General features: G+C 72.4%; 52 protein-coding genes and 1 tRNA gene (2 of these 53 running past the window's edge). 31 read left to right on the forward strand and 22 right to left on the reverse strand.

The features are described from left to right. From rph to rdgB, 3 genes are all read left to right on the forward strand, one after another. On the forward strand, positions 1–384 hold the 3' portion of the coding sequence (gene rph, locus ACIPSC_RS25575) for a ribonuclease PH (RefSeq protein ID WP_400828389.1). 342 nt of this gene lie to the left of the window's left edge; only the last 384 of its 726 coding nucleotides appear in the window; its start codon lies beyond the left edge, outside the window; it ends in the stop codon at positions 382–384. 177 nt (positions 385–561) lie between these two features. Further along, on the forward strand, positions 562–966 hold the full coding sequence (locus ACIPSC_RS25580; protein WP_400828390.1) for a hypothetical protein: 405 nt from the start codon (positions 562–564) through the stop codon (positions 964–966). A 37-nt stretch (positions 967–1,003) separates the two neighbouring features. Continuing rightward, on the forward strand, positions 1,004–1,609 hold the full coding sequence (rdgB, locus tag ACIPSC_RS25585; RefSeq protein ID WP_400828391.1) for an RdgB/HAM1 family non-canonical purine NTP pyrophosphatase: 606 nt from the start codon (positions 1,004–1,006) through the stop codon (positions 1,607–1,609). A gap of 70 nt (positions 1,610–1,679) precedes the next feature. Here the strand turns inward: rdgB and ACIPSC_RS25590 are convergent. Further along, positions 1,680–1,762 (reverse strand) — tRNA-Leu (locus tag ACIPSC_RS25590). Between the two features lie 7 nt (positions 1,763–1,769). Next, positions 1,770–2,489: an HNH endonuclease gene (locus ACIPSC_RS25595; protein ID WP_400828392.1), complete on the reverse strand. Its 720-nt coding sequence runs from the start codon at positions 2,487–2,489 to the stop codon at positions 1,770–1,772. A gap of 261 nt (positions 2,490–2,750) precedes the next feature. Between ACIPSC_RS25595 and ACIPSC_RS25600 the strand changes: the two genes are divergently transcribed. Next, positions 2,751–5,204 (forward strand): chitinase C-terminal domain-containing protein, encoded by a 2,454-nt coding sequence (locus tag ACIPSC_RS25600; protein WP_400828485.1) that lies wholly within the window; start codon positions 2,751–2,753, stop codon positions 5,202–5,204. Positions 5,205–5,352: 148 nt separating this feature from the next. Here the strand turns inward: ACIPSC_RS25600 and bcp are convergent, their stop codons facing one another. Further along, complete coding sequence (gene bcp, locus ACIPSC_RS25605) at positions 5,353–5,829, reverse strand: thioredoxin-dependent thiol peroxidase (RefSeq protein WP_400828393.1); 477 nt, start codon at positions 5,827–5,829, stop codon at positions 5,353–5,355. Between the two features lie 143 nt (positions 5,830–5,972). On the opposite strand from bcp, the gene ACIPSC_RS25610 reads away from it, so the two are divergent. The 4 genes from ACIPSC_RS25610 to ACIPSC_RS25625 all read left to right on the forward strand — a co-directional run bounded on the left by ACIPSC_RS25610 (position 5,973) and on the right by ACIPSC_RS25625 (position 8,493). Beyond that, complete coding sequence (locus ACIPSC_RS25610) at positions 5,973–6,314, forward strand: DUF3618 domain-containing protein (protein WP_400828394.1); 342 nt, start codon at positions 5,973–5,975, stop codon at positions 6,312–6,314. A 191-nt stretch (positions 6,315–6,505) separates the two neighbouring features. Then, positions 6,506–6,808 carry a co-chaperone GroES gene (locus ACIPSC_RS25615; protein ID WP_313767833.1) on the forward strand — a complete coding sequence of 101 codons (303 nt, stop codon included), beginning with the start codon at positions 6,506–6,508 and terminating at the stop codon, positions 6,806–6,808. A 112-nt stretch (positions 6,809–6,920) separates the two neighbouring features. After that, entirely contained in the window at positions 6,921–7,232 is a 312-nt protein-coding gene (locus ACIPSC_RS25620) for a hypothetical protein (protein WP_400828395.1), read from the forward strand. Positions 7,233–7,317: 85 nt separating this feature from the next. After that, complete coding sequence (locus tag ACIPSC_RS25625; protein WP_400828396.1) at positions 7,318–8,493, forward strand: winged helix DNA-binding domain-containing protein; 1,176 nt, start codon at positions 7,318–7,320, stop codon at positions 8,491–8,493. Positions 8,494–8,536: 43 nt separating this feature from the next. Here the strand turns inward: ACIPSC_RS25625 and ACIPSC_RS25630 are convergent, their stop codons facing one another. Next, positions 8,537–10,912, reverse strand: a complete 2,376-nt coding sequence (locus tag ACIPSC_RS25630; RefSeq protein ID WP_400828397.1) for a transglycosylase domain-containing protein — start codon at positions 10,910–10,912, stop codon at positions 8,537–8,539. A gap of 228 nt (positions 10,913–11,140) precedes the next feature. Between ACIPSC_RS25630 and ACIPSC_RS25635 the strand changes: the two genes are divergently transcribed. From ACIPSC_RS25635 to ACIPSC_RS25655, 5 genes are all read left to right on the forward strand, one after another. Beyond that, a complete protein-coding gene (locus tag ACIPSC_RS25635; RefSeq protein WP_400828398.1) occupies positions 11,141–12,019 on the forward strand; it encodes an ABC transporter permease in 879 nt (292 codons plus the stop codon). A gap of 106 nt (positions 12,020–12,125) precedes the next feature. Beyond that, complete coding sequence (locus ACIPSC_RS25640) at positions 12,126–12,971, forward strand: ABC transporter permease (protein WP_400828399.1); 846 nt, start codon at positions 12,126–12,128, stop codon at positions 12,969–12,971. A gap of 27 nt (positions 12,972–12,998) precedes the next feature. Continuing rightward, the gene (locus ACIPSC_RS25645) at positions 12,999–13,958 is read left to right on the forward strand and encodes an ATP-binding cassette domain-containing protein (protein WP_400828400.1); all 960 of its coding nucleotides are present in this window, start codon (positions 12,999–13,001) and stop codon (positions 13,956–13,958) included. Next, positions 13,936–15,471, forward strand: coding sequence for a DUF445 domain-containing protein (locus ACIPSC_RS25650; protein ID WP_400828401.1), 1,536 nt, complete (start codon positions 13,936–13,938; stop codon positions 15,469–15,471). Before ACIPSC_RS25645 ends, ACIPSC_RS25650 begins: the two co-directional genes overlap by 23 nt. 199 nt (positions 15,472–15,670) lie before the next feature. Then, the gene (locus tag ACIPSC_RS25655; RefSeq protein ID WP_400828486.1) at positions 15,671–16,669 is read left to right on the forward strand and encodes an adenosine deaminase; all 999 of its coding nucleotides are present in this window, start codon (positions 15,671–15,673) and stop codon (positions 16,667–16,669) included. A gap of 180 nt (positions 16,670–16,849) precedes the next feature. Here ACIPSC_RS25655 and ACIPSC_RS25660 read toward each other — a convergent pair whose 3' ends face one another. Next, on the reverse strand, positions 16,850–17,581 hold the full coding sequence (locus ACIPSC_RS25660) for a TetR/AcrR family transcriptional regulator (RefSeq protein ID WP_400828402.1): 732 nt from the start codon (positions 17,579–17,581) through the stop codon (positions 16,850–16,852). Positions 17,582–17,719: 138 nt separating this feature from the next. On the opposite strand from ACIPSC_RS25660, the gene ACIPSC_RS25665 reads away from it, so the two are divergent. Further along, positions 17,720–19,213: an MFS transporter gene (locus ACIPSC_RS25665; RefSeq protein WP_400828403.1), complete on the forward strand. Its 1,494-nt coding sequence runs from the start codon at positions 17,720–17,722 to the stop codon at positions 19,211–19,213. Positions 19,214–19,289: 76 nt separating this feature from the next. On the opposite strand, the gene ACIPSC_RS25670 is transcribed toward ACIPSC_RS25665, so the two are convergent. Both ACIPSC_RS25670 and ACIPSC_RS25675 read right to left on the reverse strand, forming a co-directional pair. Beyond that, entirely contained in the window at positions 19,290–19,475 is a 186-nt protein-coding gene (locus ACIPSC_RS25670) for a DUF397 domain-containing protein (RefSeq protein ID WP_400828404.1), read from the reverse strand. 2 nt (positions 19,476–19,477) lie between these two features. Further along, positions 19,478–20,329: a helix-turn-helix domain-containing protein gene (locus ACIPSC_RS25675; protein WP_400828405.1), complete on the reverse strand. Its 852-nt coding sequence runs from the start codon at positions 20,327–20,329 to the stop codon at positions 19,478–19,480. 230 nt (positions 20,330–20,559) lie between these two features. On the opposite strand from ACIPSC_RS25675, the gene ACIPSC_RS25680 reads away from it, so the two are divergent. After that, complete coding sequence (locus tag ACIPSC_RS25680; protein ID WP_400828406.1) at positions 20,560–20,934, forward strand: ATP-binding protein; 375 nt, start codon at positions 20,560–20,562, stop codon at positions 20,932–20,934. A gap of 167 nt (positions 20,935–21,101) precedes the next feature. Here ACIPSC_RS25680 and ACIPSC_RS25685 read toward each other — a convergent pair whose 3' ends face one another. Next, positions 21,102–22,454, reverse strand: a complete 1,353-nt coding sequence (locus tag ACIPSC_RS25685) for a protein kinase (RefSeq protein ID WP_400828407.1) — start codon at positions 22,452–22,454, stop codon at positions 21,102–21,104. 185 nt (positions 22,455–22,639) lie between these two features. Between ACIPSC_RS25685 and ACIPSC_RS25690 the strand changes: the two genes are divergently transcribed. Continuing rightward, complete coding sequence (locus ACIPSC_RS25690) at positions 22,640–23,215, forward strand: hypothetical protein (RefSeq protein ID WP_400828408.1); 576 nt, start codon at positions 22,640–22,642, stop codon at positions 23,213–23,215. A gap of 60 nt (positions 23,216–23,275) precedes the next feature. On the opposite strand, the gene ACIPSC_RS25695 is transcribed toward ACIPSC_RS25690, so the two are convergent. From ACIPSC_RS25695 to ACIPSC_RS25705, 3 genes are all read right to left on the reverse strand, one after another. Next, on the reverse strand, positions 23,276–24,046 hold the full coding sequence (locus ACIPSC_RS25695; RefSeq protein ID WP_400828409.1) for a CDP-alcohol phosphatidyltransferase family protein: 771 nt from the start codon (positions 24,044–24,046) through the stop codon (positions 23,276–23,278). 138 nt (positions 24,047–24,184) lie between these two features. After that, on the reverse strand, positions 24,185–24,883 hold the full coding sequence (locus ACIPSC_RS25700) for a YidC/Oxa1 family membrane protein insertase (RefSeq protein WP_400828410.1): 699 nt from the start codon (positions 24,881–24,883) through the stop codon (positions 24,185–24,187). Positions 24,884–25,012: 129 nt separating this feature from the next. After that, entirely contained in the window at positions 25,013–25,306 is a 294-nt protein-coding gene (locus ACIPSC_RS25705; protein ID WP_400828411.1) for a DUF6412 domain-containing protein, read from the reverse strand. Between the two features lie 179 nt (positions 25,307–25,485). On the opposite strand from ACIPSC_RS25705, the gene ACIPSC_RS25710 reads away from it, so the two are divergent. Together ACIPSC_RS25710 and ACIPSC_RS25715 are read left to right on the forward strand one after the other, a co-directional pair. Continuing rightward, entirely contained in the window at positions 25,486–25,770 is a 285-nt protein-coding gene (locus ACIPSC_RS25710) for a type II toxin-antitoxin system prevent-host-death family antitoxin (RefSeq protein ID WP_313763914.1), read from the forward strand. After that, positions 25,763–26,185, forward strand: coding sequence for a type II toxin-antitoxin system VapC family toxin (locus tag ACIPSC_RS25715; protein ID WP_400828412.1), 423 nt, complete (start codon positions 25,763–25,765; stop codon positions 26,183–26,185). The genes ACIPSC_RS25710 and ACIPSC_RS25715 overlap by 8 nt, the downstream gene beginning before the upstream one ends. A gap of 60 nt (positions 26,186–26,245) precedes the next feature. On the opposite strand, the gene ACIPSC_RS25720 is transcribed toward ACIPSC_RS25715, so the two are convergent. Together ACIPSC_RS25720 and ACIPSC_RS25725 are read right to left on the reverse strand one after the other, a co-directional pair. Continuing rightward, complete coding sequence (locus tag ACIPSC_RS25720) at positions 26,246–27,337, reverse strand: Gfo/Idh/MocA family oxidoreductase (RefSeq protein ID WP_400828413.1); 1,092 nt, start codon at positions 27,335–27,337, stop codon at positions 26,246–26,248. Positions 27,338–27,471: 134 nt separating this feature from the next. Then, complete coding sequence (locus ACIPSC_RS25725; protein WP_400828414.1) at positions 27,472–28,593, reverse strand: lytic polysaccharide monooxygenase; 1,122 nt, start codon at positions 28,591–28,593, stop codon at positions 27,472–27,474. 424 nt (positions 28,594–29,017) lie between these two features. On the opposite strand from ACIPSC_RS25725, the gene ACIPSC_RS25730 reads away from it, so the two are divergent. From ACIPSC_RS25730 to ACIPSC_RS25745, 4 genes are all read left to right on the forward strand, one after another. After that, entirely contained in the window at positions 29,018–29,797 is a 780-nt protein-coding gene (locus ACIPSC_RS25730) for an HAD-IIA family hydrolase (RefSeq protein WP_238862739.1), read from the forward strand. 113 nt (positions 29,798–29,910) lie between these two features. Then, on the forward strand, positions 29,911–31,290 hold the full coding sequence (locus ACIPSC_RS25735) for a low temperature requirement protein A (protein WP_400828415.1): 1,380 nt from the start codon (positions 29,911–29,913) through the stop codon (positions 31,288–31,290). Between the two features lie 120 nt (positions 31,291–31,410). Beyond that, entirely contained in the window at positions 31,411–32,139 is a 729-nt protein-coding gene (locus tag ACIPSC_RS25740; RefSeq protein ID WP_400828416.1) for a uracil-DNA glycosylase, read from the forward strand. 407 nt (positions 32,140–32,546) lie between these two features. After that, a complete protein-coding gene (locus tag ACIPSC_RS25745; protein WP_400828417.1) occupies positions 32,547–33,425 on the forward strand; it encodes a glycoside hydrolase family 6 protein in 879 nt (292 codons plus the stop codon). A gap of 120 nt (positions 33,426–33,545) precedes the next feature. Here ACIPSC_RS25745 and ACIPSC_RS25750 read toward each other — a convergent pair whose 3' ends face one another. The 4 genes from ACIPSC_RS25750 to ACIPSC_RS25765 form a co-directional block, all read right to left on the reverse strand. Continuing rightward, positions 33,546–35,477 carry a galactose oxidase-like domain-containing protein gene (locus ACIPSC_RS25750; RefSeq protein ID WP_400828418.1) on the reverse strand — a complete coding sequence of 644 codons (1,932 nt, stop codon included), beginning with the start codon at positions 35,475–35,477 and terminating at the stop codon, positions 33,546–33,548. 33 nt (positions 35,478–35,510) lie between these two features. Next, entirely contained in the window at positions 35,511–37,625 is a 2,115-nt protein-coding gene (locus tag ACIPSC_RS25755) for a glycosyltransferase family 2 protein (protein WP_400828419.1), read from the reverse strand. Positions 37,626–38,216: 591 nt separating this feature from the next. Then, positions 38,217–38,984: a 3-oxoacid CoA-transferase subunit B gene (locus ACIPSC_RS25760; RefSeq protein WP_400828420.1), complete on the reverse strand. Its 768-nt coding sequence runs from the start codon at positions 38,982–38,984 to the stop codon at positions 38,217–38,219. A 5-nt stretch (positions 38,985–38,989) separates the two neighbouring features. Continuing rightward, positions 38,990–39,751 (reverse strand): CoA transferase subunit A, encoded by a 762-nt coding sequence (locus ACIPSC_RS25765; protein ID WP_400828421.1) that lies wholly within the window; start codon positions 39,749–39,751, stop codon positions 38,990–38,992. Positions 39,752–40,162: 411 nt separating this feature from the next. On the opposite strand from ACIPSC_RS25765, the gene ACIPSC_RS25770 reads away from it, so the two are divergent. The 6 genes from ACIPSC_RS25770 to ACIPSC_RS25795 all read left to right on the forward strand — a co-directional run bounded on the left by ACIPSC_RS25770 (position 40,163) and on the right by ACIPSC_RS25795 (position 46,037). Further along, positions 40,163–41,437, forward strand: a complete 1,275-nt coding sequence (locus ACIPSC_RS25770; protein WP_400828422.1) for a substrate-binding domain-containing protein — start codon at positions 40,163–40,165, stop codon at positions 41,435–41,437. A 5-nt stretch (positions 41,438–41,442) separates the two neighbouring features. Further along, positions 41,443–42,219: an ABC transporter ATP-binding protein gene (locus ACIPSC_RS25775; protein WP_400828423.1), complete on the forward strand. Its 777-nt coding sequence runs from the start codon at positions 41,443–41,445 to the stop codon at positions 42,217–42,219. After that, positions 42,216–43,010, forward strand: coding sequence for an ABC transporter ATP-binding protein (locus ACIPSC_RS25780; protein WP_400828424.1), 795 nt, complete (start codon positions 42,216–42,218; stop codon positions 43,008–43,010). The genes ACIPSC_RS25775 and ACIPSC_RS25780 overlap by 4 nt, the downstream gene beginning before the upstream one ends. Beyond that, positions 43,010–43,876 (forward strand): branched-chain amino acid ABC transporter permease, encoded by an 867-nt coding sequence (locus ACIPSC_RS25785; protein WP_400828425.1) that lies wholly within the window; start codon positions 43,010–43,012, stop codon positions 43,874–43,876. The genes ACIPSC_RS25780 and ACIPSC_RS25785 overlap by 1 nt, the downstream gene beginning before the upstream one ends. 164 nt (positions 43,877–44,040) lie before the next feature. After that, a complete protein-coding gene (locus ACIPSC_RS25790) occupies positions 44,041–45,132 on the forward strand; it encodes a branched-chain amino acid ABC transporter permease (RefSeq protein ID WP_400828426.1) in 1,092 nt (363 codons plus the stop codon). Further along, a complete protein-coding gene (locus ACIPSC_RS25795) occupies positions 45,129–46,037 on the forward strand; it encodes an alpha/beta hydrolase (protein WP_400828427.1) in 909 nt (302 codons plus the stop codon). The genes ACIPSC_RS25790 and ACIPSC_RS25795 overlap by 4 nt, the downstream gene beginning before the upstream one ends. A gap of 89 nt (positions 46,038–46,126) precedes the next feature. Here ACIPSC_RS25795 and ACIPSC_RS25800 read toward each other — a convergent pair whose 3' ends face one another. After that, on the reverse strand, positions 46,127–47,422 hold the full coding sequence (locus ACIPSC_RS25800) for a hypothetical protein (protein WP_400828428.1): 1,296 nt from the start codon (positions 47,420–47,422) through the stop codon (positions 46,127–46,129). A gap of 324 nt (positions 47,423–47,746) precedes the next feature. After that, positions 47,747–48,343, reverse strand: a complete 597-nt coding sequence (locus tag ACIPSC_RS25805) for a DedA family protein (RefSeq protein ID WP_400828429.1) — start codon at positions 48,341–48,343, stop codon at positions 47,747–47,749. Between the two features lie 529 nt (positions 48,344–48,872). On the opposite strand from ACIPSC_RS25805, the gene ACIPSC_RS25810 reads away from it, so the two are divergent. After that, positions 48,873–49,973, forward strand: a complete 1,101-nt coding sequence (locus ACIPSC_RS25810; protein WP_400828430.1) for an LLM class flavin-dependent oxidoreductase — start codon at positions 48,873–48,875, stop codon at positions 49,971–49,973. 87 nt (positions 49,974–50,060) lie between these two features. On the opposite strand, the gene ACIPSC_RS25815 is transcribed toward ACIPSC_RS25810, so the two are convergent. Both ACIPSC_RS25815 and ACIPSC_RS25820 read right to left on the reverse strand, forming a co-directional pair. Beyond that, positions 50,061–52,382 carry a putative bifunctional diguanylate cyclase/phosphodiesterase gene (locus tag ACIPSC_RS25815; RefSeq protein ID WP_400828431.1) on the reverse strand — a complete coding sequence of 774 codons (2,322 nt, stop codon included), beginning with the start codon at positions 52,380–52,382 and terminating at the stop codon, positions 50,061–50,063. A 393-nt stretch (positions 52,383–52,775) separates the two neighbouring features. Then, on the reverse strand, positions 52,776–53,201 hold the full coding sequence (locus ACIPSC_RS25820) for an OsmC family protein (protein WP_400828432.1): 426 nt from the start codon (positions 53,199–53,201) through the stop codon (positions 52,776–52,778). 239 nt (positions 53,202–53,440) lie between these two features. On the opposite strand from ACIPSC_RS25820, the gene ACIPSC_RS25825 reads away from it, so the two are divergent. Continuing rightward, positions 53,441–53,803 carry a chorismate mutase gene (locus ACIPSC_RS25825; RefSeq protein WP_313763893.1) on the forward strand — a complete coding sequence of 121 codons (363 nt, stop codon included), beginning with the start codon at positions 53,441–53,443 and terminating at the stop codon, positions 53,801–53,803. 714 nt (positions 53,804–54,517) lie between these two features. Then, complete coding sequence (gene lepB / locus ACIPSC_RS25830; protein WP_400828433.1) at positions 54,518–55,126, forward strand: signal peptidase I; 609 nt, start codon at positions 54,518–54,520, stop codon at positions 55,124–55,126. Here lepB and ACIPSC_RS25835 read toward each other — a convergent pair. Further along, positions 55,089–55,580, reverse strand: partial view of an EamA family transporter gene (locus tag ACIPSC_RS25835; RefSeq protein ID WP_400828434.1) — the 3' end only. Its footprint extends 654 nt past the window's final position; only the last 492 of its 1,146 coding nucleotides appear in the window; its start codon lies off the right edge, out of view — the gene reads right to left on this strand; the stop codon is at positions 55,089–55,091. The two genes, lepB and ACIPSC_RS25835, sit on opposite strands and share 38 nt — an antisense overlap.

Here is a 55,580-nt window from a genome sequence, read left to right on the forward strand (position 1 = left end):
CTCGACTGCGACGTCCTCCAGGCCGACGGCGGCACCCGCACCGCCGCCATCACCGGCGCCTACGTCGCCCTCGTCGACGCCGTCTCCTGGGCCCGCGAGAAGAAGATCCTGCGCGCCAAGGGCCAGCCGATCACCGGCGGCGTGAGCGCCGTCAGCGTCGGCATCATCGACGGCGTCCCCATGCTCGACCTCCAGTACGAGGAGGACGTCCGCGCCGAGACCGACATGAACATCGTCTGCACCTCCGACGGCCGCTTCGTCGAGGTCCAGGGCACCGCCGAGGGCGCCCCCTTCGACCGCGCCCTGCTCGACCGGCTCCTCGACCTCGGCACCCTCGGCTGCGCCGAGCTGGACGAGATCCAGCGCAAGGCCCTGGAAGGCTGACCCCCCTTCACGCCGCTCCCTCCTGCTGCACCCCGCTTCACCACCGGCTCTTCGCGGCCCGGCGTTTACACGCCGGGCCCGGAGACCGTACGGTTCCCGCAGCACACCGTTTGCGGGAACCGCGAGCCCCTCGCGCGCGTCCGTCCCCTACGGAACCCGCGCTCCGAGGAGGACTTGATGCCCGACAGCATCACCCGCGCCGGCATCACCCGCCCCGCCGCCCTCGCCGTGGCCGCGCTCATCGCCGTCCTGCCGCTCAGCGTGGTCAGCTGCTCCGCCGTCCAGAAGGCCATCGACTGCGGCAACACCGCCGTCACCATCACGGGTGACGTCAACGACGTCGTCTCCGCGTTCAACAACGCGAGCAACGACGCGGCCACCGCCGGGCAGTCGCTGCAGAAGCTGAAGAACGACCTGGACCAGCTGGGCAAGAACTCCTCGAACACCGACGTCGCCAAGGCCGTCACCGACCTCAACACCCAGGTCGACAAGCTCCAGCAGGCCGTCAACAACAAGCAGGTCCCGGACCTCAAGCCGCTGGGCGACGCCGCCGGCAACCTGACCAAGGTCTGCACCGGCTGACGCCGGTCCGCCCGGCCCGGGCGGTTAGGGTGGGTTCATGTCCACCCGTCTGATTCTCGCCACCCGCAACCAGCACAAGGTCGCCGAGCTCCGGGCCATCCTGGGTGACGCCGGCCTCGACGTCGAACTGGTCGGCGCCGACGCCTACCCCGAGGTCCCGGACGTCCCCGAGACCGGCGTGACCTTCGCCGAGAACGCCCTCCTCAAGGCCCACGCTCTCGCCCGGGCCACCGGCCTGCCCGCCGTGGCCGACGACTCCGGCCTCTGCGTGGACGTGCTCAACGGCGCCCCCGGCATCTTCTCCGCCCGCTGGGCCGGCAAGCACGGCGACGACCGCGCCAACCTGGAGCTGCTGCTCGCCCAGCTCTCCGACATCGACGCCGCCCACCGCGGCGCCCACTTCTTCTGCGCGGCCGCCCTCGCCCTGCCCGACGGCACCGAGCGCGTCGTCGAGGGCCGGCTCCTCGGCATCCTCCGCACCGCACCGTCCGGGGACGGCGGCTTCGGCTACGACCCGATCCTCCAGCCCCTCGGCGAGACCCGCACCTGCGCCGAACTGACCCCGGCGGAGAAGAACGCCATCAGCCACCGCGGCCAGGCCTTCCGCGCCCTGGCCCCGGTGGTGAAGGACCTGCTGGGCTGAGACCGGCCCCCGGAAAGCCGAAGGCCCGCTCGACGAACCTCTTCGAGCGGGCCTTCGATTCAAAGGCTCGTGCGGCCTGAGGGATTCGAACCCTCACGGGATTTCTCCCACGGGCACCTAAAACCCGCGCGGCTGCCATTTCGCCAAGGCCGCATGGCCTTCAGTCTAGGGGCTCGTCCCGGGCGCGGACACCGCCATTTCGAGGGGCGTCGTCGTCCTGGCCGCCCGCCGGGGCCGGCTCGGCGCGCCTGCGCCTGTTGCGGCCGCAGTAAGTCTCGGTGACGGCGTGGCAGTTCGGGCAGAGCAACCGGAGGTTGCCGGGTCGGTTGTCGGACCAGTCCCCGCTGATGTGATCGACCTCCAGGGTCAGTGGACGCCCCTGCCACTCGGGGCCGGTGCCGCAGCCCTCACACAACTCGGGCCGGCCGAGTTCCGCCAGCGCCTGGCGGATTCGCGCGCCCGGCAGTCGTTTGGCCTCCCGCGGGCGTCGAGTGAGGAGCCGTTCGGCCGGAATGCGGGTGGGCCCCCGCTTGCCGCGACTGTGGGCCTGCCCGGTGAAGTGCGAGGTGTCGATACCGAGCGCCTTGATCCGGCGGCCGATGTGGGCCTGGGTGCCACCTGCCTGGCGCTGGTTGAGGTGCCGGACCACCCCGGCCACGCTCTGGCAGGCCGAGACCGCTTCCGTGAGGACCTCGCGGGTGTAGACGCTTCCGGCGTGTCGGAAGTGCGAGGTGTCGATCGCGTACTCGGTCAGCTTGCGGCGCAGGTACTTGCGCCGATCCTTGTTCGGCTCTCTGTCGAGGGTGGTGAGCATCTCGTCGAGTGTGGCAGCCGACGCCGCGAGTTCCGCCAGCAGTTCACGCGTGTACCTGACCGTCATGGTCGTCCCCCTTCGGGCTGGTGTGCGCCCGTCCCCCGGGTCGGTGAACGATCGACGGGCGGATCGGTCACGGCCTTGCCGGGACGTCTCCGGAACCGGCCGTTCCGGGGACGGGTTTTGGGGAACTGACGGCCAATTGGTACAGACCTATTGACCTATGTGGTTCAGACCACATACCTTCAGCGCCAATTCTGCATTCCCCCACGTGCGTGCTCCCCCACAGGTACGCGCCGACACTCTCTCCCGGAGGACCGAGTGTTGATCCGAAGCACGGCGACGCGGCGTCCCACCGCCGACCGCCGCTCCACGAGCCCGGCCGCCCGTGCCGGCCTGGCCTCGCTGGCGGCCGCCGGCCTGGCCGGCCTGCTGATGGCGACGCTGGGCGCGGCGCCCTCGCAGGCGTCCGCCGCCGTCGACAACGCGGCCTGCCGCCCCGACGGGCTGTACCAGACCCCCGGGGTCGACGTCCCGTACTGCAGCGTCTACGACACCAGCGGCCGCGAGAAGATGGGCGCCGACCACCAGCGCCGCATCATCGGCTACTTCACCGGCTGGCGGACGGGCAAGGACGGCACGCCGCCCTACCTGGTGAGCGACGTCCCCTGGGACAAGGTCACCCACCTCAACTACGCGTTCGGGCACGTCGGCGGCGACAACAAGCTCTCCGTCGGCACCGACAACGACAAGAACGAGGCCACCGGCATCTCGTTCCCGGGCGTGCCCGGTGCCGAGCTGGACCCGTCGCTGCCCTACAAGGGCCACTTCAACCTGCTGACGAAGTTCAAGAAGCAGTACCCGAACGTCAAGACCATGATCTCGGTGGGCGGTTGGACCGAGACCGGCGGGTACTTCGGCGACGACGGCAAGCGCGTCAACTCCGGCGGCTTCTACTCGATGACCGTCAACCCGGACGGCAGCGTCAACCAGGCCGGCATCGACACCTTCGCCACCTCGGCGGTCGACTTCATCAAGAAGTACGGCTTCAACGGCGTCGACATCGACTACGAGTACCCGACCTCGATGAAGGACGCGGGCAACCCGCTGGACTGGCAGCTCGCCAACGGCAAGCGCGGCTCGCTGGCCAAGGGCTACGCGGCCCTGATGAAGACGCTGCGCGAGAAGCTGGACCGGGCCGGCGCCGCCGACGGCAGGCACTACCTGCTCTCGGTCGCGGCGCCGTCGTCCGGCTACCTGCTGCGCGGGATGGAGACCTTCCAGGTCGCGCAGTACCTGGACTACGTCAACATCATGTCGTACGACCTGCACGGCGCCTGGAACAAGTACGTCGGCCCGAACGCCTCGCTGTTCGACGACGGCAAGGACGGCGAGCTGGCGGCGGCAAACGTCTACGGCACCGCGCAGTACGGCGGGATCGGCTACCTGAACGCGGACTGGTCGTACCACTACTTCCGCGGCGCGATGCCGGGCGGCCGGATCAACGTCGGCCTGCCGTACTACACGCGCGGGTTCAAGAACGTCACCGGCGGCACCAACGGCCTCTGGGGCACCTCGTCCACCAACACCTGCCCGGTCGGCTCCGGCCTGACCACCTGCGGTGACGGCGCGGTCGGCATCGACAACATCTGGAACGACAAGGACGACGCGGGCAAGGAGTCCCCGGCCGGGTCGAACCCGATGTGGCACGCGAAGAACCTGGAGAAGGGCGTCGTGCCCGACTACCTCGCCAAGTACGGCGTGACGGACACCGCGCTGCAGGGCACCTACACCCGCAACTACAGCTCCGCCCTGGTGGCGCCGTGGCTGTGGAACGACACCAAGAAGGTGTTCCTCTCCACCGAGGACGAGCAGTCGGTGGCCGCCAAGGCGGACTACATCGTCGACCGCGGCGCCGGCGGCGCGATGATCTGGGAGCTTGCGGGCGACTACAAGTGGGACGCGGCCGCCAACGGCGGCAAGGGCCAGTACGTGCCGGGCTCGACGCTGACCTCGGTGATGTACGACAAGTTCAAGGCGGCCACGCCGTACGGTGCGGTCCGGTCGACCACGGCGCTGCCGCAGCAGACCCTGCCGATCGACGTGTCGTTCACCAACTTCGCGCTGGGTGACTCGAACTACCCGATCAACCCGAAGATCCACATTGTCAACAACTCGGCGCTGACCCTGCCGGGCGGCACCGAGTTCCAGTTCGACTACAGCAACTCTGCCCCGGGCAACGCCAAGGACCAGTCCGGCTTCGGCCTGACCGTCATCAAGCAGGACAACCCCGGGCCGGGCAACGTGGGCGGCCTCAAGGGCACCTACAACCGGGTGTCGGTGAAGCTGCCGGGCTGGCAGTCGCTGGCGCCGGGCGCGTCGATCGACATGGACTTCGTCTACTACCTCCCGGTGTCGACGCCGTCGAACTGGACGGTCAACGTCGGCGGCACGCTGTACGGGCTGAAGGGCGACCTGACCCGCGGCGCGGCGGACGGGAGCACGCCTCCCACCACCCCGCCGACGACGCCTCCCACCACCCCGCCGACGACCCCGCCGACGACGCCTCCCACCACTCCGCCGACCACTCCGCCGACGACGCCGCCGACCACCCCGGCCGGCTGCGCCGGAGCACCGAGCTGGGACGCGGCGACCACCTACGCGACCACCACCAAGGTGTCGTGGAAGGGCCACTACTACCAGAACAAGTGGTGGACCAAGGGTGAGGACCCCTCGCTCAGCGGAGCCTGGGGAGTCTGGAGCGACCTCGGGGCCTGCTGATCACGGCGGTCCGCCGAGGTGAGGAACGGCGGTGGCGGTGCACCCGGTCGGGGGGTGCGCCGCCACCGCTGCGTCGTGTCCGGCGCGGACAGCACCGGGGCACGGCGGTGGCGAAGTGACACCGGCCGTGCCCCGGCGGGGAGTCGGGTCAGGCCGCCTCGACCTTGAGGTCGCGCAGCAGCTTGGCCACGTGGCCGGTGGCCTTGACGTTGTAGAGGGCGCGCTCGACCTTGCCCTGCTCGTCGACGACGACGGTGGAGCGGATCACGCCGACGTACGTCCGGCCGTAGTTCTGCTTCTCGCCGTACGCGCCGTAGGCCTCCAGGACGGCGTGGTCCGGGTCGGAGAGCAGGGTGACCTTGAGGTCCTCGGCCTCGCGGAACTTGCCGAGCTTCTCCGGCTTGTCCGGCGAGATGCCGATGACGTCGTAGCCGGCGCCGGCGAACACCTCCAGGTTGTCGGTGAAGTCGCAGGCCTGCTTGGTGCAGCCGGGGGTGAGCGCGGCCGGGTAGAAGTAGACGATCACCTTGCGGCCGAGGTGGTCGGCGAGGGACACCTGGTTGCCGTCGGCGTCGGACAGGCTGAAGGCGGGCGCGGTGTCGCCGGGCTGGAGTCGCTCAGACACGGGGGACTCTCCTGGTGCGTGGACGGGTGGTCGTACCACCGCAAACTTACCCCCGATGGTGGGTGGGGCCGCGCGGCCGTGCAGAGCAGCTGACAGACTGGGTCAGTCGCACAGGACAACATCAGTGAATTGGGGTGGCCCGAGTGGGCGAGGCGAGCACGAAGGACATGTCGGCGCGGACGACCGCCCAGATCGAGGCGGACATCGCCCGCACCCGCACCCAGCTGGCGTCGACCCTGGACGAGCTGGCCATGCGCGTGCACCCGAGCACCATCTCCGCCCAGGTGAAAGCCAAGGCCGTGGCCACGGTGGAGGAGAAGGCCGGCCGGGCCTACGTGGCGGCCAGCGGGCTGGTGGAGAAGGCCAAGGCGCAGTTCGTCGACGACAAGGGGCAGCCGCGCAAGGAGCGGATCGTCCCGGCCGCGCTGGTCGGCGTCGGTCTGGTGCTGCTGGTGGCCTCGTCCCGCAAGCGCCGCAAGGGCTGAGCGGGGAGGTCGTCCGGGCCGGGTGCCGGTGGCGCCCGGCCTTTCCGCATGCCGGGCCAGCGTCACACCGCCCGCCCGGGAGCGGTACCTTCGGGGGCGTGAGTACGAACGACGAACCGACCCCGCAGACCGCCCCGCACGTGTCCGACTCGCCGCGTCACGACCGGCTGGGCGAGAAGCTTCCGATCAAGATGCTGCACGACCGCGTCCTGGTGAAGACCGAGGGCGGCGAGGGCGAGCGCCGTTCCACCGGCGGCATCCTCATTCCGGCGACCGCCGAGCTGTCCAAGCGCTGTGCCTGGGCGGAGGCGGTCGCGGTCGGCCAGAGCGTGCGCTCGGTGGAGCCGGGCGACCGCGTGCTGTACGACCCGGAGGACAAGCTGGAGGTCGAGGTCCGCGGCGCCACCTACGTGTTGCTGCGTGAGCGCGACCTGCACGCCGTGGCCGCGATGCGCTTCGGCGACGCCGAGGGTTCGACCGGCCTCTACCTCTGATCCGGGGCAGCGGGGGCCTCGGGCCCGGCGGCCGCCGGGCCCGAGGCCGGCACGCCCGCTGCACGACCACTGCACGACCACTGAACGGGTCGACCCGGGGGAGGGGACCGACGTGGATCACCTGCGGTACTTCTTCGAATACGGCGTCGATACGCCGCTGTGGCCGCACGACCCGGACAGCCCGTACGGTCACCCGACCGAGCTCGCCCGGCTGCCGATCAGTCCTGCGCTGCGGGCGGAGCTCTCCGAGCTGGCCGACCGCTACCAGTCGTCGCTCGACGTGGAGTACCCGCCGGACCCGTCTCCCTGGCCGCGGGAGGAGCAGGACCGGTTCAACGCACAGGCCAGGGCCGCCCTGGTCGCGCTGCGCCGTGAGCTGGGGCCGGGTTGGACGGTCGACGACCGGTTCGTGCCGGTCGACTGAGCGCCCGCCGACGCCGACGCCGCTCCCGGCGGGTGGCGTCGGCGTCGTCGGCGGCTGTGTCGGTGGCGGGCGCTAGGGTCCCGCCATGAGCAGCGGTCCGATTCCGATCAGTGACGAACAGCGCCGCGCCCGGCTGGGGCGGCGGCACCTGTTGGCGGCGGCCGGCCGGGCGGCCCGGGTCGAGCAGGTGGCGGACGCGGTGGTGGGTCTGCACGCCACCGACGCGGCGACGGTGTACCTGTCGGCCTGCGCGCGGCTGGCGGAGCCGTCGGCGGGGGAGGTCGAGCGGGCGCTCTACGAGGACGTCACGCTGGTGAAGCTGCTGTCGATGCGGCGGACGCTCTTCGCGGTGACGGAGGACTTCGCGCCCTTCGTGAGCGCGTCGACGGCGCGGGCGATCGCCGTCAAGGAGCGGGCGACGCTGCTGAAGCACCTGCGGGAGTTCGCCGAGGGCTGGGACGAGGCCCGGCTGGCCGAGACGGAGCGGGCGGTGCTGGCCGCGCTGGAGCGGCGCGGCGAGGCGACCACGAGCGAGCTCGGCGCGGACGTCCCGGCCATGCGCGAGACCATGCTGATGTCGGCCGGCAAGCCGTACGAGGCGAAGCAGAGCGTGGGCAGCCGGCTGCTGCGGCTGCTGGCCTCGGACGGGCACGTGCGGCGGTGCCGTCCGCGCGGGTCCTGGCTGAGCAGCAGCTACCCCTGGGCGCCGGTGGCGCAGTGGCCGGACGTACCGGTGGGGGAGGCGAAGGCCGAGGTGGTGCGGCGCTGGCTGGCGGCGTACGGGCCGGCCACGGTCGAGGACGTGAAGTGGTGGACGGGCTGGACGCTGGGGGACACCCGCAGGGCGCTGGGTGACGTGGGTGCGGTGGACGTCGCGCTGGCGGGCGGCGGGGCGGGGCTGGTGCTGCCGTCGGACACCGGGCCGGTGCCGGAGCCCGAGCCGTGGGCGGCGCTGCTGCCGGGGCTGGACCCGACGGTGATGGGCTGGCGCGGCCGGGACTGGTACCTGCGGCCGGAGGACGTCCCGGCGCTGTTCGACCGGGCCGGGAACGCGGGGCCGACGGTGTGGTGGTGCGGCCGGGTGGTGGGCGGCTGGGCGCAGCGCCCCGACGGCGAGGTGGTGTGGCGGTTCTTCTCGGACGTCGGGGCGCAGGCCGGGGCGGCGGTTGCGGCGGAGGCGGCGCGGCTGGCGGGCTGGCTGGGGGAGGTGCGGGTGACGCCGCGGTTCCGGACGCCGCTGGAGCGGGAGCTGTCGGCGTAGGCGCGGCGGCAGGCCGGCTCCCGGCACCCCGCCGCCGGCGCGGCTACCGGGCCGGGGGCGGGGTGGCGGCTCCGGTGGGCTGGGGCGGCGTGGTCGCGGTCGGCGGCGCTGTGGGCCGGGTGGGCGTGGGCCGGCCGGTGGGGGTGGGCGGCTGGGGCGGGGCGGAGGGTTGCTCCGGGGCGGGCGTGTAGCTCGGCGGCGTCGGGACGGTGGTGGGCTGCTGGGGTTCGGCGGGCCGGCTGCTGGGCTCCGGGCGCGGGGCGGTGGGGGCCGGCTGGGTCGGCGCGGGGGCGCTGGGGGCGGGCGCGGTGGCGGTCGCCGTGGCGGTGGCCGTGGTGGTCGGGGTGGCGGTCGGCGAGGGCGCGGTGGTGGCGGTCGGGGTCTCCGCCCGGTTGTTGCCGCGGCTGGGTTCGAGGTCGAAGTCCTGGACGTCGGTGCCGTCGAGCGCCTCGCTCATGTAGGCGGTCCAGATCTGGGTGGGGAAGGTGCCGCCGTTGATCCGGGTGAAGCCGGCGGTGCCGGAGAGCGGTTCCTTGGCGTGGGTCTTCGGGTGCTCCCGGAAGAGGCCGACGGTGGTGGCGAGTTCGGGGGTGAAGCCGGCGAACCAGGCCGAGAGGTTGGAGTCGGTGGTGCCGGTCTTGCCGGCGGCGGGGCGGCCGAGTTCGAGGGCGGCGGCGCCGGTGCCGCGCGGGGTGACGACGTCGCGCAGTACGTCGGTGACGGCGTCGGCGGTGCCGCGGTCGAGCGCGGTGGTGGCGACGTGGTCGGGCATCTTGGGGACGTCGATGGCGCCGCCGGGGTGGACGCGTTCGAGCTTGACGACCGACCACGGGGTGAACGCCTGGCCGTGGTTGGCGAATCCGGCGTAGGCGCCGGCCAGGTTGAGGGCGCTGGGCGTCGCGGTGCCCAGGGTCATCGAGGTGTTGGCCGGGTCCATGCCGCGGACGTTGTCGGGGATGCCGAGGCGGACGGCGGTCTCGCGGACGTGCGCGAGCCCGGCGTCGACGCCCTCCTGGGCGTAGACCGAGTTGACCGACTTGACCATGGCGTAGCGCAGGGTGATGTTGCCGTAGTCGGTGTCGTCCTCGTTGGGCGGCGCGTACGGGGTGGGGCCGCCGGTGACGGGGCGCTCGCTGGTGCCGTCGTAGCGGGTCTCGGTGGTGATCGGGCGGCCGTCGCCGCTGCTGCGGCCGGAGTCGATGCCGGCGGCGAGGTCGAAGGGCTTGAAGGTGGAGCCGATCTGGTTGTCCTGGCGGAGCGCGTCGTTGTACGGCTGCTTGGCGTAGTCGGGGCCGCCGTAGACGGCGACGACGCGGCCGGTGGCGGGCTCGACGGAGGCGCCGGCGACGCGGACGTCGGTGTCGGTGGTGGGCCGGGCCTTGGGGTCCAGCTCGTCGGTGAGCTCCTGCTGGACGGCCTTGGCGAAGGCCTCCTGCTTGTCCTTGTCGAAGGTGGTGGTGATCCGCCAGCCGCCGGCCTTGAGGGTGGGGGTGTCGATGATGCCGGAGGAGACGAGGTAGTCGTCGGCGACGCCGACCAGGTAGCCGGCCTGGCCGCTGAGGCCCGTCGCGGGCTGGGGGTCGATCGGCTCGGGGAAGGTGGTGGCGGCGCGGTCGGTGGCGCTGAGGAAGCCGAGCTGGACCATGCCGTCGAGGGTGTAGTTCCAGCGGGCGAGGGCCTTCTCGCGGTTGGCGGGGGTGGCGGTCTTGACGTCGTAGATGCTGGGGCCCTGGAGCAGGGCGGCGAGGTAGGCGCCCTGGGGGAGGGTGAGGGCGGAGACGTCGACGCCGTAGTAGGCGTGGGCGGCGCTCTGGATGCCGTAGGCGCCGCGGCCGAAGTAGCTGCTGTTGAGGTAGCCGGAGAGGATCTCGTCCTTGCCGCGCTGCTGGTCGACCTTGAGGGCGATGAAGAGCTCGCGGCCCTTGCGCTCGATGGTCTGGTCCTGGGTCAGGTAGTAGTTCTTGACGTACTGCTGGGTGATCGTGGAGCCGCCCTGCATGCCCTTGCCGATGAGGGTGTTCCAGCCGGCCCGGATCATGCCGGACAGGTCGATCCCGCGGTTCTGGTAGAAGCTGCGGTCCTCGGCGGCGACGACGGCGTGCTGGGTGTCCAGCGGGATCTGCTGGATCGTCACGTCGGTGCGGTTGACCGCGCCGGTGCGGGCGATCTCGGTGGTGCCGTCGGCGTAGAGGTAGATGTTGTTCTGGGCGACGGCGTGGGCGTTGGCGTCGGGCACCGGGACGATGAGGTAGAGCACCGCGAAGGAGCCGACGGCGAGGAGCAGTACGGCGGTGAGCGCGCCGAGGGTGACCCGCCAGGTGGGCAGGAGCCGGCGCCAGAGCGGCTTGGCGCGGCGCGCTTCGCGGCGGGCGGCCCGTTTGGCCTGGCGCCGGGTGCGGTGGTCTGCCCTCAGAGTCATGCCGCGATTATGTGCTATTTGATCCGCGATCAGGTGTTGCGTAAACCGGATGCGCGTGGTGATCGTCGGCGGTACGGTGAAAGGTGCAAACCACATAGCGCACTCAGTTCGGGCAGCTCTGCCCGTCGGGCCCGGTACCCCCCGGGTCGCGGCGGTCGGGGCTACTCCGGCGTGCGCTGGTGTTCCCAGGCACAGCTCCATGCCCGTCTTTGTCGACAAGGAGACAATATGCTGAACGCCGTGCCGGCTGCGACGCAGCTCAGGCCCCCTCCCGATACCGGCGGCGCCGTCCGCCTCGGCCCCTCCGCCCGCCTCTACCTCGCCGTCGCCCGCGCCGGCTTCCGCCGCTTCGCCGGCTACCGCGCCGCCACCCTGGCCGGCACCGTCACCAACACCGTCTTCGGCTTCATCCTCGCCTACACCTTCCTCGCCCTCTGGCAGGCCAGGCCCGGTCTCGGCGGCTACGACACCGCCCAGGCCGTCACCTACATCTGGATCAGCCAGGCCCTGCTGGCCACCGTCGCCGTCCTGGGCGGCGGCTTCCAGGACGACATCAAGGACCGCTTCCGCAGCGGCGACATCGCCATCGACCTCTACCGCCCGGTCGACTTCCAGGGCTGGTGGCTGGCCACCGACCTCGGGCGGGCCGGCTTCCAGCTGCTCGCCCGCGGCATCCTGCCGACCGCGGCGGGCGCGCTCTCCTTCGACACCCGGCTGCCGCACGAGCCCGCGGTCTGGGCCGCCTTCCTGCTCTCCGTCCTGCTCGCCGTGGTGGTCAGCTTCGGGCTGCGCTTCCTGGTCTCGCTCACCGGCTTCTGGATGCAGGACGCCGAGGGGATCCGCTCGGTCATGGTCGTGGTGACGATGTTCTTCTCCGGGATGCTGCTCCCGCTCGGGCTCTTCCCCGGGTGGCTCGGCGAGGTCGCCCCGCTGCTGCCCTGGGCCGCGATGATCCAGATCCCGACGGACGTCTTCCTGGAGCGGCACACCGGCGCCGGGCTGCTCGGCATCCTCGGGCTCCAGCTGCTCTGGGCGGCGCTGCTGCTCGGCGCCGGCCGTGCCGTCCAGCGGCTCGCGACCCGCAAGGTGGTGGTCCAGGGTGGCTGACGCCTTCCGCTCCGAGGCGCTTGCGGCCGGTGCGTCTGCCGCGGGCGCGTCTGCCGCCGGTGCACCTGCCGCCGGTGCACCTTCCGCCGGGGCCGCCGGGCGGCCCGTGACCGTCCCGACCGTCCGGCCCGAGCCGCTGGCCGCCCGGGTCCGCTGGGCGGTCGGCTCCTGGTGGCTGGTGGCCGCCATGTGGCAGCGCTCCACCATGGCCTACCGGCTCTCCTTCGCCCTGATGGCCGTGGCCAGCACGGTCGTCACCTTCCTCGACTTCGTCGTCGTCCTGCTGATGTTCCGGCACACCAGCGCCCTCGGCGGCTGGACCCTGCCCGAACTCGGCTTCCTGTACGGCACGTCGTCCTTCGCGCTGGGCACCGCCAACCTGCTGGTGGGCACCGCCGACGCGCTCGGTGAGCGGATCCGCACCGGCAGCCTGGACACCATGCTGATCCGGCCCGCCCCGGCCCTGGCCCAGCTCTGCGCCGAGCGTTTCACCCTGCGCCGGCTCGGCCGGCCCCTCCAGGGCGCGGCGGTGCTCGTCTGGTCGCTGACCGCCCTGGACGTCCACTGGACCTGGGACAAGGCCCTCCTGGTGCCCGTCCTGCTGGTCTGCGGCAGCGCCATCTTCGCGGCGCTCTTCATCGGCGGCGCCACCGTGCAGTTCTGGTGGGGCGAGGCCGGCGAGCTGCAGAACTCCCTCACCTACGGCGGCGCCACCCTGCTGCAGTACCCGCCGACGATCTTCGCCAGGGAGCTGGTGGCCGGCGTGGTCTTCGGCGTCCCGCTGGCGTTCGTCAACTGGCTCCCCGCGCTGCGCATCCTCGACCGGCCCGACCCGCTCGGCCTGCCCGCCGCCTTCCAGTACGCCTCGCCCGTCGCCGCCGTGCTCTGCTGCGCCGCGGCCGGTCTGGCCTGGCGCGCGGGCCTGCGCGCCTACCGCGGCACCGGCAGCTGACCCACCCCCGAACAACGGAGAACTCCCATGACCCTGATCGAACTCGACGACGTCCGACGCACCTTCACCGTCCGCACCAAGGCCGGCCGGTTCCGGCGCGAGAAGCGCGAGGTCCGCGCGGTGGACGGCCTGAGCTTCACGGTGGCGGCCGGCGAGTGCGTCGGCTACATCGGCCCGAACGGCGCGGGCAAGTCCACCACCGTCAAGATGCTGACCGGCATCCTGGTGCCCACCGGCGGCCGGCTGCGCGTCGCGGGCATCGACCCCGCACGCGAGCGCGTCGCGCTGGCCCGCCGGATCGGCGTCGTCTTCGGGCAGCGCACCACGCTCTGGTGGGACCTCCCGCTGCGCGACTCCTACGAACTCGCCCGCCGGCTCTACCGCATCCCCGACCACCGATATCGCGCCAACCTCGAACGCTGCGTCGAACTCCTCGACCTCGGCGGGCTGCTGGACACTCCGGTCCGCCAGCTCTCGCTCGGCCAGCGGATGCGCGGCGACCTCGCGGCGGCACTGCTGCACGACCCGCAGGTGCTCTACCTGGACGAGCCGACGATCGGGCTCGACGTGGTGAGCAAGGGCCGGGTGCGCGAGTTCCTGCGCGAGGTCAACCGCGACCAGGGCACCACCGTCCTGCTCACCACCCACGACCTCACCGACATCGAGCAGCTCTGCGGCCGGGTGATGGTGATCGACCACGGCCGGGTCGTCTACGACGGCGGCCTGGAGGGCCTGCACGCCACGGCCGACAGCGAGCGGACCCTGGTCGTCGACCTCGCCGAGGCCGGGCCGCCGATCGAGGTGGCCGGGGCCCGGGTGGTGAAGGTCGAGGGCGCACGGCAGTGGCTGGCCTTCCCGGCCCAGCAGAGCGCCGCCCCGATCGTCGCCGCGGTCGCGGACCGCTATCCGCTGGTCGATCTCTCGGTCCGCGAGCCGGCGATCGAGGACGTGATCGCCAGGATGTATGCGGAGGTCGCGATCGGCTGACGCCGCCGGGGCGCCGGCGGCCCGCCGTCGGCGTCCCGGGCCTGCGTCCCGGGCCTGCGCCCCGGCGGCGGGTCGTCGGCCCCGCGCCCCGGCGGCCCGCGCTTCGGGCCCGCGTCCCGCCCGGTGGAGCGCTCGCGGGAGCACTTGTGGTGCGTGCCCGGCGCGAGTTGGCGGGGCGCGCCCTCCGCCCGCGCCGGTCACCGGGCAGACTGGCGGGGTGAGTGACGAAGCCTTCAGCGGGACCGGCCCCGGGGTGCGGTTCACCGCTGCCGACGAGGAGAAGAGACGCGGCGTCCGCCGGATGAAGACCATCGCGACCGGCCTGCTGGCCTTCGCGACCCTGGTCTTCGCCCTGGCCACCTGGGCGAAGTCGGCCGGCGCCGGCGCCTGGGCGGGCTACGTGGCCGCCGCGGCCGAGGCGGGCATGGTCGGCGCGCTGGCCGACTGGTTCGCCGTGACGGCGCTGTTCCGCCGCCCGTTCGGCCTGCCGATCCCGCACACCGCGATCATCCCGACCAAGAAGGACGCCTTCGGCCGCTCGCTCGGCGAGTTCGTCGGCGACAACTTCCTCTCCGGCCAGGTGGTCCGCAGCAGGCTGGCCGCGCTCGGGATCGGCCGCCGGCTCGGCGAGTGGCTGGCGGCCCCCGGCAGTGCCGAGCGGGTCACCAAGGAGGCCTCGGCGGCCCTGCGCGGCGTGCTCGCGGTGCTGCGGGACGACGATGTGCAGGCGGTGGTCGGCGAGGCGGTCACCCGGCGGGCCGCCGCCACCTCGGTCGCCGAGCCGGCCGGCCGCATGCTGGCCAAGGTGGTCGCCGACGGCGGGCACCACGGCGTGGTCGACCTGGTCGCGGTCCGGGCGCACGGGTGGCTGACCGCGAACCACGAGGAGGTGGTCCAGCGGGTCAGCCAGAAGACCCCGGGCTGGACCCCGAAGTTCATCGACCACCAGGTGGGCGAGCGGGTCTACAAGGAGCTGATGCGGTTCGTCACCGACATCCGCGACGACCCCGACCACCCGGCCCGCGGTGCGATCGACAAGTTCCTCGCCGACTTCGCCACCGAGCTGCAGACCGACCCGGAGACCATCGCCCGGGTCGAGCGGGCCAAGGTCGAGCTGCTGGCCCGCCCCGAGGTGCAGGACCTCATCGCCTCCACCTGGGCCGCGATCCGCACGCTGGTGCTGAACGCCGCCGAGGACGAGGAGAGCGAACTGCGCCGGCGCATCCGCACCGGCGTGCGTGACTTCGGTGCGCGCCTGGCGACGGACCGCAAGCTCCAGGCCAAGGTGGACGGCTGGCTCCAGGACGCCGCCCAGTACCTCGTCGACACCTACCGGGCGGAGATCACTTCGCTGATCTCCGAGACGGTGGCAGGCTGGGATGCGGACGACGCCTCGCGCAAGATCGAGGCCAACGTCGGCCGCGACCTGCAGTTCATCCGGATCAACGGGACCGTGGTCGGCGCCCTGGCCGGTCTGCTCATCCACACCGTGGCGGTGGCGCTGGGCGGGTGAGCGCTGCTTATCCTTGCGACCACTGCTCGATACGCGCGTAGATGTCGTCGGCGCCCACCCGGCGCCACGAGGACGTCGCGCGTTCCCACGCGGAACTCCAGAGAAGAAGGGCACCACCGTGGTCCAGCCGGACGGAAGTCGGATCGGAACCGCCAGCAACCTGAGTGCCGACCGGGGCATCGAGGCGTTCATCGCCGGAATGCCCAAGGCGGAGCTGCACGTCCACCACGTCGGATCGGCCTCGCCGCGCGTGGTCGCCGAACTGGCGGCCCGCCACCGCGGCCAGTCGAAGGTGCCGGTCGACCCGGCGGCCCTCGCCGAGTACTTCACCTTCACCGACTTCGCGCACTTCATCGAGGTCTACCTCAGCGTGGTCGACCTGATCCGCGACGCCGAGGACGTCCGGGCGCTCACCTACGGCGTCGCCGAGGACATGGCCCGGCAGAACATCCGCTACGCCGAGCTGACCGTCACCCCGTACTCCTCGGTGAGCCGCGGCATCCCCGACGTCGCCTTCATGGAGGCGATCGAGGACGCCCGGGTGCGCGCCGAGAAGGAGCTCGGCGTCGTCCTCCGCTGGTGCTTCGACATCCCCGGTGAGGCCGGCCTTGCCGCCGCCGAGGAGACCGCCCGCCTGGCCGTCGACCTGGCCCCCGAGGGCCTGGTCAGCTTCGGCCTCGGCGGCCCGGAGATCGGGGTGCCGCGTCCGCAGTTCAAGCCCTACTTCGACCGGGCGCGCGCGATCGGCCTGCGCAGCGTCCCGCACGCCGGCGAGACCACCGGCCCGGAGACCGTCTGGGACGCCCTGCGGGTGCTCGGCGCCGAGCGCATCGGCCATGGCACGCAGGCGGTGAAGGACCCGGCGCTGCTGGACCACCTCGGCGAGCACCGGATCGCGCTGGAGGTCTGCCCGACCTCGAACATCGCCACCCGGGCGGTGGAGCGGATCGAGGACCACCCGATCAAGCAGATGGTCGACGCCGGGCTGCTGGTCACCGTCAACAGCGACGACCCGCCGATGTTCGGCACCGACCTCAACACCGAGTACGCGGTGGCGGCGCGGCTGCTGGAGCTGGACGAGGCCGGGGTGGCCGCGCTGGCGAAGAACGCCGTCGAGGCGTCCTTCCTCGACCGGGCCGGCAAGGCCCGCCTCACCGGCGAGATCGACACCTACCTCGCCGGGTGGAACCGCGGCTGATCCCTGCCCCGTAGTACCGGCCCGTTGTTGCCGGTGACCGCCCCCGCCGGACCCGCGTCCGGCGGGGGCGGTCGGCTTCTGTGCCGGTGGAGGGCCCGGGCGGGTTGCCGGCGCCGCGCAGGAAGTCGGAGGAGTCGACTTCCTGCGCGGGCGGGGAGCGTGCGTCGGGGGCGCCGTGCGTCAGTGCGGCAGGCGCAGGGCCAGGCCGTCGAGGATGACCTCCAGGCCGTAGGCGAACTTGGTGTCGCGCAGCTCAACGGGGTCGACGGTCGCGGCCGTCTCGGCGGCGGTCCGGTAGGCGTCGGAGAGGAGCTCGTGCCCTTCCACCGCCTCCTGGGCGGCGGGCATCAGGCGGGCGATGAAGTCGGCTTCGGTCTCGCCGGACTTGGCCACGGTGGTGAGCCAGGCTGCCTCGGTGGTGCTCATGCCGACGACGTAGGAGAGCACGGTGTCCAGCGCGCGGCTCGGGTCGGGGAAGCCGATGCCGACGAACAGCTTGGCGAGCTGCTCGGAGACGGCCATCAGATTGGGCCCGAGGTAGGCGAGTCCGGCCTGGCCGAGGACGGAGGCCAGCCAGGGGTGCCGGAGCGTGGTGGCGCGGAAGGACTCGGCGCAGCCGGTGACGGCGGTGCGCCAGTCGGGGCCGTCCGTGAGCGGGACGGTGAGCTCGCTGAAGGCTGCGTCCACGGCGAGCTCCATCAGCTCGTCCTTGGTGGCGACGTGCCGGTAGAGCGAGGTGGCGCCGGCGTTGAGACGGGCGCCGAGCTTGCGCATCGAGAGGGCTTCGACGCCGTCCGCGTCCAGCATGGCGACCGCCTCGCGGACGATCGCGGCCCGGTTGAGCGCGGGCTGTTCCGGTTCGCGCGGCTCGCGGGCCCATACGGAGGGGATCGGGTTCGTCTTGGCGGCCATGGGCACTCCCTCGTCGCTAAGCAGCTGCGTACACCGTTCGCATGGAGCGTACAGGAATCGGGGTTGCGCACACTGTTCCGCGCTGCGTACAGTGTGCGCATCGACGGAACGCCGTACGCACCTCGGAGGGGAACACCTATGGAAAGCCGCAATCCACGACGCTGGTGGATCCTGATCGTGCTGTGCCTCAGCTCGATGGTCCTGGTGATCGACAGCATGGCGCTGACCGTGGCGGTGCCGTCGATGACCGCGGACCTGAAGGCGACGGCGCAGGACACACAGTGGATCCTCGACTCCTACATCCTGGTGTTCGCCGGGTTGCTGCTGACCTCGGGCAGCCTCGGTGACCGGTTCGGGCGGCGGAAGATCATGGTCCTGGGGCTGCTGCTCTTCGGGGCCGCGTCGCTGGGGGCGACGTTCTGCACCACTCCGGGCGAGGTCATCGCCTCCCGGGTGGCGATGGGCATCGGCGGTGCGCTGATCATGCCGTCCACGCTGTCGATCCTGATCACCGTGTTCGACGAGGACGAGCGCGGGAAGGCGATGGCGGCCTGGGGTTCGGTGTCGATGCTCGGCCTGGTGGGCAGCCCGGTGCTCGGCGGTGTGCTGATCGACCACTTCTCCTGGCACTCGATCTTCTTCATCAACGTGCCGGTCGTGGTGCTGGCGGTCGTGGCCGCGTTCGTCCTGATGCCGGAGTCCAAGGGGCCGTGGCAGAAGCCGGACCCGCTGGGTGCGGTGCTGTCGGTGGTCGGGATGACCTCGCTGGTGTGGTGGATCATCGAGATTCCGAAGCACGGCGCGTTCGAGGGGCGGTCGCTGGTCACCGTGGGGATCGCGGTCGTGGCGCTGGTCGGGTTCGTGGTCTGGGAGAACGTGACGGCCGAGCCGATGGTGCCGCTGGCCCTGTTCAGGAAGCGCAACTTCAGTGGTGGGTCGCTGTCGCTGACCCTGGTGCAGATCGGGAACGGTGGTCTGCTGCTGGTCCTGACCCAGTACCTGCAGTTCGTGCTGGACTACTCGCCGGTCAAGGCGGGTCTGGCCTTCGTGCCGCTGGCGGTGGCCGCGCTGATCGGCAACGGGGCGGGGGCGGGTCTGACGGCGAAGATCGGGAACCGGCCGCTGGTGCTGGTCGGGATGGCTCTGATGGCGGGGGCGTTCGGGCTGCTGACCACTGTGGATGCGGAGACCGCGTTCGCGGTGCCGGCGGTGGCGCTCGGCCTGCTGGGGCTCGGTGCGGGGCTGGCGATGCCAGCCGCGATCGGTGCGCTGATGGGGGAGATCCCGGCGGAGAAGGCGGGCGTGGGGTCGGCGCTCAACGACACAATTCAGCAGGCGGGTACGGCGCTGGGGATCGCGATCCTGGGTTCGCTGCTGGCGAGCGGGTATGCGGACGAGATGCCGGCGGGGGCGTCCGAGCAGGCCAAGCAGTCGATCGTCGGGGCGCTCGCGGAGGCGAAGGGGGATGCGGGGATGGTGCACGCGGCCCGGGAGGCCTTCACGTCGGCGATGAGCACCACGTTCACGGTGGGCGCGGTGGGTGTGCTGGCGGCCGCGGTGCTGGCGGCCGTGGTGATGCGGGACAAGAAGAAGGCGGAGGTCCCCGCAGAGGAGCCCCAGCTCGCCGCGTGAGCGGAGTAGGCAGGCGGAGAACGCCGAAGGCCGGCACCCCGAAAGGGTCGCCGGCCTTCGGCGTTCGGTGGCGCGCTCAGACGTCGAACTCGCCGTTGCGGATACCGGTGAGGAGGTCGCGCCATTCAGCAGTGGTCAACGTGGCGACGGCGTCGGGCTGGAGGCTGCTGCGGAGGTAGACGGCGTCGGCGGTGACGGCCACCTCGGGGCAGCTCGCACCGTCCTGGCAAGCCTCCGGGCGATTCCACTGAAGTGCTTCCATGCCTAGATCTCTTTCCTGACGGACCTGATGAGGTCGCGTGATTGGTCCTCGCTGAGGGATCGCTTCGTCATCGTCTCGATGATGTGGCGATAGTTGTCCAGATGCTTCTGCTCATGCAAGAACACTGGGCCGCCGACCGCATCGAGTTGAACCGTGTCGAGGCGAGGTACCGGCCCCTTTGCGTGGATGATTCCTTGACCTGAACCCACGAACTCGTGACAACTGAAGCTGATCACGCGGAGCGTCACATGTGACAGCTCCGAATACTCAAGTAGCTTGTCAAGCTGTCGCTTGGCAGCCTCGCGACCGCCGAACAGCATCCGCAGAGCGGCCTCGTGAACCACAGCAGAGTACGGTCTCGCACCCTCGTTCATCAGCACGGCCGACCTTTGCACGCGGTTTTCGACGCGCGCTTCCAGCAGCCGGGGCGGGAGCGGTGGGTAGACGTCGTTGAAGATGGCCCTCCCGTACTCCTCCGTCTGCATCGCGCCAGGGACGTGCGACACCTGGTACGTGCGGATCTCGTTGGCGAAGTACTCCATCTCCGAGATGTCGAGGAATCCGGTTGGCACGGAGCCGCGATAGTCCTCCCACCAGCCCTTGTGCCTCTCCTCGGCCATCGCGGCGAGCGCGTCGACGTAGGCAGTGTCGCTCTCTTGGAAGTCGGAGGAGAGCATGCGCACCCGCTCGGCAGTGACCGGGTAGTACCCCTTCTCGATCTGAGTGATCTTCGTGCGATCGAGCCCGAACAGGGCGGCTGCCTGAGCGGTTGTGCGACCGGCGGTATCCCGCATCTTCCGCAGCTCGATACCGACCCGTTCCTGGCGGACTGACGGGGTAGTTCGTGGTGGCATGCCCCAAGCATCCACCGCGATCCCGCGGCGGGTCCAGCAATCAGTCGATCGAGCGAATGATGGTGGAAGAAGTGCCCTCACATGTGCCACCGATGCTCTACAGTCTGTGATGCACCGCACACCGGACGGCACGTCAGTAATGCTGCCCAGCAGCCGAAGAGCCCCTATCCGGACTTGCTCACGGCGACATCCGTTCCGGCGCACCCTCTCCACTCCACCGGGAGACTTCCGTGTGTAACCGCAACCTCGCCCTTCTCTCCCCCTCCCTCACCGTCGCCCGTGACGCCCTCCGGGACGCCATGGCGCGCAGCGGGTGGCACCCCGACGCCATCGCGGACGCCGAACTCGCTCTCGCCGAACTGATCGTCAACGCCTGGCGCCACGGCCGGACGACCTCGCCCGTCGTCCTCTTCCTCATCCTCGGCGGCACGCTCCGCGTCTCCGTCTGCGACGACAGCTCCGACCTCCCCCAGCCGTGCACGCCGTCTCGCAACTGCGAGACCGGCCGCGGCCTCCAGCTCGTCGAAGGCCTCACCCACCGTTGGGGCGCCGAGCCGCAGAAGCGCGGCAAGACCGTCTGGTTCGAGCTGGACGCCGCCGCATGAGCTCCGCCCCCACCCACCGAACGGGCTCGCCGTGCTCGGACTCCTGATCCTGATCCTGTTCTCCGCCCTTGTCGGCGGCCTCTGCGAGGCGCGGACCGCAGCCCTCCGGCCGCTCGACAACGAGACCGGCGACCAGCCGGGAGGGCCCTGACCGATCCCTGCCGCTACTACCGGCTCTGCTGTTGCTGCGCCGGAAGTTCCGTGGCAGCAGTCACGGCTGCCCCGGTCAGCGTCGCCAGCATCTCGCGGACGTTGGTCAGCTGGGCGTTGAGGCTGTCCCGGCGGTTGGTCAGCGCCGCCACCTCGCGCTCGGATTCGCTGCGGATCCGGTCGGCCTTGGCGTTGGCGTCGGTCACGATGTCCTCGGACTGGCGCTGGGCAGTGTCGACGGTCTGGCGGGCGCGGCGCTCGGCGTCGGTGCGCAGCTTCTCGGCCTCCAGGCGCAGCTGCTCGGCCCGGTGCTCGATCTCGGCCAAGCGCTTCTCGGCCCTGGCTTGACGGGCGGCCAGGTCGCGCTCGGACTGCTCGCGACGCTTGGCCAGGTTGGTCTCGAACTCCGCTGCCGCCTGGGCCGCCTTGGCCCGGGTCTCCTCGAAGAGCGCGTCCGCCTCGTCCCGCCGGCTCCGCACATACGCGTCGTCGCTGATCGACGTGTCGCGCACGGTCGGCGTGTACGCGGGCGCAGGGTTGGTCAACGACCACGCGGCCGCACGCAGCCGCACCGTGACCTGGTCGGCTCCGGACGGCCGCTGGGCCGGGTCCTTCGCCAGCAACTCCAGCACGAGCCGGTCGACCTCCGGCGGGATCCCCGTCCGGTGCTCGCTCGGTGGGGCGGGATCGACCGTGCCGTGCAGCCGCATCAACTCGAAGACACCACCGCGGAAGGGAGGTCGGCCCGTGCACAGCTCGTACAGGAGACAGCCGAAGGCGTAGAGGTCCGATCGCGCGTCGAGCCCCTTCCCCTCGAACCGCTCCGGAGCCATGTACGCCGGAGTCCCGATGATGGCGTGTGTGCTGGTCACACCGTCGTCCGCGGCCTCGGTCCGCGCGATGCCGAAGTCCACCACCTTCACCGAACCGGAGGACAGCACCATCACATTGGCCGGCTTGATGTCCCGGTGGACCACGCCCGCACGGTGGGCCACCGCGAGCGCGTCGGCGATCTGCGAGGCCCACGCCAGCGAACGGGCCAGCGGCGGAACCCCGCCGGCCAGGCTCTCGTTCAGCTGGGCACCGTCGAGCAGCTCCATCACCAGGTAGAACACCGGCCGGCCCGCGCTCCGGTGCTCGCCGAAGTCGTGCACCGTGACGATGTGCGGGTGGTTGAGCGCTCCGGCCGTCGCCACCTCCCGCACGAAACGGGCCACGTCCTTGGCCGTGTTGCCGCCCTGCTGCATGACCTTGACGGCGACGTGGCGCTGGATCCGGGAGTCGCGGGCTTTCCACACCACCCCGAACGCACCTTCGCCGATCGTCTCGATCAGCTCGTACCGGTTGTCCAGGACATCGCCCGCCTGCATTCCCGCCCCCTCGCCCGCCAACGGCGCCTCGCCGTGCACAACTTACCGCTCACTGCCTGTGTGGACACCGCGTCCACGCGCATCGGGGCCCGACGGGACCGTCGATCGGCGGACGGGTAACCTGCACCGGTCAACAGCACGTTGACCACTGCTCACGTCATCGACCACGGGGATCTCTCAGCACCATGTCCGCACCGCCGCCCTACCAGAACCACCCGCCCCAGCAGCCCTACGGCTACGCACCGCCGCCGCCCCAGCCCGCGTACGGCCAGCCGCCGGTCTACGGCCAGCAGCCCCCGTACGCGCAGCCGCCGCAGCCGCAGTACGCCCAGCCCCAGCCCCCGTACGGCGCCCAGCCGCCGGCGCCCCAGCCGCCGCAGCGCCCGCAGCAGCGCCGGAGCCCGCTGCAGGCCGTCCTCCCGATCGTGATCGTCCTGGCGGTCTTCGGCGGCGGCGGCTGGTACGTGTGGAAGTACAACACCGACCCCAACGGCGGCAAGGCCAAGGCCGCCGCCTCCCAGTCCGCCCAGGCCGCGGAGAACAAGACGCACGACCCGAACATCGGCGACTGCGTCAAGATCCAGGACCCGCAGGGCTCGCCGGTGCCGACCGTCGTCGACTGCAAGTCCTCCGAGGCCCAGTACAAGATGGCCGACAAGCTCTACGGCCCCGACAAGAGCTGTGGCGCGGCCTTCGACTACGGCATCAAGGTCGACCGCAGCAAGGGCGTCGACTACACGATGTGCTTCAAGAAGGTCTGAGCCGGAACGCCGCTGCCCCCGGAAGCAGGCTTCCGGGGGCAGCGGGGGAACCGGCCGGGCTCAGCGCAGGCGCGACGAGGACAGGATCGACGCGAGGTGCGCGACCACCATCCCCCAGGTGATCACCGCGATGGCCGCGAGCGCGTACCGGGTCGGGCCGATGTCGCCTACCGCCGCGTCCGCCACCGCCGTGGCGAGCAGCACCAGCGAGGCCTCGATGCCGTTGGTCACCCGGTGGATCTTGAATATCGAGGCCAGCCGGCGCGCGTTGGCAATGCCCTGGGAGCGCGGCTGCGTCGACTCCTCGTCGGCCGGCGCCAGGCCGCTGCGCGCCCGCGCGACGTCCACCAGGTCGGTCGAGGCCTTCAGCAGCACCACGCCCAGCGCGGTCGCCAGCCCGACCGAGACCCACAGCTCCGAGCCCCCGCGCGCGGCCCGCACACCGGCCCCGATCATCAGCGCGGCATCGGCCAGGTACGCGCCGAGCCGGTCGACGTACACCCCCGCCGTACTGAACTGGCGCTTCCAGCGAGCCACCTCGCCGTCGACGCAGTCGAACAGCAGGAAGCCCTGGAACAGCACGGCCGCCAGCACGGCACCCGTCAGCCCCGGGATCAGCAGCGCGGCTCCGGCGCCCACCCCGCAGACCACCATCAGCCAGGTCAGCGTGTTCGGCGACACCGAGGTGCGGACCAGCTGCCGGGTGGTCCGCAGCGAGATGCGGCGCATGTAGAGGCGGCCCGCCCAGTGCTCCCCGTTGCGGCTCTGCAGCTTCGCCTGCGGCTGGCAGACCTCCCGCAACTCGGCCAACGCCGGAGCAGCGACCACCATGACGACTTCCCTCCATCGGTCCGACCGGCGGACGACCTGAATGACCAGCTCAGGCTAGAGGGCGGCCCCGAACCGCCCCGCGCCAGGGCGGGTCTCAGGCGGTCGGGAGTCCGGCGGTCTGCCCGGCTCGCGCGGCGGTCAGACCAGTGCCACGCCGGGGACCGGCACGGTGCCCCGGTGCAGCCAGGCGCGCTCGGCGGCGGACCAGGCGGTGGTGGTGAGCAGGTAGATCCCGGCGGCCAGCGGGACGAGCGCGGCGAACAGCACCGTGCCGAACGACAGGTACGGCAGGAACGCCAGACCCGGCTGCGGCGTCGCGGAGGCGGGCTGTGCCGCCTGCGCACGGCGGGCGCGCCGGAACCCGACGTACGCCACCCCGGCCAGCGCCGCGTACAGGAGACCGAACACCACCCACTGCGCCGCGCCCTGTGCGCTGCCGACGTGCAGGCCGAGCGGGACGCCGAAGAGGGTGTGGCCGAGCAGGTCGTTCGGGGTGGTGAACAGCCGGTACATCACCGAGAAGAACGGGATCTGCACCAGCATCGGCAGGCACCCCGCGAACGGCGAGGCCTTCTCCTCCTTGTACAGCTCGGCCAGCGCGGCCTGGAGCTTCTCCGGCCGGTCCTTGTGCTTGCGGTTCAGCTCCGAGATCTTCGGCGCGAGCCGGGCCCGCGCCTTCTCGCCGCGCGCCGCGGCCCGGGCCAGCGGGTGCAGCGCCAGCCGGACGCCGACGGTGAACAGGACGATGGCCGCGGCCGTGGGCAGGACGGTGGCGAGCGCGGCGACGACGTCGTGGGCCAGGGTGACGGCCGGGTCGAGAACTGCGAAAAGCGACATGGGGAGCGAGCCCTCCGGGGTCTCAGCGTCTGAGGACATGAGTGATCGGCGGAGGACGGCCGCGTTCGGACGGCGCTCGGAACCCCGGAGCGGCCGGTCGGCCTGCTCGGAGGGGGGAGAGAAGTGGAGCTACGCGGCCGTCGGGGCCGCTCCGGGTGCCCTGGGGCGTCGCCTGCCCCGGGCGTCCGGATCGCGCTGTGGAAGGAAGGCGGTCCGGAACGCGCGTCTGCGCAGCATCCCGTTCCGTACGGCGGCCGGTGCCCGTGCGCCGAGCAGCCGGGCGACGACCAGCGCCCCCGCCACCGCTCCGGTCAGCAGCACCACGGCCGCGGCGGTCGCCACCGAGGTCAGCGTGCCGCCCTCGGCGAGCACGTCCCCGCTCAGCAGGCGGAGCAGCCCGAGCAGCATCGCGACGAGTTCCACGCTGTGCTCCTCTCCTGCTCGCGGCCGGCCTGTTCCGGACGTTGACGACGATGGTACGGCCTGGAGGGTTCCGGCGGAGCGGATTCGTCAGGGTGCGATCCGCCACTCCTCGCGCAGCCGCTCAGCGGTTGCCGTTCACACTGTAGCCACGGGTGCTACACGGGGCTACCTTGGAGGGTATGAAGACGATTACCCAGCGGGAGTTCCGGAACAACTCCGCCGCGGTGATGGATGCGGTGGAGGCGGGCGAGACCTTCCACATCACCAGGAACGGGGTCGAGGTCGCGGAGCTGCGACCGGTGACGGGCCGGCGACGGCTCACGGCGGAGGAGCTCGTCGCGCGGCACGTGAAGCTGCCGCGCGTCGACTACCACCAGATGCGCAAGGAGTCCGAGGAGTACTTCGGGTCCGAGGAGCTGGTCGGGGACGACGGCGACGACCCCTTCGAGCGGCCGCGTGGCTGAGCGGCGCAGGGCGCCCCGGCGGCGGCCGGCCGGGGTGCTGGACACCTGCGTCTACATCGACCTGGCACTGCTCAGCCCCTCCGACCTGCCCGCCGTGCCGGAGCTGACCGCGATCACCTTCGCCGAGCTGCAGCAGGGTGTGTCGATGGCGCGCGACCCGGTCAGCCGGGCGGCCCGGCTGGAGGTGCTGGGCGCGGCGATGGCCGACTTCGACCCGCTGCCCTTCGACGCGGCGGCCGCCGCGCGGTACGGGACGCTGGTCACGCTCACCATCGCGGCCGGGCGGCAGCCGCGCCCGCGGCGGATCGACCTGATGATCGCCGCCGTCGCCTCCGCCCACGGGCTGCCGCTCTACACCCGCAACGTCGCGGACTTCCGCGGCCTGGGGTCGGCGGTGGAGATCATCGGCATCTGACGCCCGGGGGCCCGGGTCCCCCGGGGACCCCAAGCCCTCGGGGGACCCTGGGCCCGAGGGTCAGTCCAGCCGGACCGTCGTTCCGGTGGCGGCCGCGGCGCGGGCGGCCTCCAGGACGGTGAGGGTGGCGACGGCGTCCCGCGGGTCGACCGGGGGCGGGGTGCCGGGGTTGGCCAGCGCGGCGGCCACGCCCGCGTAGAACGCGGGGTAGTCGCCCGGGTCGGTGCGGACCGGGACGGTGGACTCGTCGGTGCCGAGGGTGCCGTAGTGGCCGGGCTCGTCGGCGCCCCACGGGCGCCCGTCGCCCGGGCGGTGGCCGGCGCGCAGGTCGGCCTCCTGCGGGTCCATGCCGGTCTTCACGTAGCCCGCGGCGTCGCCCAGCACCCGGAGCCGGGGGCCGACCATCGGCGCGATGGCGCTCGTCCACAGGTGCGAGCGGGTGCCGGAGGCGTGGGTGAGGGCGAGGAAGGCGTCGTCGTCGACCACCGCGCCGTCGCGGCGGACGTCGATCTCCGCGTAGACCGTCTCGACCGGCCCGAACAGCGCGAGCGCCTGGTCGACAAGGTGGCTGCCCAGGTCGTAGAGGGTGCCGCCGACCTCGGCCGGGTCGGCCAGCTCGCGCCAGCCCGGCTTGGGCTTGGGCCGGAACCGCTCGAACCGGGACTCGAAGCGGTGCACCCGGCCGAGCGCGCCCTCGCGGATCAGCCGGGCGGCGGTGAGGAAGTCACCGTCCCAGCGGCGGTTCTGGAAGACCGTGAGCAGCACGCCCCGCTCCTCGGCCGTCCTGCAGAGCTCCAGCGCCTCGGCGGCGGTGGCGGCCAGCGGCTTGTCGACGACGGTCGCCAGCCCGGCGCGCAGCGCCGCCCGGGCGAGCGGCACGTGGGTGCGGTTGGGGGAGGCGATGACGACCAGGTCGAGCGCGTCCGGGTCGGCGAGCAACTGCTCCGGGGTGTCGACGGCGCGGGTGCCGGGGTGCTCCCGGAGCAGCTGGGCACGACGGTCGGGGTTGGCGGTGACCACCGCGTCCAGCCGCAGGCCCGGGGTGGTGGCGATCAGCGGGGCGTGGAAGGCGGAGCCGGCCAGGCCGTAGCCGATCAGGCCGACCCGGAAGGGGCCGTCGTGCTGGGCGAGGGGGCGCGAGGAGGGGCTCATGCGCCCTACTCAATCACGCTGCGTCCGATTGGCCCGGGTTTCGGAGACGGGGCGGGGAACGCCGCCGATCGCGGCGGCCGGGGCAGCCCGGGTGCGGTCCGCTGCCGCACCCGGGCTCGGTGGCGGAAGCCGATTCAGCGGGCGTGGCCCCGGCGGCGGCGCTGACGGTGGAGGACGGCGACGGTGGCGCCGGCGAGGAGGAAGGCGGAGCCGACGGAGGCGAGGATGCCGAGGGATCGGTCCGAGCCGGTCTGGGCGAGCTGGTCGGGTGCGGCGGCGGTCGTCGCGGGGGCGGTGTCGGCGGCGCCGGGGGTACCCGGGGTGCCCGCGGTGCCGGTGGGGGTCGGCACCGCGGGCGCGGGGGCGGTGGGCGTGGGGGTGGTGGGCACGGCGGTCGGTGCGGCCGGTGTGCCGGCGGAGGCGGGGACGGGTGCCGCGGTGGGGGCGGTGACGCCGCCGGCCGGGGCGGGGGCGGTCGGGGCGCCGCCGGTCGGCGCGGGGGTGTGGCCGTGGTCGTGGCCGCCGGTGGTGGTGGCTCCGGTGGGCGTGGTGGCTCCGGTCGGCGTGGTCGCGCCGCCGGTGCCGGTACCGGTGTTGGTGCCGGGGTTGGCGCCGCTGCCGTCGAAGACGACGTCCGAGCAGGAGTAGAACGCCTCCGGGCTGTCCGAACGCTGCCAGATCGCGTAGATCAGCTGGCGCCCGGTCTTCCCGGCCGGCACCTTGCCCGGCAGTACGTACGAGCCGTCCACGAGCTGCGGGTCGGTGACCGTGAGGAAGGGCTGTGGCTCAAGGTTCGCCCAGGTCAGCGGCTTGGTGGGGGAGTAGCTGCCGTTGGTGATGTAGAGCTGGAAGGTGCCCTTGTGCGGGGCGGTGGCGCGGTAGCGGAAAGTGAAGTCGGCCCCCGAGGTGAGGTTGGTGGCCGGCCAGTCGGCGCGCGGCAGATCAAGGCCCCGGTAGGTGTCCGAGCCGGCGCTGCACAGCTTCCCGTCCGGGATGAGCTCCCGGTGGCGGCCGGCGGCGTCGCCGATCCGCAGGCTCATCCAGTCGTACAGCGCCGCCGTGCCGCCGGTGGCCACGGCCGCCGTGCAGGCCGCCGACTTCGGGTGTTCGGCGCCCTCCAGGTAGCAGCCCTCGACCCGGCTGAGCGGGTTCTGCATCGAGCCGTGCGCGGCGGCCGGGGCGGCGGTCAGGCCGACGGCGAGGCCGGTGGCGGTGAGGGTGAGGACGGCGGCGGAGAGACGGCGGCGCACGGGCATGGCAGGGGACTCCTCCGAGGAGCGCGGTGAGGGTGGTGCCGCTCACGCTAGACCCGCGGGGCGGCCGCACTGAGGGGTCATCAGTGCGGTTAGGGGCTGCTTAAGGAGCCCTTGAGACAGGCGCGGTGCCGGGCGGGTTCCCGGGCAGGAGGGGTGGCGGCTCCGGGCAGGGACGGTGACGGCTCCGGGTGGGGAGGGCGGTTCTCCGGGCCGCTCTCCGGCCGGCCGGCCCGGAGACCGGGACCGCGCTGTCGTCGGCCTGGCGTGCGGATTAGGCTGTGCCCCGTTGGGGCAGCCAGCAGTACCCCCGGCGGTCCGGTGTCCCGGGGAGGGTCCGGCCGGTGGGCGGCGCAACGGTGACGGCGGTGCGCCGAAGGTTCGTACGACCATCGCAAGACGTTGCAAGACTTCGGGAGACACGCACGTGGCAGACCGCAAGCCCATCGAGTCCTGGCTGACCGACATGGACGGGGTCCTCATCCACGAGGGCACGCCGATCCCCGGTGCGGAGGAGTTCCTGCGCCGGCTGCGGGAGTCCGGCAAGCCGTTCCTGGTGCTCACCAACAACTCGATCTACACCCCGCGCGACCTCAGCGCCCGCCTGGCCGGCATGGGCCTGGACGTGCCGGAGGAGTCCATCTGGACCTCGGCGCTGGCCACGGCGCAGTTCCTCAAGGGCCAGCGCCCCGGCGGCACCGCGTACGTGATCGGCGAGGCGGGCCTCACCACCGCGCTCTACCAGGCCGGCTACGTGCTGACCGACAACAACCCGGACTACGTCGTCCTCGGCGAGACCCGCACCTACAGCTTCGAGGCGCTCACCAAGGCGATCCGGCTGATCAACCAGGGCGCCCGGTTCATCTGCACCAACCCGGACGAGACCGGCCCGTCCACCGAGGGCGTGCTGCCGGCCACCGGTTCGGTCGCGGCGCTGATCACCAAGGCGACCGGTGTCGAGCCGTACTTCGTCGGCAAGCCCAACCCGCTGATGATGCGCGAGGCGCTCAACACGGCCGGTGCCCACTCGGAGTCCGCCGTCATGATCGGCGACCGGATGGACACCGACATCGTGGCCGGCATGGAGGCGGGCATGGAGACCATCCTGGTCCTCACCGGTCTCACGGCCGCCGCCGACGTGGAGCGTTTCCCGTACCGGCCGACCCGGGTGGTCAACTCCATCGCGGACCTGGTCGAACTGATCTAGCGTTCGTTCTGTTGTTCGGGCCCTCTCCCCGGCCGCCCGGCCGGGGAGAGGGCCCGCGCGCTGTGCGGGGTGAGTCCGTGCACGGTGCGTCCGTGGTCGCCGAGGAGGGGCGGATGAGCACAACGACGGGGGAGCCGGCCGGGGGGCCGGACACGACGGGCGGGACGTCGGCCGCGACGCCCGCGACGGCGACGGCCGTGACGGCGACGGCGACAGCCACGACGGCCGGGGCGTCGGGGGTGGAGGCCGGCCCGGGCCCGGTGGAGGAGAAGCGCGTCACCTGGGCGGAGCTCTACTTCGACCTGGTCTTCGTCTTCGCGATCACCCAGGTCTCCGGCCTGCTGCACCACCACCACGACGTGGCCGGAGTCGCCCGGGCCCTGGTCGTCTTCGTGCCCGTGTACTGGTGCTGGGTCGGCACCACCGTGCAGGCCAACATCCGGGACGTGGACACCCCGAAGGGCCGGATCGGCATCCTCGCGGTGGGCCTGGCCGGCCTCTTCATGGCGCTGGCCGTGCCCGCCGCGTACGAGGGCCGGGGCCTGCTGCTCGGGGCCGGGTACTGGGCGGCGCGAGTGGTGCTGCTGCTGGTGCTGATCCGCATCCCGGGCGTCTGGCGCGGGCCCTACGGGGTGGGCGTGCTGGTCAGCGGCCCGCTGCTGCTCGCCGGCGGGCTGCTGCCGGAGGGGCCGCGGACGGCGCTCTGGGCGCTGGCGGCGGCCTGTGACCTCTCCGCCCCGCTGATCTTCCGCAGCCGGCTGGCCCGGGTCGCCTACCACCCGTCCCACATGCCGGAGCGGTTCGCGCTCTTCCTGCTGGTGGCGCTCGGCGAGTCGATCGTCGGGATCGGCGCCACGGCCGCGAAGGCGCATCTGGACGCGGTCGAGCTCGCCGCGGTGGCCGCGGCATTCACCATCTCCTGCGGGCTCTGGTGGCAGTACTTCGTCTACGCGGCGGACGCCATGCGGCACGCCGTCACCGTCGCGGACTCGCGCCGCGACATGATCCGCCGCATCTTCCAGTACGGCCACCTGGCGCTGGTGGCTGCGGTGATCGCGGTGGCGGTCGGCTTCGGCGAGACGGTGGCCGACCCGCGGCAGTCGCTCGGCGCCGGCTCGGTGGCGCTGCTGTACGGGGGCTGCGGGGTGTACCTGCTGACCTTCGGCTACACCCGGTGGATGATGTTCCGCGCGATGTCGACCACCCGGATCGTGGCGGCGGCGGTGGTGCTGGCGCTGGTCCCGGTGATGGTGCGGCTGCCGGCCATCGTGGTGCTGGCGGTCCTCGCGGTGGTGCTGGTGGCGCTGAACGTCGTCGAGCACGTCCGGGTGGAGGGGGCGGTGGCTGCGGCTGCCGCTGCAGCTTCCTCCTCGGCCTCCACTTCGGCTTCCGCTTCCTCGTCGGCGGCCGCGGGGTCCGAGGGGGCGGGCGCGGCGGCAGGTGCGGGGGCGAACGACGGTTCTGCGGGGGCCGACCGGTCCGCGGCGGAGTGAAGTGTCAGTCGGTCTGTGTAGCGTTCGGTGTGGAAAGAGGGCGTGCGGCGCAAGCGGCGCGGCGCGCCCGAGGTCGGGGCGGTGCGGCGGTGAGCGGCCGTCCGGTGGGAGGTTGATGTCGTGACGGACACGGTCGAGGCGGGCGTGGTCGAGGCTGGAGCGGGTGCCGGGCTGGAGCTGCCCGAGTCCTGGCGCGAGGTGCTGGGCGCCGAGACGGGGAAGCCGTACTTCGCCGAGCTGGCGGCCTTCGTGGCGGCCGAGCGCGCGGAGCACCAGGTGTTCCCGCCCAGCGGGCAGGAGTTCTCGGCGCTGGAGGCCACCCCGTACGAGAAGGTCCGCGTCCTCGTCCTCGGCCAGGACCCGTACCACGACGACGGCCAGGCCCACGGCATGAGCTTCTCCGTGCTGCCGGGCACCAAGACGCCGCCGTCGCTGCGCAACATCTTCAAGGAGCTGGACGCCGACCTGGGCATCCCGGCCCCGGACAACGGCTACCTGATGCACTGGGCCGAGCAGGGCGTGCTGCTGCTCAACGCGGTGCTCACGGTGCGCGCGCACGAGGCCAACTCGCACAAGGCCAAGGGCTGGGAGAAGTTCACCGACGCCGTGATCAAGGCGGTGAGCGCGCGCGAGGAGCCGGTCGTCTTCGTGCTGTGGGGCAACTACGCAAAGAAGAAGCTGCCGCTGATCGACACCGAGAAGCACGTGGTGGTCCAGGGCGCGCACCCGTCGCCGCTCTCCGCCAAGCTGTTCTTCGGCAGCCGCCCGTTCTCGCAGATCAACGACGCGCTGTCCGGCTTCGGCGTGGACCCGATCGACTGGCAGGTGCCGAACCTCAAGCAGGGCTGAGGCGGCCGGGGCAGGTCGACACCTCGCCCACGTACTGCCGCTGTCCGCTGTTCACCGACCTCGGCTGCCGGTCGGTACCCGGTGTGCGAAGCTGGGTTCCGACCGGGTCGCCGGACCGGGTCTGGGAGGGGCGGTACGTGCGCCGGTTAGGGCGAGGGCCGGGGTTCCGGCTGGCCGCGGGGGCGGCCGTGCTGGGCTTCGTGGCCGCCGTTGCGGGGTGCAACGGCAGTGGTTCGACGAGCAGTTCGGGCGGCGGGAGCGTGTCGGGGGGCACGTCGGGGGGCGCGTCCGGCTCGGGCGGGGCTGCGTCGGGGGGCGCGTCCGGCTCGGGTGGCGCATCGGCGTCCGCGGGGGCCGGCGGGCAGGCGGGCGGGGGTGACGCCGGCGGGTCCGCCGGACTGGCCCAGTTGCCCGGGCAGTCCTTCTACGTCTCGGACCAGACCTCGGCCGCCCGGCAGCTCGTCGCCCTGCGTGGCCAGGGTCGGACGGCCGAGGCCGACACGCTTCTGAGGATCGCGGCCCAGCCCTCCTCGCAGTGGCTCGGGGACCAGGCGGCCAAGGGCATCGCCGAGCAGGTGAGCCGCCGGGCCGCGGCGGTGGACCGCACCCCGGTCTTCGTCGCCTACAACATCCCGCACCGCGACTGCGGCCAGTACTCGGCGGGTGGTGCGGCCGACGCAGCCGCCTACCGCTCCTGGATCACCGGCCTGGCCGAGGCACTCGGGGACCGCCGGGCCTGGGTCGTGCTGGAGCCCGACGCCGTCGCACACACCCTGGACGCCTGCGGGGTGAAGGGCGCGGCCGCCGCCGAGCGGTACGGCCTGCTGGCCTTCGCCGTCCAGGAGTTGAAGAAGCGTCCGCAGGTGAAGGTCTACCTGGACGCGGGGAACCCCGGCTGGGCGCAGGACCCGTCCGCGATGGCCGAGGCCCTGCGCAAGTCCGGCATCGCCGCGGCGGACGGCTTCGCGGTCAACGTCTCCAACTTCTACGCCACCGACCGGAACGCCGCCTACGGCGCGGAGCTCTCCGCCGCACTGGGCGGGAAGCCCTTCGTCATCGACACCAGCCGCAACGGCAACGGCCCGATCGGCGGCGACGCCTGGTGCAACCCGCCCGGGCGGGCGCTCGGCGAGCCGCCCACCGCCTCAACCGGCCGGCCCGGCGTGGACGCCTACCTCTGGATCAAGAACCCGGGAGAGTCCGACGGCGAGTGCGGCCGCGGCGAGCCCAGGGCGGGCGAGTTCTGGCTGCCGTACGCGCTGGGGCTCGCACGCGGGGGCGCGTAGCGCGCGGCCGGCGGGAGGTGGGGGCTTGTGGGGCCTTGCCGGTCTTGTGGGCTTTGTGGGCCTTGCGGGCTTTGTCGGCCCTGTGGGCCACGGGCCCTTCGGGGCCTTGTCGGACGCGCCTCAGCCCGTCACCTTGATCCAGCGGGCCACCGACGGGGTCCCGGCGCTGTCCGTCACGAACAGCATGTACCAACCCGGCGGCAGCAGATCGGCGTTGGCGGGCAGGGTGAGCGCGACGGCGCCGTCCTTGCGGGCGCCGACGTCCAGGGCCACCGACCGTTGCTCGACGTCGGTCGCGTGGGTCACCGAGCTCGGCCGGATCAGCTTCGCGGTGGCGATGCCCCCGGCGTTCGGCGAGTCGACCGTGATCGTCCCGCCGAGCCTGGCGGTCTCCGGCGCGCCGGTCAGTTGCGGGCGCTCGCCGTGGAACAGGTACGGCGGCGTGTAGATCTCGATCCGCTGCTCGAAGGTGCCCGGCTCGGTGTCCGCCCGGTCGTTGAAGAGTGGGTTGGAGCCGAGGACGACCACGCGGCCGTCGGGCAGTAACAGCGCCTCGGAGTGGTAGTTCCGGCCGACGGTCGGCTCGGCGGCGGTGGTGAAGGCGTTGGTGTCCGGGTGGTAGACCTGCGCCTTGAGCAGGTCGCTCCTGTGCTTGCCCCGGTAGTCGCTGGAGCCGCCGGTGGTGAACACGGTGTCGTCCGGCAGGATCACGCTGTTGAGGTACCGGGTGCCGCCGGCCGGGAGGTCCGGCCCCGGGGTGAACGCGGGCTTGGCGGCGGACAGGTCGGCGATGTCGGTCCGGGCTGAGGACAGCGGTGACTCGCCCACCCCGCCCCCGCCGAGCACCATCACCTTCTGCGCCTGGGCCGGCGGGAGCAGCACCGAGGACGAGGTCTCGGTCAGCGCCGGATCGCGCAGCCCCGGCACCGGTTGGAAGCTGTTGTCCTTGAGGTCCCAGAGCCCCGGCTCCCGGCCCTTGTCGGCCGGCCCGTAGCCGGCGTTGGAGCCCGAGTAGAAGAGCTTGCCGGAGGCGGTGAGGAAGATCGACGGGTAGGTGGGGAAGTACCGGTCGGGCGCCTTGGACCAGGTCTTGCTCGCCGGGTCGTAGATCTCGTTGTCGTTGCCGCTGAGGATCTGCCCGGTGTCGTCGAGCCCGGAGACGGTGACCACCCGTCCGTCGCCCAGCCCGGTGAGGGTCGGGTACCAGCGGGCGTACGCCATGTCGGCGACCGGCTCGTACAACTCCGTGTCCGGGTTGAACTCGAAGGCCGAGCGGATGCCCTGGAAGTCCTGCTTCTCCAGCGTCAGGCGGTCGGCCATGCCGTAGAGGTTGCGGGCCTCGGTGCCGCTCAGCCCCTTGATCGTGTACTGGGCGGGCGAGTCGGCGACGGAGTCGGCGCCCGCTGCCACCGCCTCCACGAAGACGTGCTGCTCGCTCGCGGTGACGACCGTCCGGTCCCCGGCGCCGGTCTTGACCGCCGCCGGGACGGTGACCGCGGCGGTGGACACGTACGCGCGACCGTTCGGCGCGGTGAACACCGTGCCCTTGGGGAAGGTACGGGCGGCATCGGGGTTCTCGTTGCGCACCCGCATGGTGCCGGCCGCCTTCTTCACGGCGCCGTCCAGCGCCTCGTAGCGCAGGGTGCCGCCGGCCACCAGCAGCCGTCCGTCCGGGAGGGCGGTGTGGCCGCCGCAGAACATGTCGGCAGGGGTCGGGACCGGCTTGTACGTGTTCTTGGCCGGATCCCAGAGCAGGCTCCTGAAGCTGCCCGCGTCGAACTGCCGTTGGTCGTTGCCGGAGCCGGCGATGATCAGGATCTTGCCGGTCCGCAGCAGGGTGGCGTGGATGGCGTTGATCCGGAACTCGGCGGGCAGGGTGACGGTCTGCCAGTGGCCGTACTCGGCCTTGTACTCGGCGCGGTTGATCACGTACTGGTGGTACTGCTCGTTGGCGAAGCCGAGCACGGCCGGCGCGTTCATCCCGGCCACGGTCAGCGCGACCGTGCTGCCGAGGGCGAAGCGCCTGGTGCGGCCGGCGTTGCGGATCTTCACGGTGGTTGGTCCCCTCGTGCTGCGGGTTCGGGTTCAGCGTGCGGTGGGCGCCGTGGCGGCGGGGGCAGTGCTGGCGGCGGACCCGGTGGGGGCGGTGAGGGAGGCGGTGCGGGTGGTCGTGCCGGTGCGGCCCTGGGGTGGGACTCTCGGTGTGTTGGCCGGTGTGTTGGCCGGTGTGGTGGCCGCTGTGGGGGTGGCGCCGGTGACCGAGAGGGTGGAGGTGGGCCGGGCCCGGCGGCGGCGGACGGCGTCCGCGGCCAGCACCAGCATCGGCAGCAGACTGAGGAACAACGCCAGGCAGGCCCACGTACGCATGGCCACGTGATCGTGGCCGGTGAAGAACGAGGCGGTGACGGCGCCGCCGAACACCAGCGCCCAGAACAGGTGGATCCGGAACGTCGCCGGCCGGTCCGGGCTGGCCGAGTCACCCTTGGGCGTCACCACGAAGCGGCTGCGCAGGCGAAGCGCCGCTTGCAGAAACGATGCTGCGTAGATCGGCCCGCAGAGCGCCGACATCACCATGCCCGCCACCCCGGAGGACCCGGCCGGCTCGTGCGGGCTCACATTGTGTTTGCGGTTCCAGGTGTAGAGCAGGACCTGCAGGGCGGCCGCGTCGCTGTACAGCATCATCCAGATCTCGGACGAGACGTGGACGCCGGAGGCGCCGAATCCCAAGTAGAGCACGCTGGACACCCCGCCCAGTAACCAGGTTAGCGCCGCCATCGGGTAGAAGCAGACCATCAGCGTGTAGTTGAGCAGCCGGCCGGGCGAGAGCCGCCAGACCGCCCGCCAGTACTGGGTGAGCAGGGTCTCGTAGGTGCCCCGGCTCCACCGCAGCTGCTGGGAGAAGAAGTCGGTCCAGGACGAGGGCCCCTCGCCGACCGCCAGCACGTCCGGCGTGTAGACCGACTTCCAGCGCGCGCCGGTGGACGGGTTGCGGCGGCGGTGGAACTCCAGGCCGGTGGCCATGTCCTCGGTGATCGAGTCGTACAGCCCGCCGATCGACTGCAGCGCACTGATCCGGACGGCGTTGTTGGTGCCGACGAACATCGGTGCGCCGTACCGGTTCCCGGCCCGCTGGATCAGCGCGTGGAAGAGGAACTGCTGGCTCTCCGAGAACTTGGTGACGGCCGAGCCGGAGCTGCGGTAGTTCCCGTACACCTGCGGCCCGACCACGAACGCCACGTCGGGGTCACGGAAGTAGCCGAGCATCCGCTCGCAGAACTCGGGCAGCGGCACGTGGTCGGTGTCCACCGAGATCCAGAAGTCGTAGCCGGAGCCGTGGGCCTGGAGCCAGCTGTTGTAGTTGCCGTGCTTGGTCTTGGCGCGAAACCGGCCCTTGGGCTGGTTCCACTGCTCGATCCCGCGCCGGCTGAAGTGGCACGCGCCCAGCTCGGAGCAGAGGGCCCGCATCGCAGGATCGTTTCCCTCGTCCAACAGCCAGACGTCGTACGTTCCGTCGTGCCGGACGGCCAGTGCGGCGGTGAGGGTGGCCCGCACCATCTCCGGCGGCTCCTTGCCCGGCACGCAGGTGGTGAGGAAAGCGACCCGGGTGCCCGCCTCCGGTGTGACCGGCACCGGGTCGCGGGCGACCAGCGTCGCGTGGGTGTTGGAGACGACGTTGACCAGCCGGAACACCTCGACCACCGCGATGATCCCGATCATCACCTTGTCGCAGACCAGCAGCCAGGTGTGCGTCTCGCCGGGTCGGACCGGCCAGTGGCCGGGGAGCAGCAGCCAGACGAGGAGTACCGCCTCGACGACGGGGGCGGCGAGCAGGAGCAGCGCCGCTCGGAGGCGGTGCGGCTCGCGTCGCAGCAGGCTGCGGTACTGGACGCGATAGGGCGGCGGGGCCCCGGCGGCGGTGGCGGCGGCGGTCGGTTCGGTGGCGGCGGTCGGTCCGGCTTCGGTGGTCGGTGCGGTGGCGGTGGTCGGTGCGGTGGCGGGACCGGCCAGTCGGCTGAAGTGGGCGTAGTCGTACGGGGCTTCGGGGACCGGTATGGAGCGAAGGTCGTCGCCTGCCGCTGCCGCTGCCGTGGCTGCCGTGGCTGTGGCGGTTCCCGTGGTTGCGGCGGCTCCCGTCGGAGCCGTCGCGGCCGGGACTGGCGACTCCTCCCGATCCGTCTGGCGCGAGAACAGCTTGATCATGTGTGGCTCCCCCCGTGGCCGGCCGCGCGGGCCGACCCGTTCCGTGCGTGCTCCGACCGGGGGTGCGCGACCTGAAACCGCGCGCTGCGACCTGCGCGCCGGAACCACAGCTCCCCCCGGAGCCTTGCTTTCGAAGCAGAACAGCGGCCGGCGAACTGCGCCGTTTCCAGGCAGTTTCCGGGCCGTCAATCGTTAAAACGTATACGATCGATTGTCGTGCAGGGCTGCGCGGCTACTTCGAAGGCAGGATCCCGGCTCGTTCTCCGGACTCCCCACCGGGGGCGGGATCCTCGGGCTTCCACAACTGTCCCGGAGCGCTCACGTGATCGCAACCGATCTGCGAAATGATCATTGCGTAAGCATGAAGATATGGCGATTCCCGGCCAATTGCGGCAGCACTGATGCTAATGGCGGTAGTTGCGGTCGGTGGGTAGGTGGGCGGTCGGGTATTCCGGATCCGCGGGATGTGTCGAATGAGCAAGCGAAGGCCGGACTGCCGTGCTGGCAGTCCGGCCTTCTCCGGGTCTGGACCGGTTCCTTCTGCGGTGCTTCTGGCGCGATGCGCCTCCGGCGCTGCGGGCGCGACGCTCCTCAGCGGGCCGTTGGGAGGAGGAGGGAGGGCCCGGTCGCCGCCCGAACCTCGTCCACCGTCACCCCCGGTGCCGTCTCGACCAGGCGCAGTCCGTCCGGCGTGACGTCGATGACCGCCAGGTCGGTGACGATGCGGTCGACAACGCGCCGCCCGGTGGCGGGAAGCGAGAGCTCCTCGACGATCTTCGGCGAACCGTCCTTCGCGGTGTGCTCCATGACGACGATCAGCCGCCGGGCGCCGTGCACGAGATCCATCGCACCGCCCATGCCCTTGACCATCTTGCCCGGGATCATCCAGTTGGCGAGGTCGCCGGCGGCCGAGACCTGCATCGCACCGAGGACGGAGACGTCGATCCGGCCGGCCCGGATCATGCCGAAGGAGAACGCCGAGTCGAAGTACGAGGCCCCGGCGGCGACGGTCACGGTCTCCTTGCCCGCGTTGATCAGGTCGGGGTGTTCCGCCCCTTCGTCCGGGTACGGGCCGACGCCGAGAATGCCGTTCTCCGAGTGCAGTACCACGTGGACACCGGGCGGCAGATGATTCGGGATCAGCGTCGGCAGACCGATGCCCAGGTTGACGTACTGCCCGTCCCGCAGCTCGCGCGCCGCCCGGGCGGCGAGCGCGTTCCTCGGGTCGAGCACGGTGGTGGTGGTGCTGGTACCGCTGGTGCTGGTGCTGGTGCTGGTGCTGGTGCTGGTGCTGGTACCGCTGGTGCCGATGGTGATGGCGGTGCCGGTGGTGTTGGTTGCCGTTGGGGTGGTGGACATCGGCGTCAGGCCTCCAGGGTTGCGGTGCGGACGGTGCGGCGCTCGATCCGGCGGTCCCCGGGGTCCGCCGCGACCACGCGGTCCACGTACACGCCGGGCAGGTGGACGGCGTCCGGGCCCAGCTCGCCCGGCTCGACGATCCGGTCCGCCTCGACCACGGTGACGCGCCCGGCCATGGCGCAGAGCGGGTTGAAGTTGCGGGCGGCGGCGTGGAAGACGCAGTTGCCGTGCCGGTCCGCGACCTCGGCGCGGACGAGGGCGAAGTCCGCCGTGATGGCCTCCTCCAACAGGTACCGGCGGCCGCCGAACTCGCGGGCCTCCTTCGGCGGCGAGGCGAGCGCCACCGAACCGTCCGGCCCGTACCGCCAGGGCAGCCCGCCCTCCTCGACCTGCGTGCCGACCCCGGCCGGGGTGAAGAACGCGGGGATGCCGCCGCCGCCGGCCCGCAACCGCTCGGCGAGCGTGCCCTGCGGCGTCAGCTCCACCTCCAGCTCGCCGGAGAGGTACTGGCGGGCGAACTCCTTGTTCTCGCCGACGTAGGAGGAGGTCATCCGGGCGATCCGCCCCGCCTGGAGCAGCAGGCCGAGCCCCCAGTCGTCGACCCCGCAGTTGTTGGAGACCACCCGCAGTCCGGTGGTGCCCGTGTCGACCAGGGCGCCGATCAGCGTGCTGGGGATGCCGCAGAGGCCGAAGCCGCCGACGGCCAGCACAGCGCCGTCGGGAATGTCCCCGACCGCTTCGGCGGCGGAGTCCAGGACCTTGTCCAAAGGGTCACCTCGTGAGGGGAGTCGGTGGGATCGGTGGGAGGTGGTCGCGGTCCTCGCCGGTGCGGGTGCACGGCGTTCGCGGTGCGGGGTGCACGGGTGCGGATGGGGCGGTCCCACCGTGGAGCGCGGCTGCCGGAACCAGACCGTCGAGGCGACCGCCGTCGCTCCTGCCCCTCCACCGTCACCGGGCGCGGGTGGGCCGTGCCATGGCGGGGTGCGCCACGCGCAGGTCCGTGGGCATGGCGCCCGCCCACACGCGCGACCTCCCGACCGGCCACCGGACCAGCGGTATGGCGGCCGCAGCCACATCCACACGGGCTGATACGTCCGCCTGGCACATGTCGCAGCCCCCGTGCCACCCCTACGGTTCCGGCATCCACCCGCCGCAGCCCCCCTCAGGAGTCGGTCACCATGCGCAGCTCGACAGCCCCCACCAGGACCGCCTCCGGCGCCTCCGCAGGCGCGGCCGGAGCAGCCGGCCCGGCGCGCAGGCTCGCCGCCCTCGCGGCCTGCGTCCTCCTCGCGGCCGGCTGCGCCGAGGCCGGCACCGCGGGTACCGGCGCGGCGGACGGCGGCAGCGCCAAGAGCCCGGTCAAGGTCGGCCTGGTGTACTCCAAGACCGGGCCGCTGGCCGCCTACGGCAAGCAGTACCTGGAGGGCTTCAAGGCCGGGCTGAGCTACGCGACCAAGGGCAGCGGCGCGGTCGACGGGCACCGGATCGAGATCGAGGAGCAGGACGACGCCGGCGACCCGGCCAAGGCGGTCTCGGCCGCAAAGGACCTCATCGGCAAGGGCCACAAGATCCTGGCCGGCTCGACCGCCTCCGGCGTCGCCCTCCAGGTCGGCCCGATCGCCGCCCAGAACAAGGTGCTCTTCGTCAGCGGCCCGGCCGCCGCCGACAAGGTCACCGGCCTGAACAAGTACACCTTCCGCTCCGGCCGTCAGTCGTACCAGGACATCAGGACGGCGGCCTCGTTCATCGGCGACGCCAAGGGCAGGAAGGTCACCGTGCTCGCCCAGGACAACGCCTTCGGGCAGGCCAACGTGGCCGCCGTCAAGGCGGTCCTCGGCGCCCAGGGCGCCACGGTGGACGCCGTCCTCGCCCCGCCGAGCGCGACCGACCTGACCCCCTTCGCCACCCAGGCCAAGACCGCCAAGCCCGACCTGCTCTTCGTCGCCTGGGCCGGCGACACCTCCGCCGCCCTGTGGACGGCGCTGAACCAGCAGGACGTGTTCGCCGAGACCAAGGTGGTCACCGGCCTGGACCTCGCCGCGTCCTACCCGCTCTTCGGCCCCGCCGGCGAGAAGATCTCCTTCCTGAACCACTACTTCGGCGGCGCCGCCGGCACCCCGGTGGAGAAGGCCATGGACGAGGCCGTCACCGCCGCCGGCGGCAAGTCCGACATCTTCACCCCGGACGGCTTCACCGCCGCCCAGCTGATCGTGCACGCCGTCGAGGCCAACCACGGCTCCGCCGACGACACCTCGGCCCTGGTGAAGGCGCTCGAAGGCTGGAGCTTCGACGGGGTGAAGGGGCGCACCACGGTGCGGGCCGAGGACCACGCCCTGCTGCAGCCCATGTTCCAGGTCAAGCTGACCGGCAACGGGGCCGCCGCCAAGCCCTCGGTGGAGCGCACCCTCACCGCGGACGAGGTGGCACCCCCGGTCACCCCGATGGCGGGGTGACCCCGGTGCCCCGTCCTGCCTCGCCCGCCGTGGCCGCGCCGGTGCTGCGCCTCACCGGCCTCGGCTGGGCCGTCCGCGGAGTGCCGATCGTCGAGGACGTCTCCTTCTCGATCGGTGAGGGCGAGTTCATCGCCTTCATCGGGCCCAACGGTGCTGGGAAGACCTCCCTGTTCAACCTGATCTCCGGCATCTGCCCGGCGAGTGCCGGGAGCATCGAGCTCGACGGCGCCGACATCACCGCCGAGGCCGTCCACGCCCGGGCGCGTCGCGGGCTCGGACGGACCTTCCAGACCTCCTCGCTCTGGCCGGGGACAACGGTCGCGGACCACGTCCGCCTGGCCGCGCAGGCTGCAGCCGGGCCGCGGGCCTCGTACCGGATCTGGCGCCGCGCCGACCGCTACGCGGACCAGGTGGCCGAGACCCTGGCGCGCACCGAGCTCGCCCACCGGGCCGACACCCCGGCGAGCGCGCTCTCCCACGGCGAGAAGCGCAAGCTCGAACTCGCCGTCCTGCTGGTCTCCGATCCCCGGCTCATCCTGCTGGACGAGCCGATGGCCGGGGTCAGCGCGGAGGAGGTACCGGCCCTCACCGAGCTGATCCGCTCGGTGCACCGGGACCTCGGCCGCACCGTCCTGATGGTCGAGCACCACATGGACGTCCTGCTCGGCCTGGCCGATCGCGTGGCCGTGATGCACCACGGCACGCTGCTCGCCCTGGACACTCCGGACGCGGTGATGGCGGACGCCACCGTGCAACAGGCCTATCTGGGCGAGGCGCTGTGAACGACTCCCTCCTGAACGGCGCCACCGTGAACGCCTCCGCGGCCCCTGACGCCGCCCTCCTCTCGGTCCGTGATCTGCGGGTGGTCATCGACGGGCTGCACATCCTGCACGGGGTCGACCTCGACGTGGCACCGACCGGGGTCACCGCGCTGCTGGGGCGAAACGGCGCCGGCAAGACCACCACCGTCAAGGCGGTGATGGGCCTCGTGCCGCGCACCGGAAGCGTCCGCTTCGCAGGGGCAGAACTGTCCTCCCTTCCCACGCATCTGGTGGTCCGCCAAGGCATCGGATACGCCCCGGAGGACCGCGGGATCTTCGCCGGCCTCACGGTCGCCGAGAACCTGCGGCTTGCCGAGCGCGACCGGGACGCCGGGCCGGCCTACCACCTCGTCCATGAACTCTTCCCCGAACTGGAGCAGCGGGCCGACCAGTTGGCCGGAACCCTCTCGGGCGGCCAGCAGCAGATGGTGGCCATCGGCCGGACCCTGCTCAACCGGAACCGGCTGATCATCGCCGACGAGCCCACCAAGGGCCTGGCGCCGAAGATCGTCGCCGAGGTCGCCGACGTGCTGGCGCGGGCGGCCGAGGCCGTGCCCGTCCTCCTGGTCGAGCAGAACCTCGCCCTGGTCCGTCGGCTGGCGGGCACCTGCGCCGTCCTGGCCGACGGCCGCACCGCCCACCGGGGCGACACCGCCGAGCTGTTGGCCGACGAGGATGCCGCCCGCCGCCTGCTGGGCGTCGGCGGCCGCCGCCCCGGCCCCCCTGCCGTCACCGAGGAGGTGAACCCCTGATGGACACCGTCGTCCTCCTTTCCTGTACCGGACTCGGTCTGGGTGCGCTGTACTTCCTGGTGGCCTCCGGGCTGTCGTTGATCTTCGGGCTGATGGACGTGCTCAACTTCGCGCACGGCGCCCTGCTCTCCGTGGGCGCCTACGCGACCTGGTGGGCCGGCTCCGAGGCCGGCCTCTCCTTCTGGCTCGCCGTGCCGTTCGGCACGCTGGTCGGGACGGCCGCCGCCGTCCTCCTGGAGCTCTTCCTGATCCGGCCGCTCTACAGCCGGCCGCGGGACCAGATCCTCGCCACCGTCGGCGTCGGACTGGCCGTGCCCGCCCTTCTGATGGGCATCTGGGGCGCGGACGCCCGCCCCTTCCCGCAGCCGGCCCTGCTCTCCGGCACCTGGCACGTGCTGGGTGCGACCGTCCCGGTCAACCGCTTCGTGCTCGTGGCCGCGGCCCTGCTGCTGCTGCTCGCTCTTCGGTTGTTCCTGGCCCGCACCCGCTACGGGCTGATCGTCCGGGCCGGCGTCGAGGACCGGGCGATGGTCACGGCGCTCGGCATCGACGTCCGCAGGGCCTTCACCCTCGTCTTCGCCATCGGTGGTGCCGCCGCCGCGCTCGGCGGTGCCCTCGGCGGCCTCTACTTCGGTTCGGTCAATCCCGGCCAGGGGACCGGGCTGCTCATCTTCGCCTTCGTCGTCGTCGTGATGGGCGGCATGGGCTCCGTCACCGGTGCCGCCGTCGCCTCCGTCTGCGTCGGCCTGGTCCAGCAGTTCGCCAACTACTACACCACCGCGGGGCTCGGCGACCTCTCGGTCGTCGTCCTGCTGGCCGTCCTGCTCCTGGTGCGACCGCGCGGACTCACCGGGAGGCTCGCGTGAGCACCGACACCTCGGACACGAGCACCGGTGGCACCGCTGCCGACCGCACTGACGTCACCTCAGCACAGCCGACCGACAAAGAGGCCCGAATTCTCCCCGGACGGGTGATCGAGGCAGGGACGATCACTCGAACTGGTGATTCATTGGCGCGGCGCTCGACATTCGTGCACGGATCACTACGCTGGTGGCCGATCGCTCTGCTGATCCTGCTCCTTGTCATCCCCTACAGTGCGCTTCCCGTCCCGGGACTGCTCGACGGACCGCTCGGCAGCCCGGGAAGCCTCCAACTCATCGCCCTGTGCCTGCTCTACGGGGCCCTCGCCACCGGTTACGACCTCCTGCTCGGGCGGACCGGACTGCTCTCCTTCGGCCACGCGCTCTACTTCGCGACCGGCCTCTACGCCACCAACCTCGGCATGCTGGAGCTCGGACTGCCGTTCGCCGCGGCGGCCGTCTTCGGCGTCGCCTGTGCCGTCGCGCTGGCCCTGCTGCTGGGCTCGGTCAGCCTCCGCGTCACCGGCATCGGGTTCTCCATGGTCACCCTCGCCTTCGCCCAGGCCGGGTCGATCCTCGTCCAGCGCAACCCCGGCGGCATCACCGGCGGGGAGGAGGGCCGGTCGGCGCCGGCCGGGCGGCTGCCCTCCGCGCTCCTGGGCATCGAGAACACCGCGAACCTCTACTGGATCGCCGTCGCCTACCTGGTGCTCACCCTCGCCGCCGTGCACTGGGCCGTCGGCTCGCCGATCGGGCGGGTCTGGCAGGGCATCAAGGAGAACGAGCGCCGGGTGGAGGTGCTCGGACTCCGCCCGTACGGCTACAAGCTGGTCGCCTTCGTCCTCGCCGGAGCCCTCGCGGCGGTGGGCGGGGTGGTCTACCTCCTGCTGACCGGCGGCGCCACTCCCCAGGCCGCCACCTCCGACGCCACCCTCTCGCTCCTGGTGATGGTCGTGCTCGGCGGCTCCGGCACGCGCTGGGGTCCGCTGCTCGGCGGAGTCCTCTACACCTGGGCCGGCCACCGCCTCGGCGACCTCGCCAACTCCGCGGCCGTCGCCGACCTGCCCGCGGTCCTGCGGGTCCCGCTCTCCCAGCCGCTGTTCCTGCTCGGCGGCCTCTTCGTCGCCGTCGTCTACCTGCTGCCCGGCGGCCTGGCCCGACTGCCGGCCCGCATCCGCGCCGCCCGATCCGTCCGCTCGGCCCGGTCCGCCGACCCGGCCGGTGCGACGGGCGTGCGCCCCACCGGAGGGAGCCCCGCATGAGCCCGTCATTCCCACCGCCCGAGCAGCTGAGGGTCCCCGTCCCGGGTGGGGATCTGGCCGTGCTCCGCTGGCCCGCCGACGACCCGGCGGCGCCGACCGTCGTGGCGGTGCACGGCATCACCGCCAACGCCCTCGCCTGGTTCGAGGTGGCCCGCACGCTCGCGGGCCGGGCGACCCTGCTCGCGCCCGACCTGCGCGGTCGCGGGGCCAGCCGTGCGGTCGGCGGACCGTACGGTCTGGCCCGGCACGCCGACGACATCGCCGCCCTGATCACCGCGCTCGACCTGGGGCCGACGGTCGTGGCCGGGCACTCGATGGGTGCCTGGATCACCGCGCTGACCGCGGTCCGTCACCCCGGGCTGGTCGGCCGGGTGCTCCTGGTCGACGGTGCGGTCAGCTTCCCGCTGCCCGAGGGCGTCGGCGAGGAGGACGCGCTGGCCGCGGTGCTCGGCCCGGCCCTGACCCGGCTGTCGATGACCTTCCCGGACCGTGCCGCCTACCGGGCGTTCTGGCGGCAGCACCCGGCCTTTGCCGCCGACTGGTCGGACGAGATCGACGCGTACACCCAGCGCGACCTCGTCGGTGTCGAGCCCGAGCTGCACTCCGCGTGCGTGCTGGAGGCGGTCCGGACCGACGGCGCCCAGGTGCTCCTGGACCGGGACGCGGCGACAGCCGTCCACCGGCTGCCCTGCCCCGGTGACCTGCTCTGGGCCGAGCGCGGGCTGTTCGACGAGCCGCAGGCGCTCTACGACGAGCAGCGGATCGCACGGGCGGGGCTCGATCCGGACCGGGTGGTCTCGGCCTCGCTGGTGCCGGACACCAACCACTACTCGATCCTCTGGGGCCGGACCGGAGTCGAGGCCGTGGTGCGGCGGCTGCTCGCCGCCTTCACCGCCGACGAGTAGCGGTCGGCCCCGGTCGGGCGCCGGCCGCCCGACCGGGGCCCGACACCCGCCGCGGTCGCCGAAGCCGCCGCGGCCGGTGTCCCGCCCTCTCAGCCGGCCGTGCCGAGGAAGGACTGCCACCCGCCGCTCGGCGCCTGCCCCACGTTCAGCGACCGCAGCTTGCGCAGGGTCGACTGGTCCTGCACCTCCAGCCAGTCGACCAGCTGCCGGAACGAGACCAGCCGGACCTCGGGCTTCTCCGCGATGGTCTTGAGGGTCTCCTCGACGGCGTCCATGTAGATGCCGCCGTTCCACTGCTCGAAGTGGTTGCCGATGAAGAACGGCGCCCGGTTGCCGTTGTAGGCGCGGTCGAACCCGGCGAGGTAGGAGTCCCGTGCCTGGGTGCGCCAGTCGTTGTACTTGGCAGGGTCGCCCTTGGTGGTGCCGGGCGACTGGTTGGCGAGGATGTTGTAGTCCATCGAGAGCACCTGGAAGGTGTGCCCCGGGAACGGGATGCTCTGCAGCGGGAAGTCCCAGATCTTGCCGTCCTGCACCTTCTGCGGCCAGATCTGCTGACCGCCGGAGGAGCTGGCGTCGTACTTCCACCCCATCTTGACGGCGGTCGGCAGCAGCGCCTTCTGCCCCTCCAGGCACGGGGTGCGGCCGCCGATCAGCTCCTTCTTGTAGTCGAAGGGCAGCGGGTCGACATCGGTGAAGCCGGTGTTGGTCCGCCACTGGGTGACGAACGAGATCGCCTGGTCGATCTCGCTCTGCCAGTCCTCCGGCGTCCACTTGTTGACGCCGTTGCCGTCCGGGCGGGTCGAGCAGAAGTGCCCGTTGAAGTGTGTGCCGATCTCGTGGCCGGCCAGCCAGGCCTGGCTGATCAGCTTGAGCGTGGTCTTGACCGCGCCGTCCGAGAGGTAGGGGATGTCGGACGCGCCCACCGAGTGCTTCGGCGGGTGGTAGAGGTCCGACTTGCCCTTGGGCAGGGCGTAGATCCCGGAGAGGAAGAAGGTCATCGAGGCCTTGTGCTCCTCCGCCAGCTTGAGGAAGCGGGGGAACTGGCCGTCGTCCGTGCCGCCGGCACCGTCCCAGGAGAACACCACGAACTGCGGCGGCCGCTCGCCGGGCTTGAGCTTCTCCGGCTTGGGCTGCTTGGGCTGGGGGCCGGTGTCGGAGTTGGAACCGTCTCCGATCGGAGTCCCCTTGGGTATTCCGGTGCTGGGGCTGGCGGTGCCCGGCTCACCGGAACCGGTACCGGCGCCGGTGCTGCTGCCGGCCGAGCCGGGTGAGGTCCCGGAGCCGGATCCGGCTGCCGAGCCACCGCTCGAACACGCCGCCACAGCACCCAGGGCCACGGTCGCGGCGGTGGCGCTGAGCACGGTCCTGCGCGAGATGCTGGTCATGGTCTCCCCTGGGTGCCGCGCTGGCCGGGTGTCGGTGGCGCCGAACGGCCCTACCGGTCAAATCGGGCAACTGATGATTATTCCGCCAATAGGATGTCATGCGGACGTAGCGGCACCAAGGGTGCCGAGGTCCGTCCCACGTCAATACGCGGATCGGGAGCATTCGGGCTGCGGCGATCGGCGTTCTGTTGCCGTCCTGTGACGCTCGGCGCCTGCCGGCGCCTCACTTCGGGCCGCTCACCGGGCGATCGCCGGCGATCGCCGGCGGTCGCCGCCCGCTCCCCGCCCGCGCACGGCGCTGTCGTCGGGCGCGCTGCCGGTGCGTCAGAGCGCGGCGAGCCGGCGGTTGCGGCGCACGATCCGGGCGATGGCGGTGCTGACCGCCGTGGCGGCCGCGCAGGAGACCGCGAGGCTCAGCCAGGCGGTGTCGAACCAGTGGCTGTTGAGCCAGCCGAGCGTGACGATGTACGCGGCCCAGACCAGCGCGGCCACCGCCGACCAGCGCAGGAAGCGGTGCGGGTGGCCGGGGGAGTGGCCGATGGCCAGGTCGAGGACGGTCCGGCCGGCGGGCACGAACCGTGCCACCACCACCATCGCGGCCGCCGCCCCGGTGGTGCGCTCGTCGAGTGCCTGCTGGACCCGTGCAACACTCGCCGCCAGCTTCGGGCGGTGTTCGAGCCGCCGCTGCACCGACGGGGCGCCGCGCCGGGCCAGCCGGAGCAGCAGCAGGTCGCCCAGGAAGGACGCCAGCGCCACGCCGAGACCGAGCACCACCGGCGCGCCGCTTATCTGCGACGTCTTGAGCACGGCCAGGATGACCAGCGTCCCGCTGGGGATGAAGGGGAGGAACGCGTCCCCGAGTACGGCGCAGAGCGCCAGGGCGCAGATCCACGAGGATCCGATCACCGTCGCGATGTCCACGACCCTTACTCCCTCCAAGCTGCCCGGAGGAGCAGACGGCTGCAGGGGTCAACGCTAGCGCCTCGACTTTTCATGCCATGAAGCACCCCGGATGTGCGGCGCCTCACAATGGCGCAAGCCCCTGGGGCGGGGTGCCGCTCCAGGGGCTCACGGGGATCGATCGGCGCTGGTCCAGCCCGATGACCTTGCTTGCGAGGCGAATCCGGTTGGCTGATCCGCTCTGGGAACCAGCCTGCCGGACGCCGCCCGCGGATCGCGAGACCTGCGGCTGGCGACTTCCCGCGCTGGCGTGAAGTCGCCACACGTGTCCGTCCGCTGGCTCTGAGTCAGCCGAACGGTCGGTAGGGGGACGGCTGCGCACCGGAGCGGACCGCCGAGAAATCAGCGAACTCGCGGGAACACCGGGAGTGATGGCGTGGTTGTCCTCCGTTGGCAGTCGCGACCCCCCGTCCATCGGCGCGGTCGTTCACGGCTGCCGACAGGACCAACGACCACGCGAGCGACCAGGACTGCCAGGAGGGCGGACGGTATGACCACCGAGGAGCAGCAGAACAGCGGGCCCGAGCCGCAGGACAGCACGGCGATACGGGGCGCCGTCCGCGGCACGGCGCCGGCACCGCTCTCCATCCTGGACCTGGCGACCGTCGGCGTCGGCTACACCCCGGCGGAGGCCCTGGCTGCGACCACCCGGCTCGCCCGCAGCGCCGAGGAGTGGGGCTTTCACCGGTTCTGGGTCGCCGAGCACCACGGCATGCAGGGTGTCGCCAGCTCCAACCCGGCCGTCCTGCTGGCCCATCTCGGTGCCCACACCACGACGCTGCGGCTCGGCTCCGGCGGCGTCATGCTGCCCAACCACGCCCCGCTGACCATCGCCGAGCAGTTCGGCCTGCTGGAGGCCCTGTACCCCGGGCGCATCGACCTCGGGCTCGGCCGGGCCCCGGGGACGGACCCCGCGACGGCCCGCGCCCTGCGGCGCGGCCTCGCCGAGGGCGCCGACGACTTCCCGCAGCAGCTCGCCGAGCTGACCCACTTCCTCGACGGCGACTTCCCGGGCGGCCACCCGTACGCGCGGCTGACGGCCGTCCCCCAGGGCGACGCGCGGCCGCCGATCTGGCTGCTCGGTTCCTCCGGCTTCAGCGCTCAGCTGGCCGGGCAGCTCGGACTGCCGTTCGCCTTCGCGCACCACTTCAGCAGCGCCAACACCCTCCCGGCGCTTGACCTCTACCGCGCCTCGTTCCGGCCCTCCGCGGTGCTCGACGAGCCGTACGCGCTGATCGGCGTGGGCGCCGTCGCGGCCGACGACGAGGCGGCCGCTCGCCGGCTGGCACGCTCGGCGGCGCTGGGGATGCTCCGGGTGCGGCGCGGCAACCCGGCCCCGATCCCCACTCCCGAGGAGGCCGAGTCCTACCCGTACAGCCCGGTGGAGGCCGACTTCGTCTCCGACTGGATGGGCAACATGGTCATCGGTTCGCCCGGCGAGGTAGCCGACGGCCTGGAGGCCCTGCGCAAGCGGACCGGCGTGGACGAGCTGATGGTCACCTCGCACATCCACGGTCACGAGGCGCGGCACCGTTCGTACGGCCTGATCGCCGAGGCCTACGGGCTGACCGCCGGGGCGCCCGCGGCCTGAGCCCGCAAGCGGGCAGCCGGCCCGGGGCGACCGCTCCGGGCCGGTGGGGGCGTCCCCCGCGGGCTGGCGCCACCGGGTGGGCCGGCGCTAGCGGCCCTCGGGCCCGAGGCGGTTCTCCCGGAGTATGGCCGCGACGCGTTCGGCCTCGCCGGGCCGGGCGAAGTACCAGCCCTGGGCGGTGTCGCAGCCGGTCAGCCGCAGCCGCTCGGCCTGCGCGGCGCTCTCGATGCCCTCGGCGGTGACGGTCAGGCCCAGGGTGTGCGCCAACTGCACCATGGCGCCGACGATCTGTTCGTCGGCGTCGCTGCGCCGGGAGCTGAGCGCGGCGAGTTCGGGGCGTCCGGTCGGAGCCGGGTCGCGGAACCCCTCGATGAAGGTGCCGTCCAGCTTCAGCACGTGCACCGGCAGCCGGGAGAGGTAGGCCAAGTTGGAGTAGCCGGTGCCGAAGTCGTCGATGGCGATCCGGACGCCCATGTCGGCGAGGGCCTGCAGCGCCTGGAGCGGTCGCCCGCCGGGGCCGAGCAGCGCGCTCTCGGTGATCTCCAGCTGCAGCAGCCGGGCCGGCAGGCCGGTGCTCTTGAGCGCCTGGGCCACGTCGGCGACGACGTCGGAGTCCCAGATCTGGCGGGCGGCCAGATTCACGCTCACGAAGGTCTCGGTGTCGGGGAACTCCGTCAGCCAGCGCTTGGCCTGGCGGCAGGACTCCTCCAGGACCCACTTGCCGAGCGGCACGATCGCACCGGACTCCTCGGCGAGCGGGATGAAGCGGTCCGGTGAGAGCGTCCCGTAGCGGGGGTGGCGCCAGCGGACCAGGGCCTCCGCGCCGTGCACCGCGCCGTCGGCGAGGCCGACCAGCGGCTGGTACTCGATGGTGAACTCGCCGCGCTCCAGGGCAGGTCGGAGCGCGGTGGCGAGCAACTGGCGGGTCAGCTGGTGGGCGCCGCGGTCCGGGTCGTAGAGGGTCCATCGGGCGCGGCCGTCCGCCTTCGACCAGTAGAGGGTCGCGTCGGCGTCCTTGACCAGGTCGGTCGGCGTGGTCTCGTGCACGGACCGCTCGACGACGCCGACGCTGGCCGTCACCACCAGCCGGTGCCCGGCCACGTCGAAGGGACGTTCCAGCGCCTCCAGGATCCGGGCGGCCAGCGCGGTGAGCTGGTGGCTGCCCTGACTGTCGGTCACCAGGACGGCGAACTCGTCGCCGCCCATCCGGGCCACCAGGCGGGCTCCGGATTCGGAGAAACCGCGCCGCAGCCGGGTGGCGACGGCGATCAGCAACTGGTCGCCGATGTGGTGGCCGAGCGTCTCGTTGATCGCCGCGAATCCGTCGAGGTCCAGGTAGCAGACGCCCACCCGGCGCTCGTCGGGCGCGCCGCCCGCAGCCACCTGCCCGTCCGCGCCCGGCTGTACGCCCCGGTCCGGCTGTGCGCCGGCGACCGCATCGGTGCCGGTGACCGCGACCGGGCCGTCGACCGTGACATCGCCCGCACCCGGGCCGGCGATCGCGAGGCAGGCGGCGTCGAGGCGCTCGAAGAACAGGGTCCGGTTCGGCAGCCGGGTCAGCGGGTCGTGCAGGGCCTGGTACTCCAGGCGGTCGCCGAGCCGGCGCTGCTCGGTGATGTCCTCGACCATGGCGAGGGTGTAGAGCGGGTTGCCGGAGCCGTCCCGGATCAGCGAGATGGTCACCTTGCTCCAGACCGTGCGCCCCTCACGGTGCTTGAGCTGCTTCTCCACCCGCAGCCGCTCCCGCTTGCCGCGGACCAGTTCCGGGAAGAGGCGGTCCGGCATCCCGTCCGCGTCGACCACCTCGTGGATGTGCGTGCGCACCAGGTCACCGGACGTGCAGCCGACCAGGGCGGCGAATGCGGGGTTGACCTCGATGATCCGGTCGTCGGGGTCGATCAGGGCCATGCCGATGCCGGCGTCGCAGAAGGCGGCGCGGAAGCGGGACTCACTGGCGCTCAGGGCGGCGAGCAGGCGGTCGGTCCCCTCGGCCGGCAGGCCGGGCCCGTCGGTCGGTCGGTGCGAGCCGGTCGCGAGCGGAGCGGAACAGGTCGGGCAGAGCAGGAGGTCGGTGCCGGCCGGGCCGCCGGCCACGTCGACCGCTGCGACGGTGCCGTGGGTGCCGCGGAGGTCGAAGGCCCCGAGCCCGGCGCGGAGTCCGTCGCGAAGCGCGCCCCGGTCGTCACGGTCATCACGGGGATCGCGGGCGCCGAGGACGCCGTCGCTGCCGTCAATGCCGGGGATGCCGTCGACGTCGCGCGGGTCGTCCAGGGCGAGACCGGTGGTGCCGTCGGCGGTGGCGCCGTTGGCCGGACGGCGGAGCGGGGACAACCGGTGGCCGTGCTGGTGCGGTTCCTCGTGCCGCACGCCCGAGTGGTGTGCGTCGGCCCCCTCGTTCTGGCCCGGCACGGCATACTCCCGTCCGCTGCTGACGCTTGATGCTTGACGCTGGTCCGGCCGGTCGCCCGGGACTGCTGCGGCCGGCTCCCGCACTCTGTCGAGGTCCTCGCAGTCCGGTGGAACGCTCGCGTGGAACGTCCGCGTGGGGATCCGCGTGAAGAACAGGGCGCTGCGGCCGATCATAAGACGCGGCGGCAACGCGCGGTGACCGCCGCCAGGGTGATTCGCCCGCTTTCAGGCCCTGTGCGGTGATACATGCAGACGCCCCCGGTACACATCACATGATGTGCACCAGGGGCGTGTGCCTCCGCTGTGCGCCCTCGGGCGCTGGTCGAGCGCCGGGACGCGCCGCGTCGGGGCGCGGATCGGGCCGACCGGACGGGGCGTCGGACCGTCGGAGCGTCAGGCCAGCTTGGCCGTCAGGGTGATGGTCGTGCCGGTGAGGGCCTTGCTGACCGGGCAGTTCGCCTTGGCGTCCTCGGCGGCCTTCACGAAGCCGGCCTCGTCGAGGCCGGGCACGTCGCCGGTGACGGTCAGGTGGATGCCCGTGATGCCGGTCCCGGGCTGGAAGGTGACGTCGGCCTGGGTGTCCAGCCTGGTGGGCGGGTTGCCCGCGCCGGCCAGGGCGTGCGAGAGGGCCATCGAGAAGCACGAGGAGTGCGCGGCCGCGATGAGTTCCTCGGGGCTGGTCCGGCCGTTCGGATCCTCGGCGCGGGACGCCCAGGTGACCGGGTACTCGCCAATGCCGGACGAGGCGAGGGTCACCCGGCCCTTGCCGTCGAGCAGGTTGCCTTCCCAGGCGGTGCGTGCGGTGCGGGTGGTTGCCACGATCGGTACCTCCATCACTGAGGAACAGCTGATTCGTCACTTCCGGCCATGCCGCGCACCAGCCTACGGGCAGGCCGCCGCCGCGGGTGGCACACCGGTCCGCGGGGTGTCCGGATCGTGGGACGACTGGGCCGAATGGTGCGGTTCTGCCACGTGTGCCCTGTTAGATTTGCCCGGGCCTGATCCCCGGCCCGCCGACGGCCGGGCGCCCATCACCAGAGAGCCGCGGAGCCGCCCCGATGACGGATCACCCCACGACCCCCGATGCCGGATCGCTCGACGGGATCGACGAGGCCGTACGGGCCGAGCTGACCAGCCTGCGCGAGAGCATCGACAACATCGACGCCGCGGTGGTCCACATGCTTGCGGAGCGCTTCAAGGCGACCCAGCGGGTCGGCCGGCTCAAGGCCGAGCACAAGCTGCCCGCGGCGGACCCGGCGCGGGAGCGCGACCAGATCAAGCGGCTGCGGGAGCTGGCCGCCGGGGCGCACCTGGATCCGGTCTTCGCGGAGAGCTTCCTCAACTTCATCATCGCCGAGGTCATCCGGCACCACGAGAAGATCGCCAGCGACACCGTGACCGGCCAGAACGAGCCGGTCTGACCCTGCGCCGCCCCGGGCGGAAGACCGTTCCGGCGAGTCTCGGGAGATCATCGCCGGACTGTCGTCGCCGCGCGGGGCGCCCCGCTCGCCGCTTCGGCCGCCGTCCGCCCGTCGGTCCGGCGCGGCGGGCGGCCCCCGGCGCCCTGGTGCCCCGCGCCCCGGACCTGTCCCCGGCCGGCACCCGCTTACTGCCGAGGCCCGCCCACTGCCGGCACCCGCCCACTGCCGCTGCCTCGTCGCACTCTCGTACATGCCCGCCCCCACGCCCGTTTCCGCGCCCGCCTTCGCGATCCCGGCCGGGCCCCGACCGGCGGCGGCTCGTCCACTGTGGCTCCGCCCGCCGTACCCTGGGTGGCATTGCCCCGAGCGCCGTCCCCGGACCGCCTCGCTCCCGCCGCCTCCCCCGCGGCGGTGTCGGCGGTCGTGTCGGCCGCGGGTAAATGCCCGATTTCGCGAGGCTTCGCCGGTGGCGTAGCGTGCAGGTTTCCCGGCCGGAGAGGTGGAGCAGCGACGATGGCGGTGAACCTGCCCGACACGGACAGTGATGCCGGGGTCGGTCCGGTCCCGGCTGCGGGCGGCGGCCGCGCGGCGGCCCGGCGGGCGCGCTCGCGGAAGGCGGGCAAGGCCGAGAAGGCCGGCCGCGGTCCGGGCAGGGGTCTCAGGGCGCGGCGGGCGGGGCGTCGCCAGCGGCCGTGGTGGATCGAGATCCCCTTGATGGCGGCCGTCGGCCTGGTGGCCGCGCTGCTGATCAAGACCTGCCTGTTCCAGGTCTTCACCATCCCCTCCGGGTCGATGGAGAACACGCTGCGGATCGGCGACCGGGTCGGGGTGAACAAGCTCGCCCCGCTCACCGGCTGGGAGCCGGAGCCCGGCCAGCCGGTGGTCTTCAAGGACCCGGGCGACTGGCTGCCGCCGCAGCCGACCGACGGGAACCCGATCACCCGCGCGCTGAGCTCCGCGCTCGGCTTCATCGGCCTGGTGCCGCCGAAGGACGACAACTACCTGGTCAAGCGGGTCATCGCGACCGGCGGCCAGACCGTCCAGTGCGCGGGCACCACGCTCACCGTCAACGGGGCGAAGGTGGACGAGCCGTACCTTCACCCCGGGGACGACTCCTGCGCGGGGCTGGACTTCGGTCCGGTGACCGTGCCCACGGGCTACGTCTGGGTGGAGGGTGACCACCGGAGCGACTCCGCCGACTCCCGGTACCACCAGCGCGGGCCGGGCGGCGGCGCCGTGCCGGTGGACAACGTGGTCGGACCGGTCTCGGGCGTCGTGTGGCCGCTCAACCACCTCGACTGGTTCGGCTGGGTCGGCCGCTGACCCCGGGCCGGGTGACCGCACGGTCCTCGGCGCCCGCCTGCCCGGCGGCCCGCGCCAACCGCTCGCCCAGCGCCGTGGCCCCGGCGAAGTCCGCGGCGGCAGAGCCGTCGCGCGCCGCCCGGACGTCCCCGGCGTCCGCCGCCCGGACGTCCCCGGTGTCCTCGGTGTCCTCGGGCGCGGCTCCGGCCTTGCCGGCCTGGGCCGCGAAGGCACCGGCCAGGACGAGCAGGCCACCGGCCATCTGCGGCAGACCCAGGTGCTCGCCGAGCAGGATCCAGGCCAGGACGGTGGCGACCACCGCCTCCAGGTTGGCGACCACCCCGGCGACCGGGGGCGAAAGGTGCCGGACGGCGATCACGCCGGTCAGGTAGGCGAGCACGGTCGCGATCAGGACCATCCAGGCGGCCGGGAGGAACGCCGGGACGGTGTGCCCGTTCATCAGGACGTCGCCGCC

This window comes from Kitasatospora sp. NPDC090091 (assembly GCF_044747365.1).
GTDB lineage: Bacteria > Actinomycetota > Actinomycetes > Streptomycetales > Streptomycetaceae > Kitasatospora.

Excerpts from the sequence above, each read along its gene's own strand:
- ACIPSC_RS25580 (WP_400828390.1), top strand. The coding sequence starts at position 562 with ATGCCCGACAGCATCACCCGCGCCGGCATCACCCGCCCCGCCGCCCTC.
- rdgB (WP_400828391.1), top strand. The coding sequence starts at position 1,004 with ATGTCCACCCGTCTGATTCTCGCCACCCGCAACCAGCACAAGGTCGCC.
- ACIPSC_RS25595 (WP_400828392.1), bottom strand. The coding sequence starts at position 2,489 with ATGACGGTCAGGTACACGCGTGAACTGCTGGCGGAACTCGCGGCGTCG.
- ACIPSC_RS25615 (WP_313767833.1), top strand. The coding sequence starts at position 6,506 with ATGCTGCACGACCGCGTCCTGGTGAAGACCGAGGGCGGCGAGGGCGAG.
- ACIPSC_RS25625 (WP_400828396.1), top strand. The coding sequence starts at position 7,318 with ATGAGCAGCGGTCCGATTCCGATCAGTGACGAACAGCGCCGCGCCCGG.
- ACIPSC_RS25630 (WP_400828397.1), bottom strand. The coding sequence starts at position 10,912 with ATGACTCTGAGGGCAGACCACCGCACCCGGCGCCAGGCCAAACGGGCC.
- ACIPSC_RS25635 (WP_400828398.1), top strand. The coding sequence starts at position 11,141 with ATGCTGAACGCCGTGCCGGCTGCGACGCAGCTCAGGCCCCCTCCCGAT.
- ACIPSC_RS25645 (WP_400828400.1), top strand. The coding sequence starts at position 12,999 with ATGACCCTGATCGAACTCGACGACGTCCGACGCACCTTCACCGTCCGC.
- ACIPSC_RS25650 (WP_400828401.1), top strand. The coding sequence starts at position 13,936 with ATGCGGAGGTCGCGATCGGCTGACGCCGCCGGGGCGCCGGCGGCCCGC.
- ACIPSC_RS25655 (WP_400828486.1), top strand. The coding sequence starts at position 15,671 with ATGCCCAAGGCGGAGCTGCACGTCCACCACGTCGGATCGGCCTCGCCG.
- ACIPSC_RS25660 (WP_400828402.1), bottom strand. The coding sequence starts at position 17,581 with ATGGCCGCCAAGACGAACCCGATCCCCTCCGTATGGGCCCGCGAGCCG.
- ACIPSC_RS25665 (WP_400828403.1), top strand. The coding sequence starts at position 17,720 with ATGGAAAGCCGCAATCCACGACGCTGGTGGATCCTGATCGTGCTGTGC.
- ACIPSC_RS25670 (WP_400828404.1), bottom strand. The coding sequence starts at position 19,475 with ATGGAAGCACTTCAGTGGAATCGCCCGGAGGCTTGCCAGGACGGTGCG.
- ACIPSC_RS25675 (WP_400828405.1), bottom strand. The coding sequence starts at position 20,329 with ATGCCACCACGAACTACCCCGTCAGTCCGCCAGGAACGGGTCGGTATC.
- ACIPSC_RS25685 (WP_400828407.1), bottom strand. The coding sequence starts at position 22,454 with ATGCAGGCGGGCGATGTCCTGGACAACCGGTACGAGCTGATCGAGACG.
- ACIPSC_RS25690 (WP_400828408.1), top strand. The coding sequence starts at position 22,640 with ATGTCCGCACCGCCGCCCTACCAGAACCACCCGCCCCAGCAGCCCTAC.
- ACIPSC_RS25695 (WP_400828409.1), bottom strand. The coding sequence starts at position 24,046 with ATGGTGGTCGCTGCTCCGGCGTTGGCCGAGTTGCGGGAGGTCTGCCAG.
- ACIPSC_RS25700 (WP_400828410.1), bottom strand. The coding sequence starts at position 24,883 with ATGTCGCTTTTCGCAGTTCTCGACCCGGCCGTCACCCTGGCCCACGAC.
- ACIPSC_RS25710 (WP_313763914.1), top strand. The coding sequence starts at position 25,486 with ATGAAGACGATTACCCAGCGGGAGTTCCGGAACAACTCCGCCGCGGTG.
- ACIPSC_RS25720 (WP_400828413.1), bottom strand. The coding sequence starts at position 27,337 with ATGAGCCCCTCCTCGCGCCCCCTCGCCCAGCACGACGGCCCCTTCCGG.
- ACIPSC_RS25725 (WP_400828414.1), bottom strand. The coding sequence starts at position 28,593 with ATGCCCGTGCGCCGCCGTCTCTCCGCCGCCGTCCTCACCCTCACCGCC.
- ACIPSC_RS25735 (WP_400828415.1), top strand. The coding sequence starts at position 29,911 with ATGAGCACAACGACGGGGGAGCCGGCCGGGGGGCCGGACACGACGGGC.
- ACIPSC_RS25755 (WP_400828419.1), bottom strand. The coding sequence starts at position 37,625 with ATGATCAAGCTGTTCTCGCGCCAGACGGATCGGGAGGAGTCGCCAGTC.
- ACIPSC_RS25760 (WP_400828420.1), bottom strand. The coding sequence starts at position 38,984 with ATGTCCACCACCCCAACGGCAACCAACACCACCGGCACCGCCATCACC.
- ACIPSC_RS25770 (WP_400828422.1), top strand. The coding sequence starts at position 40,163 with ATGCGCAGCTCGACAGCCCCCACCAGGACCGCCTCCGGCGCCTCCGCA.
- ACIPSC_RS25785 (WP_400828425.1), top strand. The coding sequence starts at position 43,010 with ATGGACACCGTCGTCCTCCTTTCCTGTACCGGACTCGGTCTGGGTGCG.
- ACIPSC_RS25795 (WP_400828427.1), top strand. The coding sequence starts at position 45,129 with ATGAGCCCGTCATTCCCACCGCCCGAGCAGCTGAGGGTCCCCGTCCCG.
- ACIPSC_RS25800 (WP_400828428.1), bottom strand. The coding sequence starts at position 47,422 with ATGACCAGCATCTCGCGCAGGACCGTGCTCAGCGCCACCGCCGCGACC.
- ACIPSC_RS25810 (WP_400828430.1), top strand. The coding sequence starts at position 48,873 with ATGACCACCGAGGAGCAGCAGAACAGCGGGCCCGAGCCGCAGGACAGC.
- ACIPSC_RS25825 (WP_313763893.1), top strand. The coding sequence starts at position 53,441 with ATGACGGATCACCCCACGACCCCCGATGCCGGATCGCTCGACGGGATC.
- lepB (WP_400828433.1), top strand. The coding sequence starts at position 54,518 with ATGGCGGCCGTCGGCCTGGTGGCCGCGCTGCTGATCAAGACCTGCCTG.